Here is a 57671-nt window from a genome sequence, read left to right as displayed (position 1 = left end):
CGCTTTGACTATCAGCTCGCCGACCGCACGCGCAGCGCCTTTGACGGATATATACAGCAGGTCGGGGTCTGCCGCGATTTCGCCCACCTGGCCCTGACGCTTTGCCGCTGCATGAATATTCCGGCACGCTACTGCACCGGTTATCTTGGTGATATAAAGGTCGATCCGGTGCCGGGCCCGATGGATTTTTCCGGCTGGTTCGAGGTCTATCTCGGCGGTCATTGGTATACCGCCGATGCGCGCCACAACAAGCCACGCGTCGGGCGCATCCTGATGGCGATTGGACGTGATGCCACCGACGTCGCCATCTCGACGCAGTTTGGTCCGGCGGTTCTCAGTGCCTTCGAGGTGATTACCGAGGAGGTTATGCCATCGGTGCCGACGTGATCTCGTGGCCGTCAGCGGCTGAAACGCTCAATGAGACCGGCACATCCGATATTGTGCTGGTGTGCGAACATGCGTCGAACCATATCCCCGAAGCCTACGCCAATCTTGGCCTGAGGGCCTCAGATGTGGCACGCCATATTGGCTGGGATATCGGCGCGGCCAATGTCACGCGGCGTTTGTCGGCGCTTCTTGATGCGCCGGCCTATCTGGCCACCTGTTCGCGTCTCTTGATAGATCTCAACCGGCCACTGGATGCGCCAAGCAGCATCGTCACCCGCTCCGAAGACACGGATATTCCGGGCAATAAGTATCTGGCTGAGGCGGAGATTGTGCGGCGCCGAGAGCATCTTTTCATGCCGTTCCACCAGACGATCAGCGATCATCTTGATGCGCGTCAACGGCAAAACCGGCCGACCCGCTTTGTATCTATCCACAGCTTTACGCCAGTATTTTTGGGCACACCGCGCACCTGGCAGGGCGGCGTACTGTTCGATCAGGCGCAGGCCTTTGGCCGTGACCTCGTGGCCAGATTGGCGGCATCCGGCCTGAAGGTCGGCGCCAATGTGCCTTACCAGAGCGATCGCGCCGAGGATTACGGTGTGCCGATTCATGGCGACGACAGGGGCATCCCAGCCGTGCTGATCGAGATCCGCAATGATCTTATAGACCATGATGACGGCGCGGCCCTTTGGGCGAAGCATCTGGCGGATGCCTTGAGGGCTTAAGCCGATATGGCGGCGTGGTCGCTATCGAACTGCTTGCGCAAATCTTCAAGAGTCATGGCGATGTGGTTGCGCATCAGGGCCGACACCTCCTCGGACTTGCCTGCCGCCCACAGTTCCAGCAGGGCCAGATGCTCACTGTGTGCACGGTCATCGCGGCCGGCCGGCTCAAGATGCTTGCCGACATAGCGTTCCGAAATGATGTTAAGACGTTCGATAATCTGGATGGTCACCTGACGATGCAGGGGACGAACCAGCGACATGTGGAAGGCACGGTTAAGCTTGCCAACCTGGGTCTTGTCGGTGTTGGCGGCAACATCGAGCGCGTCCAGCGCCAAGCGGGCGGTGCGCTTGTCGGCGTCGGTCGCCACCTTTGAAGCCTCACCGACAGCGTCAGGTTCCAGTTTCAGGCGCAGGGCGTAGACCTCTTCGACCTCATCAGCATTGAGAGGACGCACGAAGAAGCCGCGATTGGCCTGGGAAAGCAAAAGCCCGTCTTGCTCAAGACGGGCCAGGGCTTCGCGCAACGGAATTTTGCTGACGCCCAGCTCAGCGGCCAGCGCATCCTGGCGAATGGCCGAGTCGGTAGGGATCTTGCCCGAAATGATGCGATCGCGTACCAGCGAGAAAATTTGTTCGGAGAGGGTCTGAACCACGAGGGTCATATGTGTGTCCGGCTGATTAGGATGGGTTGTGGCAGCACTTACCCGCACATCGAATCCAGTTTTTTCTATTGTTACCGCTATCTAGGCATTAGTTTTCCTTGCTGACAAGGGATCAGCTAGGGTTGCCGTGATAAAAAGTATACAATTTGTTCGTTGGCGCGTCCTTTTTGTCGCATTTGTGTCTTAAAGGACCTGAAAACCCTGCCAGAAGCGGTCTTTGCGGTCTATCCAGATGGTGTTGAAGCCGGTGGATATGGCCGAACCTTCGATCGACGGGATGATCGCCTTCTGGTCACCCAGCATGACTTCGTCTTCGACGCGACCGATAAACTGGCTGCAGATGTAGCTCTCGTGCACAAAGCGATCGCCTGTCTTCAGGCGGCCTGTGGCGTGCAGATGCGCCAGGCGGGCCGAGGTGCCGGTGCCGCAGGGGGAACGGTCGATGGCGCGTTCGCCATAGAAGACGGCGTTCCGGCCATCGGCGTTTTCACTCTTTGGTGTGTCGGCCCACAGGACGTGGCTGACGCCGCGGATGGTCGGATCCACCGGATGCACGGGTTCGTACGTGTCGCGCACGAGTTGGCGGATGGTGCGGCTCAGCTCGATGATGCGCGCGGCGCCGAGATCGTCGAGGCCGGTGTAAGCCCCCTGGGGCTCGATGATGGCGTAATAGTTACCGCCGTAGGAGACATCGAGCTTAAGCGCGCCGAAATCCGGCACAACGATCTCGATGCCGGTGGCGGCGAGATAGGACGGCACATTGGTGATGCGGACCGAGGTGACCTTGGCGCCTTCGGTTGTGTAGGCGATATCGATGAGGCCTGCGGGCACTTCCAGCTTCAGCTTGCCAGGTGTGCGCGGCGTCACCAGACCGTTTTCGAGCGCGAAGGTGACCATGCCGATGGTGCCGTGTCCACACATAGGCAGGCAGCCGGAGGTTTCGATGAACAGGATGCCTGCGTCGGTATCTTCGCGCGTCGGCGGATAGAGAAAGCCGCCCGACATCATGTCGTGACCGCGCGGTTCAAAACAGAGGCCTGTGCGAATCCAGTCAAAGCGCTCCAGGAAATCCTGTCGGCGCTCGGACATGTTGGAGCCCTTGAGCAGGGGCGCACCACCCGCAACAAGACGGACCGGGTTGCCGGCCGTGTGGCCATCGATACAGAAGAAGGTGTGGCGCATGGCACTCTCTATTCAAATCAAAATGCGAAAAAATCCCTTGGAGCCTTTTGGGGCAGCCCAAGGGATCTTTCCTCCATACGGGACGGGGGTGCATGGGGGAAGCGAGCTTCCCCCATGATCGACTTAAGCGGCTTTGGTGATCTTGAGCGACGGGCGCGTAGCGGCCGCCTTCTCAACCATAGCCGTGACTTCGGCGCGGCGGGCGCCGGTCAGCGGCATGCGCGGCATGCGCACGCGCTCGGAACCGCGCCCCATGATCTGCTCGGCCAGCTTGATCGATTGAACGAGATCGTGCTCGGCGTCGAGGTGCAGCAGCGGCAGGAACCAGCGGTAGATTTCGCGGGCGGTGTTGATGTCGCCGGCTTCCAGAGCCTTAACCAGCATGACGGATTCATGCGGGAAGGCCGAGGTCAGGCCGGAAACCCAGCCTTGAGCGCCCAGCAACAGGCCTTCAAAGGCGACGTCATCGAGGCCGGCGAAGACAACATAACGATCGCCAAAGGCATTGATCATGTCGGTGAAGCGGCGAGTGTCAGCGGTCGATTCCTTCACGGCGACGATGTTCTTCACGGGGCGGAGCGCTTCGAGGGCTTCGTTGGTGATGGCGACGCGATAGGCGGTCGGGTTGTTGTACAGCATGATCGGCAGGGTGGTCGCATTGGCGACCTGTGTGAAGTGCTCGACCAGTTCGGCGGTTTTCGGCACATAGACCATGGCCGGCAGAAGCATGAGGCCGTTGGCGCCAAACTTTTCGGCATCCTTGACCCAGGAAATCGCCAGCGGCGTCGTCAGTTCGGAGACACCGGTTACCACCGGCACACGGCCGGCAACAACTTCGACGATCGCCTTCAACAAGGTGCGCTTTTCGTCGGCCGTCAGTGAGTTGTTCTCACCGCAGGTGCCCATGGCGATGATCCCGGTGACGCCGTCCTTGATCAGATCATCAACAACCCGCTGGGTCTCGACATAATTGATCGAAAGATCTTCATTAAATTGCGTCGTTACGGCCGGAAACACGCCCCGCCAATCGATTTTCATCTATATACTCCTAGAGCTTGCGTAAGAACATATACTGTATACTATATGCGATAGTTTATTGCAACAAGGATGATGGCCTTCATGACGGCACCCCAAAACATACTCGTACTCGGCGGCGGCGTTGTCGGTTTGAACCTCGCCTTGCAACTCCTTAAAGAGGGCAAGAGCGTGACCTTGTGTGATGATGGAAATGCCCCCGTTTCGGCATCTTACGGTAATGCCGGGCATATTGCTATAGAGCAGGTTGAGCCTTTGGCGTCTCTGGCGACGGTGCGCTCTGCCTGGCGCCGGCTGTTCATCAGAGGCGGTGCGCTTTCCCTTCCACCACAAGGGATTGGCGCGTGGCTACCCTTCTCTCTGCGCCTTTTGGCCGCAGCCGCGCCGCGCCCTTTCAAGTCGGGAAAAGTGGCTCTGAGCGAGGTCATCGCCAAAGCTATGCCCGCCTGGCAGCGCCGAGTGGCCGATCTGGAGGCGACAGATTTGCTGCGCGAAGACGGTCATTTTGTCGTTTGGGAAACGCCGGAAAGCGCCGCCAAAGGCCTGCGCTCATGGCGAGCCACGGATACCGGCACCGCCTCATTTCGGGAGGTGACCGAGGCGGAAAAGCTCCAATTGTCGTCTCTTATCCACAGAAATTCTACGGTTAAAGTCCACGGGGCGATTCGTTTTGAAGGCACCGCGCAAATTGCCGATACAAAACGCCTGTTAGAGACGCTCCAGCAGCGCTTCATCGAACGCGGCGGCAAGCTGATCAAGGCGCGCGCCGATAAACTCTCGATCACAGGGGATGGTGCGGCCGTCCTGTTGTCGGATGGCGATTGGCGCACGGCTGATGCCATCATCGTCAGTGCTGGTATGGGTTCGAAAGACCTCATGGAGCAGGCCGGCTTGAAGGTGCCAATGATCTCGGAGCGCGGCTATCATATTCAAAGCCATGATCATCAGTGGCCGCAGGGCCTGCCGCCGGTCGTCTTTGAGGATCGCTCGATGATCGTGACCGGTTTTGAAAGCGGGCTGCGCGCCGCAAGTTTCGTTGAGTTTACCCGTGCCGGCACCGCGCCCGATCCGCGCAAGTGGGCACGCCTGCGCAAGCATGTCGGCGAACTCGGTCTGCCATTTGGCGGGCAAGGTCAGGAGTGGATTGGCACGCGCCCGACCTTACCGGACTATCTGCCAGCGATCGGCCGGGTGGCATCGGTGAAGAATCTTTATTATGCCTTCGGGCATCAGCACCTCGGCCTAACCCTGGCCGCAATTACCGGCGAAATCGTCGCCGACATGATCCGCAGCGGCGAAGGGCCGAAGCCCTTTGATCTGGCTCGGTTCAACTAGGAGTATTTTTGATGATCGGTTCTTCCACACCTGCCGCCGAACTGGCCAAGCTCTCGGCCTATCCGCATCTGGCCCCCGCCATCACCGTGGCCGAGCGCCAGGCGCGTATCGAGAAGGCGCGCAAGCTGACGCGCGATATGGGCGCCGATGCGCTTCTGATCGGGGCAGGGGCCTCCTTGCGTTATTTTGCCGGTGTGCCGTGGGGCGCGTCTGAACGGCTGGTCGGCATGATCATACCTGTGGCAGGTGAACCGCTCCTGATCTGCCCGTTCTTTGAGCGCGGGTCTCTGGAGGCCGATCTTCAGATCACCGCCGATATGCGCCTGTGGCAAGAACATGAAAGCCCGCACGCCCTGATCGCGCAGGCCATGAAGGACTGGGGCGCCGCTGTTCTGGCCGTCGATCCGGCCATGTCGTTCGAGATGGTCAGCCGCCTGGGGCGCGAAACCGGTCTTGACATCAAGGAAGCCTCGTCGGTTATCAATGGCTGTCGCATGTACAAGTCGCCGGCCGAAATCGCCCTGATGCAGCAGGCCAAGGACATGACCATACTCGTCCACAAGGCGACGGCGCGCATGCTTTACGAGGGCATCACCACGGGTGAGGTCAATAATTTCATCGAGGCGGCGCACCGCAAGCTCGGCGCTTCTGGCAATTCTTTCGTCATCACCCAGTTTGGCCATGGCACCGCCTATCCGCATGGCCTGCCCGGCGAGCAACGCCTGAAAGACGGCGACCTCGTGCTGGTCGATACCGGCTGCTACGTGCAGGGCTATACCTCCGATATCACGCGCACCTATATTTTCGGCCAGCCGAAGCCCGAGTATCAGCGCATCTGGGACATCGAAAAAGAAGCGCAGGCTGCTGCCTTTGCCAGAGTAGAGATCGGCTTGCCTTGCGAAGCCGTCGATTATGCGGCGCGCGCTGTGCTCGAAAAGCATGGCTTGGGGCCAGACTACAACCTGCCGGGCACACCGCACCGCACGGGGCATGGCATCGGCCTCAGCATCCATGAACCGGCTTATCTGGTGCGCGGTGACAAGACGCCGCTCGATATCGGCATGTGCTTCTCCAATGAGCCGATGATCGTGGTACCGGAAACCTTTGGTGTGCGTCTCGAGGACCATATGTACGTCACCGAAAACGGCGCGAAATGGTTCACCGAGCCGCAGGAAGCCATAGATCGGGTGTAAAAGTATGGCTATGGTGACGGCACTTTTTAGCTCAAGCGCCGCGTGGTTGCTCGCCTGGACTGGGGCAGCCATTCGGCCTTGCCAAAAGGCCGTGATCGGTTCACAGCAATTTGACATAATAACAAGCCACATCGGATGCCATGCTGAAACCTCTCTCCCAATACCTCACCGAACAGGCCGCGCCTGATCGCCTGCGCCAGTTGATCCTCGCCGTCGCGGACGCCTGCCGCGATATCGGCCACGCCGTCAACACCAGCGCCCTCGACGGCGTGCAGGGTGCGCTCAATCAGGAAAACGTTCAGGGCGAGGTCCAGAAGCAACTCGACGTCATTGCCAATGACATGATGCTCGAGGAAAAGCGCTGGGGTGGAGTGGATGGTCAAGGCTTGGTCGCCGCGCTCGTATCCGAGGAAATGGAAGAGATCTATCCGCTGAAAGGCGGAGAGTTTTTGCTGGTGTTTGATCCGATCGATGGTTCCAGCAATGTCGATGTGAACGGCGTGGTTGGCACCATCTTCTCGATTCTGAAGGCGCCCGTGGGTAAGGTGACCGAAGCCGATGTCCTGCAATCTGGCCGTCATCAGGTGGCGGCGGGTTATGCCATCTATGGTCCGCAAACGACCCTGGTCCTGACGATCGGCAAGGGGGTCTCGGCCTTCTCACTCGATCAAAAATCGGGCGACTGGTTGATGACCGTGCCCGCCATGACGATCCCGGCTACGACGCGCGAATTCGCCATCAACATGTCGAACCATCGTCACTGGGCCGCCCCGGTGCGTCGCTATATCGACGAGTGTCTGGCCGGAAAAACCGGCCCGCGCGGCGCAGATTTCAATATGCGTTGGCTGGCCTCGATGGTGGGGGATGTGCACCGCGTGCTGACGCGCGGCGGCATTTTCATGTACCCGGTCGATAGCCGCAAGGGCATCGGCAAGCTGCGCCTGATGTATGAAGCCAATCCGATCGCCTTCCTGATCGAGCAGGCCGGCGGTGTGGCCACCGATGGCGTCAACCCGATCCTCGACATCGCGCCGGAGGCCCTGCATCAGCGTGTCGGTGTTGTCTTGGGTTCGCGTGAGGAGGTCGAACGCGTGACGGCCTATCACAAAGAGGGCTGATGGCTTGTGAAAAGTACTGACAAGGTGTATATTTTGTCAGTACCTTTTTTGGAGCCGTGATCATGCCGAAAGATGCCGTTTTCACGATGAAGATCGAGCCTGAGTTGCGCGAGGCCTTTATGGCAGAAGCGGCGGCCAGCCATAGGCCTGCGTCGCAGATCGTGCGCGAGGCCATGCGCGATTTCATCGACAAGCAGAAAAAGCAACGCGATTATGATGCGTGGTTTGTGGCGGAAATGGAAGAAGGCCTGCGCGAAGCCGATGATCCCGATACAGTCTGGATTTCGCATGAAGAGGTCAAGGCTGACATGGAGCGTCAACGCCAGTCGCTCTTGGCGCGCATGAAGGCCTCTGGTGAATAATGCGAATTGTCTGGACGGTGTGCGCCCGTCAGAAGCGCGACCAGGCGATCGAATATGTCGCGCAGGAAAGTCTGCGGCCAGCTTTCAACCAACTGAATGAAATAGAACTTCAGGCTGACCGCCTTCTCGAGCATCCGAATATGGGGCGTCCAGGCAAGATAAGAGGCACGCGCGAGTTGGTTATTCGGCACACGCCTTTTATCATCGGCTGTCGGGTCAAGGGCGACGTCGTGCAAATCGTCCGGTTCCTGCACGGCGCCCAAAACCGTTAGGAAAAACAGTCGTCCTTCGCCTTGCCGCTGGCGTCGAGATTGATGTGCGCGCTGTTCATACGTGCCGGGTGTTTATAATAGGCGTCAGCCGGAATGTGGTGATCTGCACGATAAACCTCGGCCAGCAGCGCATAGAGCTCTGGGTCATGGGCCTTGAAGTCTTCGTCGTCGACCACTGTCAGGGTATCGGTGATGTAGGCCTTGTTGGAATTGAACCAGAACTGCGTGCCTTCAGCCCAATATTCATCGAGCGTGTTTGCCATATAGGCGCCCTGCCACAAACGCTTGTCCTTGGCGTGGGCGTAGGCGGTTTCGACGCGCGCCGCCAGTGCCGGATCGGCGCTGCGGATGGCGTTAAAAATGCTGTGCGAAAACTCATGCACCAGAATGTTCTCGCCGTAATAGCGCGTGTCCGGCACGCCCAGGATATTCTCAGCCGCACCGGTGGTATAGATGCCACCCATGCCACGCGCGCGCCCGGCCCAGTAGTCGCGATCGGATTGCAGGCCGATGGTTCTGGCGTAATCCCGCGCCTCGCATTTCGACAGGCGCGGATCGTCGATGGCCGGCTTCTTCCAGTCGCTCTGTTCGGGCAGATCGGTCGTGGTCTCGTCAATCGCCATAATCCCGACGCGCGCGCCGTCGTGGACCAGTTGTTTGCGGATATCCGGCCGTTCCGACAGCATAAAGAGAAGGATATCGCGCGCGACCATGATGGCGGCATCGGGCACAGTCTGCGAGCCGATCACAGGGATGCCATCGGCATCGCTATATTTTTGATAGAAGGGATCGAGGTTCAACGCGGCCGGCGGCGTCGAGATGACGCGCGCCTCCAGCGACGGAATTTCCGCCTTGCTCATGACCGCGCGTTCCGCCTCCGTCGCCAGGGCAACGGAGGGCAGAAGCGCGACAACAAGAGCAAAAAGCGCTCTACTCTTCATCGTCATAAGGGCCCTTGCCGCCTTCGGCGATGAAGCGGTCAATGCGAGCTTCCAGCACCGGCAGTGGCACCGATCCCAGTTCCAGCACGGCGTCATGGAACTTGCGGATATCGAACTTTTCACCCAAAGCCGCTTCAGCCTTGTGGCGGGCCTTCCAGATGGCCATTTCGCCGAGATAGTAGCTGAGCGCCTGACCTGGCCAGGCGATATAGCGATCCACCTCAGTGGTCACTTCATGCTTTGAGAGGGCCGTGTTTTCGAGCAGGAAATTCTGCGCCTGTTCGCGGGTCCAGCCCTTGGCATGAATGCCGGTATCGACCACCAGGCGCGCCGCGCGCCACATCTGATAGCTCAGCATGCCGTACCGCTCATAAGGCGTATGATACATGCCCATTTCGACACCGAGGCGTTCGCTGTAAAGCGCCCAGCCTTCGCCATAGGCCGAGATGTAGGTGTATTGACGGAAGGGCGGCAGCGCCTTGTTTTCGGCAGCCAGCGGCATCTGCCAGGCGTGGCCGGGGGCCGATTCATGCAGGGTCAGCGCCGGCAAGGAATAGAGCGGACGGGCCGGGAGGTTCCAGGTGTTGACCCAGTAGCCGCCGGGGCCGCCACGTCCGCCGGTGTAGAAGGGCGCGAGTTCGGGCGCCACTGGAATGATGGCGAAACGCGAACGCGGCATCCGGCCGAAATATTTGGCCGCCACGCCGTCGAATTCCTTGGCCGTCCAGGCGGCGCGATCGAGCAGGTCCTGCGGCTTGGTGACATAGAACTGCGGGTCGGTGCGCAGGAAGTTGTTGAAGGCGGGCAGGTCGCCGTCGAACTTGACCTCAGTCTTGACGGCCTGCATCTCGGCCTTGATCTTGGCCACTTCATCGAGGCCGATCTGATGAATCTGCTCCGGCGTCATATCGACCGTGGCATATTCGTGCACCTGAGCCTGATAGAAGGCCTTGCCATTGGGCAGGTCGTAGGCGGCAATCGATTTGGTGGCGCCGGGGATGTACTCCTCGCGCATGAATTTCAGCAAGGTCTTGTGCGCCGGCACGACCTTGTCGGTAATGGCGGCGGCCGCCAGTTTCTTGAGCTCGGCCTGCTTGTCCGCAGGGATAGTGGCGGGCAGGGACTTGAACGGCAGGTAATAGATATTGTCTTCGAGGCTTTTTGCGTCCGTCACGCTGGTGATGGTGGCGTCACGGCCTTGCAGCGAGATCTGCGGCAGGGTGAAGCCGCGCTTCAGGCCGGCGCGCATATTGTCGGTGTTGTCCTTGAAGTAGCGCGGGATATCACTCAGTTGCGCGATGTAATTGCGATAGTCCTGCTCGGTGCGGAAGCTGCCGCGCGCCATGCCCGACAGATCGCCCCAGAAGGAGGTGTCGCCGGTGAGCGGGCGTTCATAGAGCTTGAAGGTCTGGCCGGCGATGAGGGTTTCGATCTGGAAACGATAGACCTGATAGTTCTCTAGCGCGCGTGGTGACAGGGCTTTGATGTCGACGCCATCGAGTTGCTTCAGAACGTCCTGCCAATAGGCGAGCTTGGCGTCCTGTGCCTTTTTGGAGACGTCCGGCAGGTGAGGGGCCACCTCACCCGATGGGCTGTCCTCATTGGCGGCTTCTTGCTTGCTGCGCCAGTCCCATTCGGTCTTATATATCGTTTCGAACTTTTGATCCGTGGCGGCATCGGCGAAGGCGGGCGCGGCGCTTAAGGTGGACAGGACCATGGCCACGGCGGTGGCGCGCAGAAGGGCTTTCATCAGGGAATTACCTCGGTTCAAAAGACACGTATCTGGTGTTGCAAGCAAATTGTATACAGTATAATAATTTCGGTGCAACCGTTCCAATGACAAAAACGAGGCCGTTCATGACCCGCTCCACACCACACAGTGCCGCCACCGTCGACCGCCGTTTCCTCTTCCGCACCGCCGCTGCGGGCACCCTGCTCAGCAGCCTTTCCGCCACCGCTTTCGCCAAGCCCAAAAGCGCCTCCAGCGATGTGGTTCTGCCCACCATGGCGCAACCGGTGCCGATGCAGGATGTGCGTCTGACGGCTTCGCCTTTTTACGACGCCATCGAGGCCAACACCAAATATCTGACCTATCTGTCGGCCGATCGCTTCTTGCATAATTACCATAAGTTCGCCGGTCTGCCGGTCAAGGGTGAAATTTATGGTGGCTGGGAATCGGACACCATCGCGGGCGAGGGGCTTGGTCATTACTTAAGCGCCCTGTCGCTGATGTATGCTCAGACCGGCAATCCGGAATGCAAGGCGCGTGTCGACTATATCGTTGATGAACTGGTCAAGGTGCAGGCGGCGCAGGGCGACGGTTATACCGGCGCCATCATGAGAAAGCGCAAGGACGGCAGCCTGGTCGATGGCAAGGAAATCTTTCCGGAAATCATGGCCGGTGATATTCGCTCCGCCGGTTTCGACCTCAACGGTGCCTGGTCGCCTTTCTACAGCCTGCATAAGCTGTTCGCTGGCCTGCTCGACGCCGATAAGTTCTGCGGCAACAAGAAAGCCATCACGGTGGCAGTCGGTTTTGGCGGCTATATCGAGAAAGTCTTCAACGCGCTTGATGACGCGCAGACCCAGAAGATGCTCAACTGCGAATACGGTGGGCTCAACGAATCCTTCGCCGAGCTCTACAGCCGGACAAAAGACCCGCGCTGGCTCGTGCTATCCGAACGTATCTACGATAAGAAGGTGCTCGATCCGCTGAAGGCCGGCGAGGACAAACTGGCCAATTTCCACGCCAATACCCAGGTGCCGAAGCTGATCGCGCTGGCGCGCCTCTACGAGTTGACCGGCAAGCCCGAAGACGCCCGGGCCGCGTCCTTCTTCTGGGAGCGCGTCACCGAGCACCATTCGTTCGTCATCGGCGGCAATGCCGACCGTGAATATTTCTTCGAGCCGGACACGATCGCGACCCATATCACCGAGCAAACCTGCGAAAGCTGCAACACCTACAACATGCTGAAGCTCACGCGCCACCTCTATAGCTGGTCGCCGAACGCGGCCTATTTTGACTATTACGAGCGCGCCCATCTCAATCATATTCTGGCGCATCAGAACCCGAAGACCGGCATGTTCACCTATATGATGCCGCTGATGTCGGGAACGGCGCGTGAATATTCCTCGCCGGACAATGATTTCTGGTGTTGCGTGCTGTCGGGCATCGAGAGCCATTCCAAGCATGGTGACTCGATCTACTGGGAGCAGGAAGATACTCTGTTCGTCAACCTGTTCATCCCGTCAAAACTGAACTGGACGGCGCAGAAAGCCGCCTTCGAACTGACAACGAAATACCCTTATGAGGGTCACATCGCTTTCAAGGTCAGCCAGCTTTCCGGCGCAAAAACCTTCACAGTCGCCGTGCGGATTCCGGCATGGGCCCAGTCGGCCACCCTGCTGGTCAATGGCAAGACGGCCCTGGCCAGCACGGCCAAGGGCTATGCCCTGATCCACCGCAAATGGCGCGCCGGCGATGTGGTGACGCTCGACCTGCCGCTGACCTTGCGCTTTGAGCACACGGCCGGCGACGATAAGGTCGTGGCGCTATTGCGTGGCCCCATGGTTATGGCCGCCGATCTCGGCGCGGCCAGTGAGACTTGGCAGGGGGATGCCCCGGCCCTGGTCGGTGCGGATCTGCTGGCCGGCATTACACCAGTCTCGATTGAGCAGGCGGTTTACAAGACCAATGGCATTGGCCGTCCTGGCGACATGACGTTCAAGCCCTTCTATGCGCAATATGAGCGCCGCAACGCCGTCTATTTCAGCAAATACAACGACGCCGAATGGGCGACAGCCCAAGTGGCCTACAGCGCAGAACAGGCACGCCTCAAAGATGAGGCGGCACGTTCGGTCGATGTCATGCACCTTGGCGAAATGCAGCCCGAGCGTGACCACAATCTGAAATCGGACATCTCTTATCCGGTGGTCTATCGAGGCCGTCAGGGCCGCGATGCCCGCACACTCGGTTTCTTCTCATTCGACATGAAGACGCAACGTGACGGCAAGGACGTCGGCCCGCTGATCCTGCAGGCGACCTATTGGGGCTCTGAAAACAACCGCGTGTTCGACATTCTGGTCGATGGCGTCGCCATTGCCCACGAACGCCTGACCGGCCGCCAGCCCGGGGCCTGGATCGACATCAACTATCCGATCCCGCTTGAACTGACCAAGGGCAAGGCCAAGGTGACGATCAAGTTCGATCCCAAGGAAGGCAAGACCGCTGGTCCGGTCTTCGGCGTCAAACTCTTCACCGCTGCTGCCACTGCGGGCGCTGCGACATGAAGCGGCTGATCCCCGCATTTTGCGCCTTGCCGCTTTGGCTCGCCTGCGCCCACGCACAAACGGCGTCCGATTGGGAGACGATCAAGGCGGCCTCCAATCCGATCCTGGCCGATGGCAAGGATTACACGACCGATCCGGCACCCTTCATAGCCAACGGCAAACTCTATATCCTTACGGGCCGTGACACGGCGCCTCCTGGGGTCAACGACTTTATCATGCCGGAATGGCAGATGCTGGAGACCGACGATCCGGCGTCCGGCACCTGGCGGCACAATCCGCATTTCATGCGGCCGGAAGCGGTGTTCAAATGGGCGACGGCTGCGCGCGCCTACGCCGCCCAGATCGTGCAGGGGCCTGATAAGCGCTATTACATGTACGCCCCCGTCATCGAGGCCGACAGCAAGAACAAGGACGCTTTTTCCATTGGCGTGGCGGTCTCTGGCGGTCCCGAAGGTCCGTGGATCGACGCCCATCCGGCCGGTCCGATCGTGTCGCAATCCGTGCCGGTGGCCAACGACATTCAGAACATCGACCCGACTGTTCTTGTCGATGACGATAGCCGCGTTTACCTTTACTGGGGCACGTTTGGCCGCCTGAAGGGCGTGGAACTTGAGAAGGACATGATGACCTTCAAGGGCAGGCCTGTCGATGTCAGCACGCTCAAAGGTTTCTTCGAGGCGCCCTGGCTCTTCAAGCGCAATGGCACCTATTACATGATGTATGCCGGTAATACGGCGGGCCCGCAGTCCGAATGCACCGAGGCCGTCTATTACGCCTGTCAGGCCTATGGCACCGCGAAGTCACCGCTCGGTCCCTGGACCTATCAGGGCGTGTTGCTCGATCCGGTATCGTCCACCACCTCGCACGCTGGCATCGTCCAGTTCAAGGACAAGTGGTACATCGCCTACCACAACGCCGACGCCCGGGGCGGCGATCACTTCCGCCGCAGCGTCTCGATCGATGAGATCAAGTGGGACGATAGCGTAATGCCAGCGCGTATCGAGTTGGTCGAGCCGACCCATCCGCCGGCAGGCACGCCTGCGCCGACGCGCAATATTGCGCCCGCCGCCCGCATCGTGGCGTCCAACTCGCCGGTGCCGGTGCAGTACTGGATACGCGCGCTGAATGACGGCAAGGTGCATGAAAATCCGTTGCCGCCCGATACCTGGGGGACCTGGTCGCCGAACAATCCAAAGCAGCAGTGGGTGGTCTACCAGTGGGAGCAGCCGCTCAAGTTCAACGGTTCGCGCATCCAGTTCTGGAACGATCAGCCGGTCGGCTCCGGTGTCGGTGTCGCGCCGCCGAAAGATTGGCATATCGAATACTGGAACGAAAAAGCCTGGGTGCCGGTGACCAACGCCAGCGCTTACGGCACATCGACCGAAGGCTTCAACGCGGTCAGCTTTGATTCGGTGACAACGCGCTGTCTGCGGGCGGTGTTTGATGCCTCGACCGATGGCAAGTCCTATGCCGCCGTGGCCGCGCAGGAATGGGAAGCCTTATACCCGAAGCCTGTTCTGGTTGAAGCCGCCGATACCAAGGAACCGGCCTCGCCGGTCTGTGCTACCCATTAAGCTTGCAACGCCTTGATCAGGGATTGCTTGATCTGCCGGATACGCTCCGGCGTCAGCAATCCCAACGATCCCTGATCCTGGGGTTTGAGGTGCCCCACCGGATCGCCATGCTCACCAAAGACATAATAGTCGAACAAAGTCTTCCATAGGGGGTGATGGCTCTGTGGCATATCGCGGATCGCCAGGATGGCGTGGAAGAGGGCATCGTAAGGCTGGGCGGCGGTCCCTGCGTCGTCCCACCAGTAATTGACCAGCACATTGAAGCGCGACAGCGAATGGACCTGATGCCACCAGCCATAGGGCAGATAGAGCGCGTCGCCAGCTTCCAGATCGACCGTCAGCATGGTTTTCTGCGCCTCAGCAAAGCGCGGATAACGCTCAAGATCGGGGTTCGAGGCATCGACCATGCTGACCGGAACGCCGCCGATGGTGCGATCGAACGGCCCCGGATAGAGATTGACCAGTTGTTCAGGCGGGAAGAGCAGGAAGCGACGTTTGCCAGCCACCACGGCGGCGATATTGAAGCTGAGATCATAGTGCGCGCGCGTGACGGCCTCATTGCCGATCCAGATGCGGGGACGGACGGTCTGTGGCAACAGGTCAAGATGGTTTTCGACAGCGAAGCCCGGCATATGCTTGTCGATCAGGCTGGATTGGACATAGACTGAAAATGGATATTCGTTGTCGCGTTCTTGCAGTATCCTATCGAGCGCCATAGGGATGGGGGTCGGCCCATCTTTATAATTGCGACTACGTGTGTCGAAGCCGTAAAAAAAGTCGCCGCGAATAGTGGGGGCTCCGAGAAGCACACCGGCTTTCTCTCCGTTGTCTTGGGCTTTCAGATAGTCAATCAACGCTTCATCTGACTCGAGTCCGAGCTTTACGGCGGGCCAGTCGCTAATCACGCCCTTGAGCACCGCCGGTCGGCCGAGCGGTCGAACCACGGAATCAAAATCTGCCGATGTAATGTGTTCAAATACAGGGACTGTGGACATTGGATAATTCCCGAATGCGCTTTTAAAAAATTCTTATAGATAGCCGTGTCCGGTGCAAACCTGATTCTATGTCGCCATTGTTTCATATAAAACTACTCAATACTCAGACAAATGGGGTATTTTTGCACCTTAAGGCTGATATAAAAGTCTCACCCGCTACATCATTTCGTTAGTTGTATACTGTATGATGATAAATCGTATATTTTATAATTGACGTCCCATTGTATCGGTGTTTTTTCTCTTTTGTCACAATTGTTTCACCTCAGCGACATTCGGCGCGGGCGACGGCACTTGTATCGAAATCATGGCAAAGGGATTTAAACAATGAAAACGAGTAATAGAGCGCTGATCATGTCCGGGGTCGCTCTGGCCGCTCTCGGCACAGCCTGCTTCATCACGCCGGCCTTCGCTCAGGATGCACCGGTGAGTGCGGCCGAGCCCGAAGCGACCCAGGTCGTGGTGACCGGTACGCGTATCCGTCGTCCCAACCTGAAAAGCGCCTCCCCGATCACATCGATCGATTCCAAGGAAGTCGCTCTTCAGGGCGCCGTCGCGGTTGACACATTCCTTAATGACCTTCCGATGTTTACTGCTGACGCCAATGAAAACAATTCTAATGGCTCTGACGGCACGGCCCAGGTCAACTTGCGCGACCTTGGCTCTAACCGCAACCTCGTCCTGATCGATGGTCAGCGTTTCCTGCCGACGCTTGGCGTCGATGTTAACTTCATACCTTCTACTCTGATTGAGCGCACGGATGTCCTGACGGGTGGCGCGTCGTCGGTTTACGGTTCGGATGCCATTTCGGGTGTCGTCAACTTTATTATGCGCAAAAATCTGAACGGTGTGCGCATGGACGGCACCTACAGCATCTTCAACCATCAAAATGACGACACCTACCTTCGTGACCTTAGCAAGGCCAAGGGCTTTGATCTTCCTAAGAGCAGTGTCTGGGATGGCGCGAAAACCGACATCAATGTCGCTGCCGGCGCCAACTTTGAGGATGGCAAGGGTAACGTGACCGCTTATTTTGGTTACCGCCACATGGATGCAGTTACACAAGGTGACCGCGATGTCTCGAATTGCGCGTTGAACTCTGCCGGTACAGGTGGCTCTGACTTCGCTTGCGGCGGATCCTTGCAGCACGCCTATGGTCGCTTCATGCCGCTTGATCTCGACAATCCTTTTGCCGGTCTCGACTATTCCAACGCCAAGGATGGCAGCAAGAGCTGGGTCCCGACGGATTCGACCTTCGCCTACAACTACGCGCCGTCAAACTATTTCCAACGTGACAGCGATCGCTATACGGCTGGCGCCTTCGCACACTACGATTTCAATGAACATGCCAAGGTATACGGTACCTTCATGTTTATGGATGATCACTCGATCAGTCAGGTCGCGCCCTCGGCGATCTGGTTCTATAATCCCTTCACCATCAACTGCAATAATCCTTTGATGAGCGCCCAACAGGCGGGCATCCTGTGCGCTGGACCCAATGCGCAAGCAACCGGTTCGACGGAAAGCTATGTCACGATGCGTATGGTCAACGGCGCAGGTCGTCGCAATGACATGCGTCACACCGACTATCGTTTTTCGGGCGGCGTGAAGGGCGAGATCAACGAAGCCTTCTCCTACGACGCCAGCTACATGCTGTCCAAGACCATGGCGCGCTTCAACTATCAGAACGATGTCAATCAGGTTAAGGCTGCCAATGCGCTGCAAGCCGTCAATGTTAATGGCGTGGCGACCTGTCTGTCTGTCATCAATGGCAAAGATCCGCGCTGCGTTCCGGTCGATGTATTTTCCGCTAAGGGGCCTTCGGCCGAAGCGCTGGCTTATCTTTATGCGCCGACCTACACCAAGACCGATCAGGACCTGAAAAGCTTCAACGCGTATATTACGGGTGACCTGGGTCACTATGGCGTAACCTCGCCGTGGTCTTCGGATGGCGTCGCTGTGGTCCTTGGTTTCGAACATCGTGAAGAAACGCTCGACACTCAGTACGACGAAACCCAACTCGTGGCCGGCGCGGTCAATGCCGATGGCAAGGTTAAGGTGAGCGAGGTCTTTAGCGAAATCGATGTGCCTATCGTTCAGGACAAGACCTGGATCAAGTCGTTTGACGTATCGCTCGGTTATCGAAAATCGAAGTACGAAACGTCTTCCTCCAAGACCGAAACCCAGAAGAAAGACACGGAAACTTACAAGGTTGAGTTCAAGTATGCACCAACCTCAGATCTTCTGTTGCGCGCCAGCTATAACCAGGCCATGCGTGCACCAAATATTTCTGAACTGTTTGCCGCCCGTGGCGTAGGCAACTCGTCATTTGATGATCCTTGTTCGCACACGAACCTTAGCCTGGCCGGTGCACCGAGTTTTGAAAAATGCGCCAATACTGGTGTCACGCGTGCTCAATATGATGGCAAGACCATCACGGACTGTGCCGCCGGTGTTTGTACGGCTTTGGGAGGTGGTAACCCTTACCTCAATCCCGAAACCGCCAAAACTCTGACCTATGGCTTCGTTTTGACGCCCAAAGCCGTCCCCGGTCTGTCGGTCAGTCTCGATTACTTTAAGATCCACGTTGACAATTACATTGGTACTGTTTCGCCGAGCGTGACGATGTCGCAATGTATTTCGACGGGAGATCCCTACTATTGCAGCCTGATCGTGCGTAACACCGATCGTGGCATCCTGACATCGCCAAACCTGAATACCACCGGCTATGTCGTCGCTACCGCCCTGAATACAGGTTATCTGGAAACAACCGGCGTCGATATCAGCGCCAACTACACGCTCGATACGGAATACGGCAACGTCAATTTTGCATTCGTTGGCACCAAGCTGGAAACGCTGGAAACAGAGGTCCTGCCTGGTTTGGGATCCTTTGATTGCACGGGCCTTTATGGTCCGACCTGCGGCCAGCCTCATCCGGAGTGGCGCCACAATCTGCGCACGACCTGGGCGACACCGTGGGCCGGCAAAGCCTATCTGCCGACCTCGCTCTCGGTTAACTGGCGCTATCTCGGTGAGACGAAACTCACTAACAATAGCTCTGACCCTTACCTGGCAGGCACGACTTCTATCCGCAACGCCAAGATCGAAGCCTATAACTATATCGATCTGGCCGCGACCTTTGTCCTTCCTTACAATGTCAATCTGCGCGCGGGCATCAACAACGTCCTCGACAAATCGCCTCCGGCCGTTGTTGACGGTTTGCTGTACAGCTTTGGCAACGGCAACACCTACCCCGGCACTTATGATGCCTTGGGTCGTATGCTCTTTGTCGGCTTCTCGGCTGCCTTCTAAAAAGGTATGATCATCTGATCTGATGACGGCGTCGTTGGCGAAAGCTGGCGGCGCCGTTTTTCTGTCCGGATACTGCCTTTGCCCTAGCGCGCCAATTAACATAATATACCGTATACACTTTCAACACGGGAGACCGCCATGCCTCTTTCCTTCGACCGCCGCAGCTTCCTGAAGGGATCGACCATCGCCGCTATGGGCGCTGCCGCAGCGCCCGCCATAGCGGCGCCTGTTGTCTCAGCGGCGAAGGACGCGACGATCACAGGCCACGCCAAACTGGCCGAGTTTGATGGTTGGACGGTTTACGAAGACCAGATGAGGCGCGATGGCGCCATCACCTTTGTGAAGGGGGATCAGGCGCTGGTTGTGTCAAAGCGTCCGGAAGCCTGTTTTGACGATATCGAACCCAAATGGTTGGGCCTTGCGCTGAAGGACATCTGTCTGGCAGATGCAGACCTGCTGGCTGATAAGCTGCTTAAGGGAGGAGGGGACCCCGATCCGGAAGAGGTGAGGCGCGCTGCGCCTCCGGCTGGCTGGAACTTCAAGGCCGATGAACTCGGCACCCGTATGGCCTGGACCAATTTCGTCGGCACGCGCCAGCAAGGCGACACCATGCCCGTCTTCCCCAATGGCCGCACGCGCGGTTATCGCCCGGAGCATGCCTTCCCCGACCTGAAGGGCGACGATGGCGTGAAAAAGCGCTGGGAAGGCCTGCTTGGCGGCTGGATGCCGGCAATCCACAAGATCATCGAGGTATCGCCAACGCGCTATTACGACTTGCTGATCTTTGCCGACGTCAAGGCGCCCGATGCTTTGCTGGTCCAGACCTGGCACCGCACCATCCAGTACGACAACGGCAAGCCGGTCAAGACCAGTTTCGGCTATTCCTATGCACCGTTCCCACCGCGTCGTGTTGAGCCTGAAGCCGCCGATTTCTACAAGGGCCTGTTTGATTTCTCGGCCTATTGGCAGAACGAGGTGCGGGATCAATCGGCCCTCACCATACCCGACAAGGCCCTGGGCGATATGGTCACCCATGCTTTTGCCAAGGAACTGATCACCCGCCCGCAAGGCGTCTATCCCAAGTACGGCGTCGTCGATCGTGACTATTTCGGCCCGGAATACGATGGCTTCCAGGACATTCTGACCTCATCGCTCTATGCCAATCTGGAATGGGGCCGTTTCGATCAGGCCAAGCGCGTGCTCGACAACTATTTCAACGATTTCACGGCCCCTGACGGCATGATCAACATGCGTGGACCGGAAGTTCCGCAGTTCGGTCTGACGCTCAGCCTTCTGGCGCGTTATCTCAACTACACCGGCGATCTCGCCACGGTGCGTGCCCATGCCAGCAAGATCGCCAGCACGGCGGCCACCCTGACCGAACTGCATGATCTCAGCCTGCAAAAGCCAGCAGCCGATGCGGGCTTCGGTCTGCTCGATGGTTGGAGCGAATCCGACGCCTGCCTGCATCCCGATCCGTCCGTGTGGTGGAAGCCGTACTGGAACAATTCGGCATTCGCCGTGCGCGGCTGGCGCGATATCGCCCGTGTCTGGCCCTTGATCGCACCCGATCAGGCAGCGCTGGCCAAAGACTGGAACGCACGCGCTGACACGCTGCAAGTCCAACTGGTCAAGACCATGCGCGCCAATGTCCGCCAGGATCTGTCGCCGACGTATCTTGCCGTTCTGCCGGGCACGAAGCTGACCCACCGCGAGGCCTATGCTGAGGCGAAGGCGAAGAAACAAAGCTCGGAACATGGCTGGGCGCACCGCGTCTATGCCGAAATGCTACACGCCGATGTTTTGCCCGATGATCTGGCGCAAACCGTGATCAATGGCGTGCGTGGCCATGGTGGCACCTGCATCGGCGTCGTCGCCAATATAGCACCAGCCAATGAAACGCACCGTGATCAGTTGGGCTTTATCTCCTATGGTTACGCGCAACAGCTGCTGCGTTCGGATCGCATCGAGGAGTATCTCCTGTTCCTCCATTCGCACCGCTACCACTCGCATACGCCCGGCACCTGGGTGGCAGGGGAGGTGACCGGCATTGATGGCGACCTGCCGCTTTATTGCATCCCGGCACAACTCACGATTCCGAAGCTGGTGCGCTGGCTGCTGGTGTTTGAGGCGTCGGATTCCGAGACCCTTCATCTCGGCAAGGCTATACCCCGTGATTGGATCGCCTCAGGTGAGCCGATCGCGATTCAGGGCGCGCCAACGCGCTGGGGCCGGGTAGATCTATCGTTGCAAGGGGGCAAAAAATCGCTGAACGGCGAAATTATTTTCCACGGCCAGAGCCGACCGCAAGAGGTGCGCTTGCGTCTGCGTTTGCCAATAGGAGAAAGGCTTTCACGCCTGACGCTGAACGGAAAGCTCGTAAAAGCCACCCAAGAAGCGGGCGCCGAAACGCTGATTTTCACGCCGGGCAGCGTATCACGCTTTACCTTGCATGCCGAACGCGTTTAAGTTCAGCGACAAAGACGCTTGGCCATGCTATTGGCTCGTCATTGTATAAATTGAGGATCTGGGCATGAGCATCAGACTATATGACAGTGCCTGGGTAATTGTCGAAAACGGCCAGGAGCCTTTGCAGGTGCATAAGGACGGGCGTAATCCGGCGGCGTTCAATGTTGGCGAATATCAGTATGACATCGACGGCCGTGCCCTGGGCACGTCGGCAGGCGCGCCGGCGATCGTCAGTTTGCACACTCTGCAGTCGGCCAAGGAAGCCGGTTTGCGCACGGCTTACAACCGCGATATAGACCCGGCGATTTAGGGCTTCGAGTGTCTATAAGCCAATAGAGTAAGGCCGACCTGTTAACACGCAGCCACCAGCCAAGTTGAGCTCACCTCGATCACGTAGATCGGCATCTCTGAACGCCCCAGATACGGCTTATCCCAGGCTTCGATCAGTAGCTAGACGGCATCTTTCGGAGGACGAGTTTTCACTCTCAGTTTGAGGGGAGAGGTAACCAAAGCCTAGGTCGCTTTCCACCAACGACAGGTCCATAGCGAAAAAGGGCGCCTTCAAGCCTGATCACGTTTGAATAAGATGATCCTTGTGAAAATCCGGCGGACATGAGACCGACGCGCCGACATTTGATCTTATTCATTGGCCGAGGTGAGAATGAAGTCATGGTCGAATACGCCCTACGGGTTTCGACCACGCCGATGAGGGGGGGAGCATAAGGTTTATGGCTCGCTCCCAAAAAATCCGGAGGAACTGCCGACAGAAGACCCGTTCGCGCGCATTGTTACAGCTTGACCCTTGCCCCGCAGTGCCAAACGGCTACGCAGGAATCAGAGCTCACTGCCATATGAAGCGTCTCTAAGCCTACAGAGTGGTAACCTGCATGATTTCGCGATTGGTGCCGGAGAGTTTTACCGCGCTGAGTATGCCCGTTGCGTAGGCGCCAGTGTCCACACCTATCCGCCATTCGAGGTTGGATACATCCTCCCTGGCCGAGTGACCGTGCACGACGACATATTCGCACGACTTCGGGGACGACAAGAAGGCGTCTCGTATCCAAAGAAACGTATCAGCATCTTGAGCTTCAAGGGGCAGCTCTGGATTTACCCCGCCATGCACAAAAAGATAGTCGCCGGCTATGAAATTGATTTTGGCCTCATGCATCAGCTTCATATGCGATTGGGGGATCGCACGCTTCACTTTCGTCTGAAGCTCGGGCCAGTGAGAAAAATCCGACTTGTCACCCCCTATTTTTATGCCGTACGACGCTAGGGTTGCCATTCCGCCGAATTCTAACCACAACCATCCACAACTGCTATCCAGGCAAAACTTGATCAGGGCGAACTCGTGATTACCGACCAGTACGACTGTATCACACCATGTTTGAATCTGTAGCCTCAGAATTGAGCCAATAACTTCAGAGGAGTTAGGCCCGCGGTCGATAAAATCGCCAAGAATAATAATTCGGGGTTTCTCTCCAATTTCAGATGAATCATTTCTTATGTCGAGGAGCATCTTCAAGAACAGGTCATTTCGGCCGTGAATGTCGCCGATCGCATAGGTCAGCCTGTCAATGGAGGATTTGAAAACCTCAGGCGGTTCGGGTGGCCCCGGCGTATCGGGCGTTTTTTGCCTTGATTTGTCCAATAACCAGAACATGTGCATCCGTTTCAGGCTCGTCATCTCCTGCCGAATTTCGCCAGAAAGGGAGCGCTTGACACGACGGTCGGAGGTTGACCGCCGAAGGGTTTCTTCTGCCTATTAACCCTAAACCCGCGGCGGACGCAAGATAGCGCAAAAAACGCAATCCGCAGTCAAGCGTGATGGCTCCTGATCTCGGCGCGAAACTGGCAAATTATTGCTTACGTACCTTTGTTGTGCCTCTGGTTCAGAGCGAGTCGCCGGCGCCTGAAAGGCAATAAGCCAGGTGCATATTAAGGACGTCTGACGCGCACGAGGGGGCGGAGCTTAAGGTTTCGCTTTATTCCCCTCGGCCTGGTCCCAGGCAACCGGTTTGTAATGCTCTTCGCAAGAGCCGGCCCAGGGTTGCGAGTAGGTGGCCAATTTCTCGACCTTGCCGCTTAAAAAATAGATGACGACATATTTGTTCGTCATCCCTGAGCGACCGCAATACTGCCAAGCTTCCTCGGAGCCTTTAAATTCGCGGTTTCCAGGCTCCCCCATGATGAGGTTGACATCTGTTTTGTTCTGGCCTGCCACTATGCTTCCAGCGCGATCTATAGTTCCCTTATTGGAGGCCTGCGCCCCAGAACTCGAGACTAAAGCAGAAAACGCAACAAGAACGATTATGGGCTTCATCTGATTCTCTGAGAGGGTTGCTTTTAGTTTAGTTAACAAGCGTCGACTCAGGGCGCAACCGCATCTTTACCCGAGGCGGCGGAGTGCACGCGACCTTACGGTCGGATGATACCCATGTTGAACCGTCGTCCAAGGACGCCCAAATGAAAGCAAGACCCGCGACAGAACTGCCTCGCGTTAATCACGCGCGAAGTCATCATAGCGTCTCGTCATGCGCCGTTTTACCCGGTTTTCACGGGGTTCGCACAGTAGCAGGTTTGGCCACATATCGCAGACGGAGCGGGGAGGGGCTGTGCATTGCACTGTTGTTCTCCGGAACCATGGCCCTGCGAACGTGTCGCCATGGTACAGTTCCGGACTTGCCCTGGACTGCGCGCCCATGGAGCGGTCGCATAGGGCGCTTGACCGCATATATCCACAGGCGGGCACGCTTGCGGCCATCCGGCCAAATCAAAGCCTCAAATATGCGCCGGCAGCGATCTTCGTCAGAAAACGCGGTGACCATGTCATCGACAGTCTCTACTTTTGCGAGAAACTGATCGGCCCAGTTTGACATCGTTGCCTCCATCTTCGCTAACGATAGAAATATGGAGTGATTTCCCTTATAGAGCGCCAGATCGCTGTCTTTTGTTGAAAAGGGGGTGCATCAGATCTGCACGCTTCGTTCGTTCCGGCCGAACTGCAGGTGCATCAGTCGGCTTAGCGGTAAACTTCAGCGGGCGCCAGCGTCGGTGCGCCCTGTCCGTAATCGACCCGCGCCTCTTCGCCAGGCGGGAACTCAAGAACGTCAAACCGTTCCGGGTCCGTCTGCTTCAGTCCACCCACGAACCGTTTGACGGAGTTGTACTGGTGATCAAAGCCATGGCGGTCGACAAGCTCGCGATAGATGCTCGTGGCATTGCGGCCCAGCCGGACCTGTTCTTCGATCCATTCCCGGTGCGGCTCACAGGCCGACATCGAAGCCCGGCAAGTCGGTGGCCACCCTGGCCCGTTTTGCTCAGCGGCCGTGGAAAACCCGGTGGCCGGGGTGCGGGATTTTTGAATCCGCCACCGCCTCAGCATCGGTGGCCACCTTGGCCCGTTTTGAAAGTTCCTTGGCGATCAGGCCAACCGTCTTGCGATTGACCTCAAGACGACGCGCGATCTCTCGGTGGCTGATCCCTTTCTCGAGAAGGGTAATAACGCTCTGGCGAAGATGTGCCTGCAAGATGTTCAACTCTCTCTCCCTCAATCAAATGAGGGAGTGGAATAACATCTGCTGCGGACCTTAATTTATGGGGCCCCAACTGGCCCGTTTTGACCGGCCACCGGGGAGCCACCGAGTATTTGCCCGAAATTGATGTTTTTTTGATGCGTATACGATCATTCACGCGGCAAAATAGCTGTCGAAACCGCTTATTGGTTCCTGGCCATCTCCGCCTCTGCCGCCACGTATGGGACGATGAGATGGTACCTTTTTCGTGCAAATCAGGAGAAGGTCAGGCCGGGTATTTGCGCAATGTAATGCCCCTGGGGAGCGTTCATCTCGCCGTCGGATTTCGGAGTAACGACGCGAGGAAATCGGTAAACGGTATGATGTCTTGGCGAACGCTGGCCGCTTCCAGCGCTTGCATGTATTCGGTCCGGCGTTCTACGGGAACCACGGTCCAGTCATATCCCGCAGCAGCCATCATTACGTTCATCAGGAAACGTCCCATGCGGCCGTTTCCGTCCATGTACGGATGGATATAGACGAAGATGAAATGCCCTAGAACGACACGGACCGCAGGGTCTCGCTCCTCACGGAGGAGGTCGAATAGTGTAGGCATGGCGTCACGCACGGCGTCATGATTCAAAGGGCGGTGCTGTGATCCCCTAATATAGACCGGCCAATTGCGATAGCCCGCAAGGCTGGCGGGCGGGATCAAGCCAGCTTCCACGCTTGGCCCGAACATTTCACGATACCACACCGCGTGATCATCATCGGCCACGGCTCCTGGATTTTCTCCCCGCAAAATGCGTTCAAGACTCTTTTTGACGCATTCAAAGGCCATGAAATAGCCGCGCGCCGCCATCGCATCTTTCTGCTGGCGGTCGGCGTCATTTTGTTGAGGGTTCCAGATGCCTGTTCGAACGCGCTCTATCAGCTCTCTCGTGACGCGATATCCTTCGATCGAAAGGGAGTGATATGCGTCCGTGACGTAAATCCGATCGACCGCGGTGAGATATGTGGCAACATCCACATTGCGCTCCGCCGGCGCCGGGAACCGTCCGATGATATCGGCACGCATCTTGATCCACATTGCCTTGATACGGTGGACGTACGGCGAGGGCTCCCTCGAATAGCTGAAGCCTTCCAACTTGCCGTTAAACGGATCTGACTCCCTCACCGTGTGACCTGCAACTCGCATGGTGCCTAGGATGTCATCTGCGATACGACCGGCGCCGATATTGCGGAACGCACCTGCCAGGCGGCCGGCAATGACTGTATGGCCTCCCGCTAGAAGGCGAGTCAAGAGCGCTGCGGCATCCCGCTGGGTGCTAAGGACGGCGCGTGCATCGACCGGATTGTTCAAGAAAAAAGTCTCGGTTACGGCAAAAAGGGCCGCTTCGATCGAATAGACCCGAACCGCATCGAGGACACCTTGATCTTCTTTTGCAGGCAATGGCTGACGCACGTCGAGAATGCTGGTGTTATGCTGCAATTCGGTAATCCGATTGCTGCCGGCCGGCGCACGGACCAATAGTTGCCGGGGTACGGTCCAGTTTCCGGAATGTAGCATCAACGACTGATCGGGAGAGAGGCACCAAGCTTCGCCAAATCTCTCTGTCAAATATTCGGAACAGAAACCCCAGAAAGACGTATACCACGCCGTCGTATCATGTGGAACTTCGTCCGGTCGCGTGATGATGTACCAGCCTTTCATTACTTCCTGAATGAAGCCGGCATCTCGCAATCGTTCGCGGTCGGTGCGCCCCAAATCTCTTGAACGCAAACATTGACGTCCCTCTCGCTGTATAACCTCCAAGGTCTCGAGGGAGTTTGCCAATTTTTCTGAGGAGGTTGCCACAGGATTTGCCTTAGAATTTTTCGTATATTGCGATGGAGATCTTTTCTTAAATTATGCTGTAGCATATTTCGTAAATTAAGCTGCATACAATATCGTAAATTGTGTTGTAGAATTTTTCGTATATCGCGTTGAATTGCCTTGATGCTGGTGAGGAGGAGGGCGTTACCCAATGACCGATGGAGCGTTTTCCACGCCATGAACTCGGTTCCACGGTCGAAAGTGATTGACTGGCGGCCCTGAGATGGGAAGGGGGCGTAATTGCTCCTGGATGGTGCCTAAGACACCTAACGAGTGGCGATCCTTATTACGGATGACGACTTGGTAACGGCTTTTGCGCTCGATCAGACTGGTGATGTTTGCCTTTCCGAAGTCGCGTCGGAAAATCACCAGATCGGCCTCCCAATGCCCAAAAGTCTCGCGATTAGCAATGTCTTTAGGTCTATGTTTTATGTTACAATACAGAGGGATATGTGACCCCTTTGGCTTGCGGCCACGGAGACCGCGCCTTGTTCTGCGCCGGCGGGCGAGCAGGGTGTAAAGCGCCATCTCACGGTTGCTGCGATCGTAGATAAAGCGATAGATCGTCTCTGAACAGACGCGGCCGAACCTGGATTTATCCACAGGGTGAAGCTTGAGCCGACCAGCGATTTGTTCAGGCGACCAGTGCTGCTCAAGTCTCTCAATGATGTGCACACGCAACTCGAGATCACGCTCCAGCTTGCGCCGTTTAAAACGCCGCTTGCGCGCAAACTCGGTTGCGTTCCATGCAAACCACCCAGAGTATTGCGGGCATTCTCTATCGTGAAAATAATTGCGCCGAATTTCGCGATAAAGCGTCGAATGGTGACGGCCGAGCATCTTGGCGATTTGCGTGAGTGGAATTTTGCGATCGAGCAGTTTGTAGATCGTCTGACGTTCTTCCTTCGTCAGATGGGTGTAAGAATGGCCCATAATGGTCTCTCAAGAAGCGGTTGATTCTATGGATCATTCGCGCTTCAAAATAGAGTCCACCCGGCTACATCATTTAATCGCCTAATAAAGCTTATGGGAAATTATGTGCTATTCAACTCAGTCTGTCTGTGATTTTTGCAATCAAATCCATTTTCTCGTGCAGGATAGCAATGACAAGTGCCTGCGCATTTTCAAGCATAAGGCAGAAGATATAATGATGTTGGCAACGTGTTACGCGTAATGCCGGATGAACCTCGACCAAGATTTTGTAAGTGCCTTGGCCCTGCGACAATCGTTGAAGACCGTTGTGCAATTTATTTGCATAAGCTCGTGCCTGGACAGCGCCCCAGGTTTCTCGGGTATATCTGATAACAGAGCGAAGATCCTCAACTGCGCCGGCTTGCAAGACGTAGCTAACCGTCAAGAAACTGAACTCTCTTTGAGCTCTTCATCTACAATCTGCTCGAACGACAAGCTCGCCAGATCACCATTAAGCCCCTGTTCAATTCGTTTTGTAAGAAAGTCCTTTAGTTCGAGCCAATCCTGAGCGCCCTCCCATGACGCCGGCAACAAACGTTCCAAGGCATATTGCCGAATAGTCTTGCCTTGCAAAGCGGCCAGCGCTTTCAAACTCTGATGCTGTTGATCAGTCATATCGATCGTCAGTCGGCTCATTCATTTTACTCCTACACTTATGACCCACATTATCACAAATGTGGGAGCGTCTCAACAACCTCTCGGTCAAGTCATAAAACGTGTTTATTTTCAATAAATTATATAAAAAATCTAATGTATGTTATGAGAAATCGGGCGGAAATATTCAACTTCATGCGATTTTCTACGAAACAGTGTCGTGGGTTCAGTTTGCCAACGGGTCGGACGAAAGCCAATCCTCGCAGCGCAGCCCTTCAACACGGGAGAACTCACCCAAATTTCCAGTAACAACTATTCGACGGCACGATGATGCGACGCCCCCCTTCCCTCAGAATAGTCACATCTTTGACCCCTTCCGGAAAAGCCACATCTTTAGGTAAGCGAACTGCTTGCGAGCGATTCGATTGAAACAAAGTTGTACGAGTCATTAAACCTCTGTTTGGATATCTTCTGGCATCGGTGTGCATGAAGCTTGTATGACATCCAATATATCCAAGAAAACAACGGTCGTAAGATATCAGCAAGTGCCGGATTGATGGACCAAGACCTTACATAGGCGATAAATATTCACTTTGAATATTTCCAAAAGCGCCCTTTGCCTTCTGCTATCCACGATAACGCTTCCTCAATTCGCTTATCGCGGGTGGAGTCGGTTTTTGCCTCGCCTATCCAGACATTATACTCCTTCTGAAATGATGGTGATTTGCTATCAAAAATTGCCTTTGTCTTTGGATTTACCTCGAGCATCTCAGCAAAGGCTTTTGGCATATCGACTTTCTTTGGGGATTCTGATTTTTGCTTTGGGAGCTTTACGCCCTGCTCATTGAGCGCCATCGCCTCTTTGATCCACAATATCAAATCAGCGTCCGGGGGAAGGTCGCCAGAGCCCGTCAGGCTTCCCATGAACCGCTTTGCTGCAGGCATGTCAGAGTTTGCCTTGAGACGTGGGTCGTACATAAGTGCGTCCTTGTAGAACGTGAAGGAACAGTGCCTCTTATAGGCGGCAAAAATGCACATCATGTCGCCGCGATAGTCGAAATGAGGGATGCCCCATTTAACCTCTTCAACCACCTCAGGGCATGTCGCATGAATAAGGTCACGCAGATGGGAAAAAATGGGCTTCGCAAATTCTTCTGCCTTTTCGTAATAGGCATCAGCTTTCGGGTTGCGGTTTGGAGTGTTCATTGCATTGGGGCCTGTTAAATTTTTGCCAAGGTCATATTAAACGGCTCTTGTAGATCACTCACGATGGCCGAGCCCAACGCAAACCTCTGAACAACAGCCCTGCGCGACGGGTCCGCGAGTGCGCGGAAGACTGAAACTAAAGCGGCACGATTGTTATCCATTCATAGCGAGCCCACCTCTCCGAAGCCTGGCCTTCCGACAGAACTGCCGTCATTATCTTTTCAATGAATGTTTTGTCCGCTGGCTGCATCCTACCCCCAACGCGCTCGAAGCAAATTCGTTAAACCGCAACCTGGCCCCAAATTCAACCGAAGATATCCCTTTCATTGAATTCTATTGTGGGGTTTAGTTTGCGGAAAGCGTATTCATGGAACGCCCTACATTTGGAGGGTGATCTCCCTGTGCCAGCGAATTGCCGAAAACCAGGCACGGTCATTGTCCCGCCACGAGCAAGTTCCATGTGGCGCGCAAGATGTAGCCGCCCCGCCGCAGCGCAATTACCTATCTTCTAAAGCCTTTGACGGATCAGTTTCGGCGGTCCTTCAAGGAAGCTTAGTGCGAGGGTAGCATGGTGAGTTGCTGCCGCGGCAGGCACAGCATCCGTAGCCTTCGCCTTGGTGATACAGACTCGCAGACTGATCCAACCTATCCGGACAGCTTGCTCGCCATTGAAATCTGTGTCGTCGCGGCTCTCATCCTGATTGTCGCGCTACAGCGGTCTGTCAGGGGACTTATCAGGCCAGTTTATATTCAAACAGCGTGATGCTCGTTGCAGGTAAGGTAAGCGTGCCCGCGCGCGGATTGAAGCTGCCTTCCTTGATCGTCACCTGCGCTGCCGCGCCGACCACATTTTGGGCATCGAGACCAGGTGCATCCAGACGCCAGGTGCGTCCGGCGCGGCCAGGCGCGAAGCCGTTGATCGCCAGTTTGAGGCTCTGGGTCTCTTCGGTGGCGTTGACCACAGAGACGATCAGAGCCTTATGGTCTGCCGTCAAGGCGGCGGAGACATCAAGCGGCCAGGTCGCGCTGCCCGTATTAACGCTCGGCTGGTCGCCGCCAATCGGATACCGCGGCGGCGGCACCGGCGACGTCCCGGTGACGGCTACCGGAATGACACCGAAGTGTTGATTATAAAGCTGGAACACCCGGCCGGTGGCGCTGATGACCGAGTCGGTTGGCGTAAAATTGAGCCAGCCGGTCGCCATGGTGTAGCCAGCCGCCTCGATGAAATCGGTGTGCCGGTAAAATTCGTGGAAGGCGATGGCCACGGCCAGGCAACCCTTGTAATCCGCCCCGAAATGATAGGCCCATTCGTCGAAGAAGACCTTGATCTTGCCGTCATTCAGAACCGGGAAGGCTTTTTTATAGGCTTCCCAGCAATCCGCCATCGTCTGGATGCGCTGCGCCATGCCACGTGACCATTCATTGAGCGACTGAGTGATATCCACCAGCTTGCCCGTTGAGAGATCATAGCGTTTATTTTCCGCCGGATAAGCGTGGGTCTGAAGGGCGTCGAAACGGCCCATGCAGTTTTTAAACATACCGTAGGCCCAGTCACGCTCCGAACCGATGGCGACCTGCGGCTGCCCTTCGATAAAGATGCCCTGCCCCGTCGTCATTTCGTCGGCGAAGCCGCCCGGTGCCGCGATATAGATGGTTGGATCGACAGCGCGCATGGCATCAACGAACAGGTTATGTTTGACGTAGTATTGCTCCGGCGCGATGTGGCCCATCTGCCAGTGGCCGTACATCTCGTTGCCTATATCCCAATATTTGACACGCCAAGGCTCGGGGTGACCATTGGCGGCGCGCTTGGCGCCCCATTCGGTATTGGCGCCGCCATTCACATATTCGACCAGTTCCGCACCCGATCGTGGGGAATCAAAGCCGGTGCTGACGCACCAGTACGGTTCGACATTGATCAGGCGGGCCATGTGCAGGAGTTCGTCGACACCGACATCATTCGGCTGAACAGCATTCCACACCGGGTCCATGATCGGCGGGCGTTTATCGAGGTCGCCTACCGTGAAATGCCAGTCATAGGCCGACAGGAAATTACCGCCCGGCATGCGCATGATCTTGCAATCCATCTCACGCAGCAAAGCTATCATATCGGCCCGGAAGCCGCCTACATTGTCGGCCGGCATCAAGGAGACAGCGCCAACGCGGAACGTGCCTGGGCCCGTTCCGGTAATTTCCAGACGTCCGGTGGTCGTAGCGACCCCACAGTTGAAGGTAAGCGGCACCGTCGTCCAGTCGGTCTTCGTCGCGACCGGCACGCTTTGGCGCATGGCCGGATCACTGCCCCATATCAGCGTCGCCGTGACGGCGACGCCGGCATCAGCGGCGACCACCAGGCGGACACTGTAGGCTTTCTTGGCCAGCGCCAGATCCCCCTGCCCTATACCCAGCGGGGTGGCGCCCGTCAGGCGGACGACCGGACTATGCACGCCGACATAAGGTGCCTTTGTATCCATCGTCACGCTGTCATCTGGCCCGGTGGGGTGCCATTTTCTGGGCGGCGCGCCTCTGCGACGGTTGGCTGCGGCCGCGGGAGCCGGCTCCGGCTTGACAACGGGCCAGTAGAACTTGCGGTCGTCAAGAACCTCGCTCCACAGGCTGTCATTGATGAGATCACCGATATGCTCGATGAAGCCACCATAGATGAACGGCGAAATGGGCGACCTTGTGTCGGCGGCATTGACGCTTCCGCTCAAGGACGGGCTACCGGCCGCATAGGCTGGCAGGGTTATGCTTAGGCTGAGCGCGCTCATAGCGGTAAGCGCGCCCCGGCGCGAGATGTGTGGCATTATTTTGGTCACGGCTTTTCCCCTGTTCTGATTTTTGATGGATAGTCACCCGCCACCTGGCGCCTATGGGGCCAAGACCTGAGTGGACGTGATCGTTAAGGCGGCGGCGGCGCCGGCAGTTTTCCCCAGCCCTTTTCGGTTGTCCGGTTGTCCACCGCCGAGCCAGATAGCGACCTTGCCGGGCTTGACCGAACGCGTGCCATCCTGATTGACCGTACTCAAGGCACGGCTATCGAGCGTGAAACTGACCGTCTTGGTTTCGCCCGCCTTCAGGTGAATGCGTTCAAAGCGTTCCAGCGCGCGAATTGGGACATTCTTCTCCCCCGGATGGCTGACATAGAGCTGAACGACTTCGTCGCTATCGACGCCGCCTGAATTGCTGACTTTTGTCGAGACCGTAACGGGTTCGTCGCCGCGTACCTGGCGAGCCGATAGGGTCAGCGGGGCGTACTGGAAACGACTGTAGGAAAGGCCATAACCAAACGGATAAAGCGCCTCACCCTTGAAATAGCGATAGGTCCTGCCTTTCATGGTGTAGTCGTTGAAGGCAGGCAACTGATCGACCGAACGATAGAAGGTCATCGGCAGGCGGCCCGCTGGACTGAAATCGCCCGCGATGAGACGTGCAACAGCCGCGCCGCCCTGCCCGCCCGGATACCAGGCTTCAACAATGGCCGGCACATGCTCGTCCGCCCAGTTTACGCCCAGGGCACTACCGTTCAAAAGCACCAGCACAACCGGCTTGCCGGTCGCGCTCACCTTCTCCAACAGGTTTTGCTGAATGGGTGGCAGGTCAATGCTGGTTCGGTCACCGCCGGAAAATCCGACGGCGTCAACGTGCATTTCTTCGCCTTCGACGCGCTGAGATAAGCCCGCGGCGAAAATCACGAGATCAGCGTCCTTGGCTGCCGCCACGGCGGCCTGAGCGCCCGCATCGGAAGGTAAGCTCCAGATCAGTTTTTCATCGCCCTTGGGCTGACGCTGGAAGGATTCGACACGAATGGAATTATGGCTGCCAGCTTCCAGCTTGATCGCACCGGTAGCAATGGACGGCCGCCAATCGACGCGCCAGGCATCCACCACCATCTTGTCATTGACCCAGATGCGGTAACCGCCATCGGCATCGTAGCGGAAACGGTACTCGCCACTTTCCGGAGCCGTCAGGTAGCCCTCAAACCGCACGGCACCGCTGCGCTTTTCCCCACTCCAGCTTTGGCGGATGCCGGCTTCGGTCGTGGTTTCCCGAGGTGCACCTGTCACATCGTGAGAGCTGAAACGGCTCACGGTCACGCCTTTTTCAGCGCAGCCCTTGTCACGGCACAACACCGCGTCAGGCACGGCGGATAAGACCGGGTCGATCAGGCCTGAGCCTTGCGCATAATGAACAGTGGCATTGGGATAACGGGCGCGTATGCCCGCCAGAACCGTCACCGGGTGCGAAGGATCGCCATTGTAGTTGCCAACAAGAGAATCAATCGAGTCCGCATTCGGCCCGATCACCGCGATTGAGCGAGGCTCGGATTTGAGCGGCAGCAGGCTGCCTTGGTTCTTCAGCAGTACCATGGCGGATTCCGCCACACGCTGCGACAGATCGCGATTGGCCTGGGTGTCGTAATCAGCCGCCGTGATCGATGGGAAAACCGTCGGTGCGGGGTCAAATTGCCCAAGTTTGATGCGGGCGGTAAACAAACGCACAAGTGCGGTATCAAGAACCGTTTCCGGCAGCACGCCTTTACGGACGGCGCTGGTCAGGTGATCGGCTTCATTGGCGTTGCCGCAGATCAGGTCCGTACCGGCCTGATAGGCAGCCGCCACGCCGTCTTCGGGCGTTGCGCGATAGTGATGCGAGGTTTTGTAATAGATATCGCCCACGGCATCGCAGTCCGATACCACAAAGCCCTTAAAGCCCCAGTCCTTGCGCAGGTGCGTGACGAGCAGGTCGTCGTTGGCGCAGGCCGGCTGACCATCAATGGCATTATAGGCGCACATGATCGATGCAGCCTTGCCCTCGGTGATCGTCGCCCGGAAGGCTGGGAGGTAGGTGTCCTCGAGATCATAGCGCGATGGCGTCACATTGTCCCGGTGGCGACCGGATTCAGGTCCACTGTGAACGGCATAGTGCTTGGGTGTGGCCACGGTGCGATAATAGGTGGGGTCATCGCCCTGGAGCCCCTGAACAAAGGCTACCCCCATGCGCGAGGTCAGATAGGGATCTTCCCCATAGGTCTCCTGCCCTCTTCCCCACCGTGGATCACGGAAGATGTTGATGTTGGGCGACCAGACGGTCAGCCCGCGGAACCAGTCGGACCCCCCGAAACGATGAAGGCGTTCCAGGTTCTTGGCGCGAAATTCGATGCTGATCGTGTCCGCCACCTGATGGATCAGCGGCGCGTCAAAGGTCGCGGCCAGGCCCACAGCCTGCGGGAAAACCGTGGCATTGCCGGCGCCCGCCACGCCATGCAGGCCTTCGTTCCACCAGTTGTATTCTCGCACCCCGAGGCGCGGAATGGCTGGCGCATCATTGATGAGCTGGGCGGTTTTTTCTTCGAGTGTCATGCGCGAGACCAGATCGGCGGCGCGCTGTTCGGCGGATTTTGTCAGGTCATGATAGCCTTGGGAATCCAATGGATTTTGCGCCTGAGCGGTCTGCAGCGTGCCAATGGATATCAGCATCACAAGTGCGCTCTGAGCCACAAATCGGCCACGACCAGTCGACGCCCGTTTGGGGTGTTTCACGATGTCCTCCCAGTACCGCTTTATCGCGGCGTTTGTTGGCGATCAGGCCGCCTTTCTGATAGCGCTACCATGAAAAAGCCGACTTGAAAAGTTAATTTGTCTGACCTTTGCATATTGACACGAAAAAACGAGGAAAGGCTGTAATTTGCTACCGCAGGCGCCGAAACTGTCAGCAACAGTTTTGGTGAGCGAACGGGGCTAATTGCGGTAACAATGGCCTGACATTGCGGACGCAGGATCGAAGGCCTCTTTCTGTTGGACGCCGCCAGGAAATTAGTGACCCTGCCCCGGTGCATAGGGGAAGGTCAGGGCTTCGTAGGCTTCCAGTGGTAGGGCAGGAGCCGTGTAACCTGCGGGCAAAGGCAGGCCTGATTTCGACTGAAAATAGCTGATCGAGGCATCACGCCACCACTTCGCTTCCCGGCGCTGTATGGTCAGGTTTTGCGAGACGGCGGCAAAGCGTTGCGCATCAACATAAGGCGCGAGACCTGTCCATGTGATTTGCATGACGCCGGTCTGATCGACACCGGACTGGTAGCGCATCACAAGACCGTCCCAAAGCGTGTGGCCATCCTGCAAACGATAGTCCCACGGCAGGTGATGGAACCACAAAAGATAGCGCTCATCCATCTTACGCGGATCGGACCAGATTTTCGCCGCGCGCGGATTATACTGCGCCAGGGCATCGCTACCGGTCTTTGTGCGGTCAAAGCCAATTCCACCGGCATCGGCCTTGTTGTAATAGACTGGATTCCACTCCGGCCGTGCCAGCTCATGTACCCACGGGCCGGGACCATAGTGGTGACCGGTCGCCATCTGATGATGCAGGCCGAGCGGCGTCATATAGTCGGCCATAGCCTCTCGTGAGTTCATCATCATGTCGACAACCGGCGTGACAAAGGCGGGATCACCCGAGAACGTCATACGCACCCAGTCGGTGGCGATATCACGGCTGGAAGCGTCCGGATTCCACGCCAGTCGGCCAAAGGCATACCAGTTGGCCTGATCGAAATCAGATCCCGTCCAGTTGCGGTTTGCGCCGATATTGGCGACGCCAGCCATGCCTGTCAGGGCGTGTTTTTCCAGTGAGCCATCAATGACGCGCGCGACCGTCGAGCCCGCCCCCCTGACGAAGGTATCGGCTTTCAGCGTCTCCTCGAACAGCGGCGCCAGATAGACGAGGTGCGTCGCCTGTCCGGTATACTCCTTGGTAATTTGGAATTCCATCATCTCGCGGGTCTTCGGCATGGCACCGAACAAGGGCGAGAAAGGCTCGCGTGGCTGGAAGTCGATCGGGCCATTCTTGATCTGCACCAGCACATTGTCGGCGAACTGGCCATCGAGCGGATGGAACTCATTATAGGCCTGCTTGGCGCGGTCCGAGGCATCGTGTTCGCTATAGACGAAAGCGCGCCACATCACGATACCGCCATGGGGCGCCAGGGCCTCAGCCAGCATATTGGCGCCGTCGGCATGACTGCGGTGATAATCGCCAGGCCCCGGCTGGCCTTCCGAATTCGCCTTGACGAGGAAACCGCCGAAATCGGGGATCGCCTTGTAGATTTCATCCGTCTTGGCCCGCCACCAGGCGCGCACGGCCGGATCGAGCGGATCGGCGGTTTTCAGACCGCCCAGTTCGATGGGCGACGAGAAACGCGCCGACAGATAGATCTTGATACCGTAGGGCCGCAGACTATCGGCGAGCGCCGCCGTCTTGGCGATATAGGGCGCCGTCAGGCTGAGCGCCTTGGCGTTGACGTTATTGACCACTGTGCCGTTAATGCCGATTGACGCATTGGCGCGAGCATAGTCCGTGTAGCGCTGATCCTTGAGATCGGGCAGCCGCCACCAGTCCCAGATCGACGCCCCGGCATAGCCGCGCTCGACCGAGCCGTCGAGATTGTCCCAGTGATTGAGCAAACGCACCCTGATCTTGGGTGCATCGGCCATGTCGAGCTTATCTATCCCCTGACCCGTCTGTATTTGTCGCAAAAGGCGGAAAGCGCCATAGAGGACACCGCGATCGCTGTTGGCGGCGATGACCGTGACCTTGTGGCCATCCACCGTGACCGAGCGGATCAGATAGCCTTCCTCGCCCAAGCCGGACAACGGCAGGTTCAGTGCCTTGATCGCAGGCTGCTCAGCCGGCGTGCCGATAACAAGCGCACCGTCGCCGATCGAGGTGGCAGCCGGCAGGTCATGACCTAAAAAGCCGGAGACACCGCGCTGCAGTTCGCTTCGCGCGGCGCTCAGCATCGGACGGTCGCCAGCGACGACCGAGGTCAGGTGCGGCGCATAGATCTGAGCCTGCGCCACCGGCAAAGGCCGGTAACGCAGCCACAGATCATAACCGTCCTCGGCATGAGCCATGGTTACCAGACCAAGGGTCAATCCCAGCACAAGCAAGACAAGGCGGGCTATGCGCTGGGTCATGCGGGTGATCCTTGTTACCAGTTGAACAGGGTGCCGTCCTGCAGTCGGTTTACCGGCAGGTAGGCGCGTTGATAGGGGTATTTGGCGGCCTTTTCCTCGTCGATGTCAACGCCGAGACCCGGCGCTTCGCCGATATGGAGCGATCCGGCCTTGAAGCTGTAGTTGTGCGGGAACACTTCGTCGGTCAGTTCGGTGTGACGCATATATTCCTGGATGCCGAAATTGGGGATCGACACGTCGAAATGCAGCGCCGCTGACATGCAGACCGGCGACAGGTCGGTGGCACCATGGCAACCCGTCTTGACGCCATAGACATCAGCGAAGCTGGCAATGCGCTTAAGATGGGTGATGCCGCCGGCGTGGACGACAGTAGCGCGGATATAATCGATCAACTGGTTGCTGATCAGGTCCTTGCAGTCCCAGAGCGTATTGAAGATTTCACCGACCGCAAGCGGGGTGGTGGTGTGCTGGCGGATGAGCTTGAAGCTTTCTTGATTCTCGGCTGGTGTGGCGTCCTCCATCCAGAACGGACGATAGGGTTCAAGATCGCGCCCCAAACGTCCCGCCTCGATCGGCGTCAGGCGGTGATGGACGTCATGGAGTAGATGCACCTCGTCGCCCAGGGCCTCACGTGCCGCTTTGAACAGCTTCGGCACCACGCGCATATAGGCTTCGGTGTTCCATTCGTTTTCGGTCGGCAGGTCAGCATCGGCGGGCTCATAGAACATCTTGTCCTTGGAAACGCCGTAGGTGCTGCTGAGCCCCGGCACGCCGCATTGCAGGCGGATGGCCTTATAACCGAGCGCCTGATAGCTTTGCGCCACCTCTACCGTATTCTCGATGGTTGTGCCATTGGCGTGGCCATAGACCATGACGCCCGTGCGGCAGGCGCCGCCCAGAAGCTGATAAAGCGGCAGGCCGGCGATCTTGCCCTTGATGTCCCAAAGCGCCATGTCCACGGCGGCGATGGCCGACATCGTGACCGGTCCGCGTCGCCAATAGGCGCCACGATAGAGATATTGCCAGATATCCTCGATCTGATGGGCGTCGCGGCCGATCAGGCAGGGAATAACGTGATCTTCGAGATAGGAGACGACCGACAGTTCGCGGCCATTCAGCGTCGCGTCACCCAGTCCATAAACGCCCTGATCGGTTTCAATCTTGAGCGTGACGAAGTTGCGCCCCGGACAGGTCACAATGACCTTGGCGGATAGAATCTTTGCGTGTGTGGAGGATGGAGTATTAGCCAAAATCGTGCTTCCTGTTGCAGCCTAAAGTAAAGACAAGGGCATCTTCACCGATGCGGTTGGTCAGACCAATATGCCATTGCGATCAAGGCCTCAACGAAAAAATGCAGTCCTTAAAACATAACATGCTTGTAGAATCCTGACACACAAGGGATTTAAGCCGTTCATTTTGGTATGACCAAATTCGCCGATCCCGACTTACGCCCAGATTAAACAGATAAAGGCAAAAGAGGCCAGAGATAGATTACATGCGCCAGTTCACGGTTCTTGCCGTCCTTATATCTATAATTTCGTTCGCAACGGCCTGAGGCGCCTCATCGGCGTGGCTGAATGGTGATCAAAGCTATCAAGGACGTGACCTGACCATTCCAGATGGCAAGACCTCAATCTTACGGCTGCGCCTCTACAGGTATCGCCAAGCCATCCGAATGACACTTGGCCATTGCCCCCTTAACTGAAACCTATGTCCATTTCTGAGATTTGGGCATAGTCTGTGCACTCTTTTGAGCTTTTAGGTGCATCATGAGTCCTTCCCCAGAGCGTCGCCCGCGCGGGCGTCCCCGCGAAGACAAATTTCAAAAGGACAGCGATGCAAAAACCAACCAATCGCTCGAAAAAGCATTGAGCTTGCTGAAGGTTCTGTCGCATCATGACGGCCTTACCCTGACCGCGCTGGCGGATGAAGCGGGCCTTCCGGTGTCATCCACGCACCGCCTTTTAGGTACATTATCTGCGCACGATCTGGTCGCCTGTGACGACCTCACACAAAAATGGTCGATCGGCATTGAAGCTCTGCGCATTGGCATGGCCTTCCAGCGCCGCAATAAGATCCTGCTTGCTGCGCGCCCCCTTATGACGGAGTTGATGGAAGCGACCGGCGAGACCGTCAATATGGCAATGCTTGACGGTTACGAGATTGTCTTCATCTCGCAGGTGGAATGTCAGGAGCCTATTCGCGCGTTCTTTCGTATCGGAGAGCGGCGTGCAATCCATGCTTCGGGTATTGGCAAGGCGCTGTTGGCAGAAATGACAGCGTCGCGCATCGACGTTTTCCTCAACACCCGCGCCCTGACCCGTTTTACAGCCGCCACGATTACAGAGCCGAACGCTTTGCGCGAAAATCTCTCTCTGATCCGAGAGCGCGGCTGGTCCATCGATGATGAAGAGGCCAATCCAGGTATGAGGTGCGTGGCTGCAGCCATCTTCAATGAGTTTGGCGAGGCGCATGCCGGCATTTCCCTTTCCGGGCCAAGCACGCGGCTGACGGTGGAACGCCTACCTTCACTGGGCCTTAGGGTACATGAAACAGCCGATCGCCTCTCAAAACTGACGGGCGGCCACCTCCTGGCCTGATGGGTCCTTATAAAAACCCTTCGACCCTGCCCTGCCTTCATCGCGTGAGGTCAAGCAGGCGCAGGCCAGTCGGGAAAACGAGATCGAAAAACGCCATACTGGCCAGCGAGCGGCAACCAAACGCGCATTTTTGTAGCATGAGCGGACAAATCAAGACCATCATACCGCCGACCTTATGATCCTCGGTCTCGAACCTACGTGCCTTAGTGCCCACATGCCATCTATCCGCTGGGTGAGTTTCGCGGCGTCGTGCCAGATGTGGTCGCCAGTGAGGTTGATATGCTCCCAGCCCCGCGGCGTAAGGTGGGCAAGTGAGGCGTCGTCTATGGTCTCGCCAGCTCGACAAGCCGCTCGCACACCCTTTTTCCGAATTTGCGACGACTGGAACGTCCTTAAACTTGAAGCGTTTGACTGGAATTGGCCTCAGAACATCACACCCCGCTTTACAGCCTCACAAATTGAGGCGACGACTTCTGCCTTGCGCAATCGCATTGTGGAGCTGGAAGCTGAGGTCGCCGCCCTGCGCAAGGTCGACTAACCTTGCTACATCAGAGGAAAATTCGTCACGTAAAATTTAGCTCTGCGGCTCGTAGACGCCAACCGTGAAGAAATCGCTGTAGACCGTCACGTCCACCCTGACGCCGGAGGCATCGCTGAAGTCGGTTGAATTGGCGGAAAATTCATTTGTCGCGCGGGTAAATTCGTTACGGCAGGCGCCAATGTTATTGGCATAAACGTCTCCCATGGCCTTCAACGTGGACGGCGTCGCTGAGCGGTCGGACGAACTGAAGAAACACTTGTATCGGATTTCCGGCGCCAGGACATTGTCGATCTGACAGTTGTCGGCATAGGGCAGGTTCGACGTCACCTTCCAGGTGTCGGATTCGATCTTCTTGCCCTTGATGGATTTAAAATGTGTCACCGAAGCGTCTAACACGGTGCGCAAAACGGGGCAGATATTGGGATCTTGGGCCTGTGCGGCAGGCGCGATCAGCAAGGTGACTGCAGCGGAGGCGATGATAAATTTGCGCATGGGGTTTCCTTCGGTTTTAGAGCTGTGAAGCAGCCTGAGCAAGGTCAGGTTCTTTGAGGGCGTCGATCGATTCCGCATCGCCTTGGGCCGCCGCGGCGCTAAACCAGCGGGCGGCTTCGGTGAGATTCTTTTCCGTGCCCTGGCCGAAATAGTAAAACTTGGCCAACACGACCTGTCCCTGGCGATCACCGGCTTTGGCGGCTTGGTCAGCATAGGCGAAAGCGGCCGCCTCATCGCGCACGCCCATACTGTCTTGGCTGAGCAGAATGGCGAGCACACCCGCCGCGTCGGCCTTGCCGGCCGCTGCCGCGGCCTTCAAGAGGCGCAAACCTTCCGGTATGTTTTTTTCGACGCCGTTGCGGCCAGAAACCAGCATCATACCCAGCATATCCATCGACATCGGATCGTGCTGCGCGGCGGCCTGACGGATATAGCCTATGGCGCGCGGCACATCCTGCGTCGCGCCATGCGTGCCATAGAAAAACACGACCGTACCAAGCGTCGCCTGTGCGATCATTTCGCCACTGTCCGCCGCGCGGACAAGGTAGGCTATCGCCTCAGGCTGAGCTTCATCGACATTCCCCCGGCGCGCTGTCTCGGCGATGGTGAAGAAGCCGTAGAGCGCCATGCCATAGGGCTCTGATTTCGCCGCCGAATCCTTGAGTAGCGCCATGGCCGGCGCTTCCTCTACCGCCCCACCCTGCCCGTTATACATCATGCCAGCGCATTGCGATTTGGCGATAGGATGATCGTGCAGGGCCGCTTCGCAGAACCATTTACGCGCCTGGGCAAGATCCACCGGCACGCTGTAGCCAGTGTAATAAACGCGGCCGAGATCGAACTGAGACTGCGCATTGCCGGCCATCGCCTCGGTTTTGAGCCGCGCAATGGTCTGTGCCTCGGTTTCCTGTACGCGGACGGTGAAATAATAGGTCGCCACGACGCTGTGCGGACCTTCAGCCTTATATTCGTAAGGCGCGTAGGATGAGACGCCAGACGCGCCTGAGCTTGACGAGGACGATCCTCGGTTTGTAGAGGAGGTGTAGCTGTTCGAGCGTTGCTGCGCCTCAAAACTGCGCCGGTCGGCGGCGGCGGCGTTGGCGCGCATATCGCTCATCATACGCTGCCGGTTGGCCTCGTCGTTGGCGGCATTCCAGTCGGCTTGGGCGGCTATGGGCGCCACCGTAAAGGCAGCAAGTAACACAAATAGCGAGCGTCTTAAGCGATGCATCTGGGGCTCCTGCCGGGCTTTAATAGGGCTTTTGGCCATAGACATTTCCTGGGGCGCGATAGCGGCATACGAGGATATCCCACCCCCTACCCGTTGCCTTGGCGCAACCGACGTCCGTCGTCGTGTTCCAGATCATCTGCGTGTAATGGCCGACATTGGCCCAGTTTCCGTCGGTGCTGAGGTCGGGAAACGCGCCATATTTGAACTTGGCTTTTTCATCCGCCCAGGCCTGCGCCATCTGGGTAGGCGTAAAGGCGCCCCCGCTGCCCATCCACAGGTTCTCGCCGTCACCTGTTGTCGAGTGTTCGAACGTACCTCTGGTCGCCAGATGATCGGCCCATGTCTGGGCATCACGAGCAAGATCATCGTTCCAGGAAAGCGCGGGCGCCCCAACCTGACTGCGCTCAGCATTGTGGACAGCCAGCAGTTCCCCCGCCATATCCGAGGCATAGGCCGACGGGGAAACGGCCAGCAAGGCGAAAATGAGTGTGCAGATTTTCATATATACCCCTGATCTGGAGGCACCTTACGCGGCTCTTAAGACCTTGCCACCGTCTGAACAGAGGGGGTGTGACAACAATTTACGACCCCAATATTGGCGTCTTGTCCGTGCGATGAACCTTATGCCAACCCGCGTTTGACAGCCTGCAATGTGGCCTCGGCACGGGTCGAGATGTTCAGCTTTTGGTAGATGGTCCTGACATAACCCGCAACGGTGGGCGGGCTCAGAAGCAGGTGTCTGGCCACCTCTGCAATCGTCAGACCGCGGGCGAGCAGCGCCAGGGTTTCGGTCTCACGACCGGTCAGATGTATGTCCGGCTGTTCGGTGACAGTGTGGGTGCGGAAATGCTTGAGCAATCGTAAAGCGACGGAGGGTGACAAAGGTGGCTCACCCTGTTTAATGCGCTGGAGATAGTGCACAATCATTTCAGGTTCCTGGTTTTTCACCAGATAGCCCCGAGCCCCGGCCGACAGTGCATCGAAGAGGTGTACATCGTCATCATAGATGCTGGAGACAATACAGGTGACCAGTGGATGGCTTTTTGTGATGTCCGTAATCAGATCAATGCCCGAACCGTCCGGAAGGCCAAGGTCGATAACGGCCAGTTCAAAGACGTAATCGGTCTTGGATTGTTCGCCGGATAACCAGTGTCGGGCCTCTTTCAGACTGCCAACAACCTCGACCTTGATATCAGGAAAGGCCGCCATAAGCGCCTGCTTCATCCGCACCTGGTTCGGGGTTTGGTCTTCGACAAGCAGACAAACGGTCTGAGGTGTCATGCGTGTACTCCCAATTTAAAAGCAGATGCCGGCGTCAGTGGAAAGTCAAACGCGACCGAGGCACCAGCGGCAAGGTTTTCGAGCCGGACTTTGCCGTTCATCTGGCCAATCCGATCCATCATACTTTTCAGCCCCTGACCGCCCGATTGCCCGTCCAGAACGGCATCTGGAAATCCGCCACCATCGTCCACCAGACGGGCCCTTAGCACCTCCCCTTCTATCCGGAACAACGCCGTCACACACGTCGCGCCCGAATGTTTGATGATATTGGTGATCGCCTCCCGGACGGTCGAGGCCAGTGCTTTTTTCTGCAATGCCGTCAGTTCAACGAAGGCTTCGTCCTCCGGCCATAGCGGCCATTCAAGTGCGATCTTCGCAGCATCGAGACGGCGAACAGCCTCATGGCGTATTTCGGCAAGGGTGCGATCCAGGGGGGCCCTTTCATTGACAAGCGCTGCGGCAATTTCACGAATATCGTTCAGGGCGCCATAAATGAAAGGGCGGGAGGCTTCGTCTGCCACGATCAGGCCTGAGACCAGTTTGGCGCCGACGTCATCATGGAGATCCTGCGCCAATCGCTGACGCTGCTCCGCCGCTCCGCGCTCATAGGCATTAAGGCCCAAAGCCGCCTTGCGGGACAGCCGAAGTATGTGATCAACAAGATCGATATGCCGTGGCGCAAACAGGCCGCGTCCGGATTGCGGATAGGAGACCTGAAGGGCAGGCGTGTCCAGATGACCAGGCACAAACAGGTGGAGGTTGTCCTTGTCGATATAGGTCTCACTTACCGGGACGGGAGAGGGTGAAATAGTTAGAGGCACAAACAGCTTTTGCAGCAAGGCTTGCCACTGAACCTGGCGTTGTGACGTTTCAGGCTCGAAAGCCATCTCAAGCACATGCCCCATAAGCTCGTTTTCGCTGAGCGTTTTTGAACGCACAAACCTGCGCCACAGCATGTCACGAAACGGCAGATAACCGAACGCGATCACCAGCAAGGCCACGGCCATAGCGGAGTTTTGCGCCATGCCGGCCATATAGATGAGAGCCGCATCGAGGCAGATGAAAAGAAGGGCGGCGGCCGTAAAGAAAAACAGGCGTAAGGCCCAGTCGCCGACATCAAACAAGCGAAAGCGCGCGACACCTACAGCGATACCGACGTACAGGATCAGAAAGCTCAGGAAGATAAAGCTCTCAGGCATAGTGTCGAACTGCCCCTGAAGCGCATAGGCGGCGATGGTCACGCACCAGATGCCGCCGCTGGCAATTACTGCCAGCCCCATCCACACGAGGGAGGCACGTAGATGAGGCGCGCGCCTGGTGTTGTGAAACTGAATGGCGACGAGCCCTATGGCGGCGATGACCACCAGGAAACAAAAGATGATAAGGCCGCTTGGGATGCTCAGGAGGCGGAGCTGATCCAAGACCAGAAGGGGCACGCCGGCGGCCAAGAAGAGCCAGTATTGGCGATTGGAAATGAGAGGTTTTGGAAAGAGAAGGAAGATACCGACCGTTGTCAGGCCGAAAAGGACGGTCGCAAAATGGTTGAGCGCAGTGAGCGCGGAGATCATCCCGGAGGGCAAGGCAAAGGGCTGGGCAAAGGCCGCACTGCTGGAGACCGCAGCGATCAACATGCCGAAGCCATTGAGGGCAAGAACCTGGGTAACCTTCTCGTCCGGCTTCAGGCACCAGACACATCCGCCGACCAGGAAGGCGGTAAGCCCGACAAATAGGCAAACCCAAAAGCTGCCGTCGAAGTCTGAAATTCTGAGTGCTATTACCTTAACCTCGGCTTCAAAGGCTGGTCTACCCACTGGCTGAAGCCCCACTATGACGGTCGGGCCTTTGAGAATAGTCATGATCTCGTCCTGACGTTCTAGATAAGCATCGACCTCCGCATAGGTTTCGATCGCGTCTATTTGCGTGATAAGATCAGAAGGGAGAACCACAAAAGGCATCTCTCCGGAACGCTTAAGGCTTATTAGAGAGGAGGCGGGATGTCCGGTCACGGCCAGGTTCAGCGTATCTGTGCCACGGATCAGCCCCTCAAGCGTCTTGCCCTGCAGCGCCAATCCAAAACTTATAGCTGTACTCAGAACTGCGATCGTCAGGATCAGCCATAGTTTCCAGGCCCGCTGCTTTTGGGAAGCCAGAAGCGCTTTCAGGTTCGAGATCGAAAGGCTTTGCAAAATAAGTCCCTGTTCTAATGGCCACCACCTTCATAACCTTGTTTTTTATTTCATTCATCCCCTCTGTTCAGAGGGTGACGCTGAAAAAGTCACCCCATAGTCTGCGCGCAACATGACGGCGGACGCCGCGCAAACAAACCTATTGGGAAAAAAACATGAAACGAAGCTGCTTGCCGGCCTTGGCCCTCCTCACACTTGCCCTCGCAACCGGCACATACCAGCCGGCCCTGGCAGAAAAAGCCGTTTCGATTCAGAAGCCGATCGATTTCGACCCTAACACTTCGCATGCGCAGGACGGCAACGCTCTATTCTGGATGAATCAAGATAACGGCGCCAAGGGGGTGAAAAAAGTCATCATTCCCTTCTTCCAGATCCAGTTCGTGGTGGATGCACAAGCCAATGCCACAGGCGCCGGCGGGGCTCACTCCAAGACTGCTGTCCATCTCGAAGGCCCAACTGCAATCCAGATGCAGGCTGTAACTGACGAGATATATGCCAGCTTTGTCGCCGATCTTAAGGCCGCCGGACTTGAGGTTGTTTCGCCCGACGAGGCGCGGACCTACAGCGCGTTTAACGAGATCATGGCATCGTCGAAACAGTCCGGTCAGGCCGTAAAAGGCATGAACCAGGTCACGTCTGTATTCTTTGCGCCGACCGGTATGAACTATTACTTTTTGCCAACCATGCTGCCCGATCTCGCCGGCGGTGGCTCGATGACGGCGGTCGGGAATGCCCAGATCGTCCGTAAGGAAGCTGAGCTTATGAGCCAGTCAGGTGCCGCGGTGGCCGGATTTAGAGCTGTCGTCGATTTTGCCTCGCTGTCGGCCAGCGATCGCAGAGGCTTACGCGCGCTTGCGCGCAACGCCAAGACCAAGGCGGAGTTTGGTCTTATGATAAAGCCGGCGGCCACTCAGGTTTTCCTCATTACGCCCAATGCCAAGGCGACGATGATCGACCCGCAGAATCGCCTGCGGTTGCAATTGCAAGCCCCTTTGATGATCGACAGCGCGGCTATTCAAGCCACCGACGACAACCGCAGCAAAGGGCAGAAAACCGGCGAAATTCTTGGCAACGCGATAAGTCTTATGGGTGGCGTGGGCATGAGCAAGACCAAGTCATTTGACGTCGTCGTCGACCCCTCGCTTTGGCAGAAAGATGTGACGGGTGCGCTCAAGGGCGTCTCCCAGGCTGCCACGGCCAAGCTTAAAGCCGGCCTATAAAATCATCAGCTGGAAGACGTCACATGCGCCACGTTACCCATATCACCTTCATTATGTTTGTCGCTGCCTTGATCGCCACCGCGGACTCAGCGGCGGCTCAGGACGTCAATGCACCGCAGGACACTCCTGAAGTCCGTTCGCGCTGTTTAGGCCTGTCCTACGAAGTCAGCGCCATGATGGATCAGGTGGAAAAAGAGCAGGATTCGGCGATCAAGGAAGCCGGCGCAAACCCGACGCCCGAACAAACGAAAAAGCTCAAAGACCTTGAAAGCGAATATGTTGGCCTCGCCTATATTTGGGAAGATTTGGCGGATTATTTTGAGGATGCAGATGCCCCAAGTGACGACATCAAATTGGATCTTGCCTTGCTGACCGGTGAAGAACTGTCAAGTGAGTTGGATGTTTGCGAGGCCCTAATCGACCAGATTGACAAGGCAAGCACCGCTAAAGCGCCCTAAGCTTCAAACCCTTGATTTTGATATTGCACAAAAGTTCACAGGCGTTTCTTCGTCATGCGCCCAAGGCGGACATGGTTGGCTCGCGAAGTTGCCGGTCCTAAAGCTGACCTTTGCCCACCGCTCTCTCGAAACACCGTTACGATGTCCGGTCATGGCCCAAAAGCATGTCCATAGCGTGCGCCATCGACCCGGCGGCGGTAACGGCGCCACCGCCGACGAAGAAAATTTCATCTGCGTTTTGAATGGTGTTCAGGCGGTGGGCAATGATCACCTTCGTGGTAGCCTTGGGCAACCTTGCCAGTACATCCTCCAGCAGCTGTTCGGTGACCGTGTCGATATTGGCGGTGGCCTCGTCCAGGATCAGGATATCCGGTTCGCGCATCACCGCCCGCAGGAAGGCCACCAGTTGCTTCTGCCCTAGCGAAAGGCCGCCGCCCGCGCCCGTGACCGGCGTCTCTAAGCCACGCTCGCCGAACCGCGACAGGAAGCCAGACATTCCAAGAGCGGCCATACGCTCCGCCACGACCTCTTTGCCCGTGCCGCCAAGGTCAGGGTGGCCGTAGATAATGTTGTCGCTGACCGTTCCGGCCAGCAGGAACGGGTCCTGCAGGATGAAGCCAATCTTCGCCGCCCGCTCGGCGGCAGTGAAGGTTCGGATATCACGCCCCTCCAGATAGACTGTGCCCTGGGTTGGATCGTAAAGCCGCGCCATTAGCATGGCTGTCGTGGTCTTGCCCCCGCCCGTGGGGCCAACCAGCGCATAGGTGCGGCCGCGTTCGAGCATCAGATCGACCTTGTCCAGCACCGGCTTCCCGCCTGGATAGGAGAAGCCGACACCCTCGAAGGCCAGCAAAGCACCAGGCTGCCGGGGAACCTGTCCGACGTCCCGCGGAATCTCGACGAGATTGGTTTTCAGCTTGAGAACTTCGGACACCCGGTCCATTGCGGCCATCATCGTCTGCAAACTGGACCATACCGTCGCCAGCTGCCTCAACGGGTCGTAGAAGGAGGACACATAGAGCAGATAGCCGACCAGCAGTCCCACACTGAGCTGGCCCTGTATGATAAGCCAGACGCCGAATCCAAGCACCAGGATATAACCTGCGCTGCTCGCCAGCGTATAAAGCGGCGCGAACAGGCCCGACGCCACGCCGGACGTCACCGAGGCGCGGTAGTTGCGCTGGTTGGCTGCACCAAATTTTTCGCGAAAATAGTCGACCCGGTTAAAGGCCACGATCACCTGGAAGTTGGCCAGACTTTCCGAAACGTCACCAGAAAGCGTCCCCAGGCTTTCCAGGCTCTTGCGGTTGGCGTGCTTTACCCATCGCGACAGCATTTGCGTGATGACCAGTATAGCCAGCGCCGGCGCCAAGGCGATCAGCCCCATTCGCCAGTTAAGCACCAGCAGCAGAATACCCGCCCCCGCCACCCGGAAGAGGCTGCCGAACATCTGCATAAGCGCCTGGGAAAAGAACTGGTTGATCTTGTCGGTGTCACTATTTACCCGGGAAATCAGATCGCCGGCGCGGTTCTGGGCGAAGAAGGCGATGGGCAGGCGCGACAGTTGGTCGAACAGTCGCCCCCGCAGCTTAAAAAGCACATTGCGTCCAACCGTACCCATGCGTAGCGTCTGCAGATATTGAGCCGCAAGTCCGACGAGATAGACAGCGGCGAGCAGGCCCGCGTAACGCAGCAGCAAGCCGTAGTCACCATGCTTAATCGCGGTATCGATGATTTGCGCGGTGACAACCGGTCCAAGGAGATTGGCGGCGGTGCTGACGATCACGCAGACCACGGCGATGGTGATGTGTTGGCTTTCGTCGCCCAAAAGGGGCTTCAGCGCCTGCCAGGCCGAGCCCAGGGACTCGCGGTTCTCTCCCGGCGTGGCTGTTTTAAGGGCATAGTCCATCACACAGCCTCGTAAGTTTCGGTCGAGCGCTGCGAGCGCAGGATCTGGCCATATTCAGGGCTGGAATGGGCCAGTTTCTCATGCGTGCCGACAGCCAGCACTTCACCCTCCATCAAAAGCACGATCTGGTCGAAGTCCTCGACCGGTGCGATCTTCTGCGTAATCGAGATCAGAGTCAGGTCAGGATAGTTTCTCCGCACATTCGCAAGTATGCGGGCTTCGGTCGTTATATCGACACGGGCGGTGAAGTCATCGAGAAACAGGACCTTGGGGTTCAGCGCGAGGGCGCGGGCGAGCATGATCCGCTGCTTCTGACCGCCCGACAAAGACAGGCCGCGCTCGGCGGCCACCGTCTCCAGGCCCTGAGGCAGCCCTGAGATGAAGGCGTGTAATTCGGCCGTCTCGATCGCTTTGTTCAACTGCGCCTCATCGACCCGGGCATTGAAGGCGATATTTTCGCGGAGGGTCAGGTTGAACAGCTGGGAATCCTGGAAGACAAAGCCGATCTGAGCATAGAGGCTCTCGCGCGTATAGTCGTCGATTGGCCGTCCGTCATAGAGCACCTGTCCCGATGTCGGCGCCAGCAGTCCTGTCATCGCATAAAGCAACTGCGATTTACCTGCCGCCGTGGGACCAACAATTGCCGTGCGCGAACGCGGCGCGACCTCAAACGACACGCTTTTCAGCACCTTGCGTTCGCCATAGGCCAATACAAGGTCCCTCACCTGAACGGCCCCGGTCAGGGGGCGGACCGTTTCGCCCCGTGCCGGAGGCGGCGGCGCATTCAAAACCATGCCGACTCGCATATACGAGGCCTGGGCCTGACTGATCGACATGGAGGTGAAGCCGATGATGATGATCGGGAAGACCAGAATGGTGAGATAGGAAAGGAAGGCCGACAGCTGGCCAATCGTCATCCCGCCTGTGATCACGAAATGACCGCCAAGGCCGAGGATGATCAAAACGGCCACATTGATCAAAAAGGTGATCACCGGGATGAGCGATGCGAACTGACGCAGGATATTCATACCGATGGCGCGCGAACTTTCCGCCGCCGCGGTGAAACGTGCCGTCTCCCGCGCCTCCGTATTGACGAGACGGATCAGCGAAGCCCCCACAATCGTCTCGGTCAACACGCGGTTCATAATGTCGACCATTCCCTGAATCTGGCCAAACAGTTTACCCACCCGCCCCATGATCAGGAAGAAACTCACAGCAATCAAGGGGAGCACCGCCAGAACCGGCAGGGCCAGCTCCCATTTCAGCCATAACAAAAGAACGCTGGCACCAATGATCACGAACACCGAGGAGATCAGTGTCGGCGTGGTCTGGGCGACAAAGGTCTTGATGGCATCGATATCTGAGGTGAAATTGGTCAGCAGTTTGGCGGGCGTCATGCTCTCGATGGCGGCGTAGGTTTGCTGAGAGACCACATCCGCCAGATGGGTGCGCAGGTCCCGCGCCACCCGTTCCGAGGCGACCGTCTGCACCAGGTTCTGCAGGTTGCCGAGAACGAAGGTTCCGAGTGCCAGGGCTATCAGAAGGATCAATGAGGCATTCAGATGGAGGCGCCCGGCGGTGAAGGCGTCGATCGCGTCGGCCACCACTTTCGGCACAGCCAGGTTCAGTGCATTACCGGCTGCGGTCAACCCTACCAATATGGCCATCTGGCCTTTGTAAGGCTTTAGCAATGGCCAAAGACTGGGCAGGCGCGGCCGCTGTGGCTTCGGTGAACTTTTCGCCCTGTCGGCCACGTTCTCTTCCCCCTTATTTGCCCGCGCAACTTGCAGAGAGCGCCTGTGAATTTATCACGCGGAAGCTAGTTCAAGACGGCGGAGCGCACCAGTCTTGAAATTAATTTGTTCGACTTAAAGTCTTAAGGCGGACGGGCGCGAAAGCGTCTGGTCGCCTTCGCGCCTAAGCGGACTCATGCCGAGGTCCGGTTTGGTATAGGGTTATCGGATGCCTGCCGAGCGCCGGCGTTTGATCCAAGCCTGAAGGCAGGCGTCGGATAAGCCTATACCAATGCGGTCATTGCTACGGCTTGACCTTCTCGCTACTAAAGCGGACCTCCTGGCCAAAAGCCCGCGCTTATTTTGGGAAGCAATTAAGCCCATCTTATTCCAACGAGAAAGAGGTTCTGAGCATGCAGTTAGATGGTTGCTCACCTTCCTCAAACAACCTGACGCGATCTATTGCCGCATATTGCTCCTCGCTAAAATGTTTGTCTGATTGAAAATATGCGGCGCCATGCGCACCATTCCAAATAGCAACCGTGTAGTGACCTTCGTTCCTTCTTTGTGCGAATACCGCATACTCAGTGCCAGGATGATGAATGATCCGACCTTTTGGGCGGGAGGCCCATCCAATGCCTTTAACATCAAGCGATCCGAAATTGCCTTCCCAGCGAAAACTCCCTGCGTGAATGCCGCCTTCAAGTACCGTAACCTTCTCGCCCGGCAGCAAGTCGATAATCGGCGAGTACCCGCAAAACCGCCCGGGGCCAGTTAATTCAGCCGATTGCGCCGTACTCCACTGGCACACTAACGCAAGGACACCGAAAATTAGAATTCTCAATAGAGATCCCCCCATTGTCTTCGTGTCAATCTGAATAACGATATATTGGAAATGGCAAGTCACTTCAATGTTATAGCTGGGCCATCGTGGTCGACTTCTATGCGCCCAAGGCGGAAGCGGAACCCTTTTTGTAAAGACTTATGAATTCTGCCCCATAGCGAAAGTAAGCCCAACAACCTCAGAACAACCGTATTAAACTTACAGCTTATTGTTCCGCCGATATTTTCCCGCGTCGATAGTTCAAAATACAGTTCATGGCGCGGCATACTCGAAGAACGCGATTTTGCTCACCTGCAAGCCTGTGGCAAGAGGCCCCAAAATCCATACTTGCGACCGTGATTTTTCTGCAAACGGGCACGGTATGTGACGTGCACATCCATATTCCCAACCTGTACTGCCTCAGCATCCGAACGCGCCGCCAGGGCGTCGAGGGCGTTGAGATAGCGGGCGGCATGCGGATAGGCTTTCGAATTGCCGCGCGTGAGAATATCGTCAATGAGCGCGCGATAAAGGATAGCGGCCGCCACAGCTCCCGTTTCATGCTCGCTGTTTTCAAGGGCCGCTGCCGCCTGTGGGAGCAGATCGTAATGCCGGCCATCCCACGTCCCGAAATGCTTGACCACCAGGCGGGCGGCGAGATCGAGCCGCGGCCATGCCAGCAGAAAATCCAGGGCGCTATAGATATGTTTAGAGGTCAGAACATAGTCGAAGGCCTTGTCCAGCGCATCGAAGTCTTCAAAATCCGGCAATCGGGCGACGTAGTCGCGTAGCATGGACATATTCAACGACTCTTCGAAGACGGACCAGCGCAGGGCTTGCGCGGCGTCTGTCTCACCAAGCTTATCCAGAATAGTCGCTTCCAGGCTAGCGCGCTGTGGCGCCAAGACATCGCGCGACACCTGATGGTCAGCGATATCAGTGCGCGACATGAACCTCAACTTGACGGGTGCCTCGCGCCGAACCCAATCGAGCGCCTCTCTGGCCCGATCCGCCTCCAACAGGCGTTGCGCTACGCCGAGCGTGTCCTGCATATTCGGATGCTTGCGGCTTTCGAGTACAATAAATCCATCCAGGTCACCAAGCGCGTCGGCGACAATTTGACGGACCACCAGATATTGCGACACGTTCGAATAGATGAAGCGGTCCGTCGATTTGGCGTCCCGGCTCTCCAGCTCGGCGTATTGCTTGGCCAGATCGATATCCCAGCCACGCAAAACAGGCGGCGGTAGATGCCCAGCAACTGCACGTGCGGCATCGACGAAATAGCCGTGATCGCTTTGCCCCAACGCCGCCGCGATCCGGTCCGGCATAAGCGCCAACTCATCTGGCGACAATTGCGACGTCAGTCCGCCAAGGTCTTCAATGGCACCGGAATACACATCCTCAACATACCCCGATGAATCGTCCACCCGTTCGAACGCCACCTCATGGGTGGCGATGAAACGCAAAAGCCGGTCGATGGCCAGCGCGGGCGCGACTTCCCCCAATTGCCGTGTGATCGTCGCCACCGTTGCGGCCAGATCATCGCGGAAGGCACGCGCCTTGTTCCATTCGACATAGCTTCGGGCCTTTTCCAAAGCACCCAGGCGCCGATCGATGAGTTTGGCTATGGCCTGGGGACCGTTTTGACCGGCCAGAGCGGCGGATACCTGACGCCGAAACCCCGCGCTTCGCTCGGATTCATCCAAAACAAGTTGCGCCAGCTTCACTGCGCCCAACACCAACAACGCGTCCTGCGTGATTTGAGATTTCCGTGTCATGCCGATTCTGTCCTGCTATCGCCTCGAAACATAAGACTGGGACTTGCGCCTGTCGATATCCTACCCAACTGGATTTGCTGGCCGCAACAAGGCGGCTTTGCAACAAGCCATTTAACGAATTTGCCCTAAGCTGCAAACCACGCAAAATACATCCTGCAGGCCTCGCCAAAACTGCGGGCCCGATCTATGACATTGATCTTCGGTCTTAACCCTTGCAGAAGCGTCTGGGCGCGCCCGTCACCGCGCAACTGCATGCGTTGCCCATAGGTATAGGCCTTGATCGGATCGCTCGCTACGCCTAGTCCATCGCGATACATGATCGCGGCATTATAGAGCCCCATCCCGTCGCCCTTTATGCCTGCCTTCTCATACCAGCTCAGCGCCGCTGTGTAGTCCTGGGCGCTACCCTTGCCGGTGTAGGCCATGTCACCGAGATTAATCTCAGCGTCGGTCGAGCCATGACTTGCCGCGCGCTGCAACCACGTCTGAGCCTTTTGCAGATCCTCCGGGTCTTTGAAAACACCTAGATACATAATCCCCATTGTATATTCGGCGTCCTTGTCTTCCTTTTGTGCTAACCGCTCGACCTCCGCCATGTCTGGCTTCTCGTCCGGCACGGTCACTGCGTCCGTAAAGGGCTGCCCGCCCGCCATGGCGGCACGTTTTACGATCGCCGCCTTGCGATCACTCTTTACGTCCGGATCTTTATAAAGGCCAATCAACCACAGGTCACCTGTGTGATCCGAACCAAGTGAGGCCTTCAGGAACAAGTCAACGGCCTGATTTTTGTCTTTCGCAACGCCCGCGCCATCGAGATACAGGCGCGCCAACCGAGATTGGGCGGTTGAATCTCCAGCGTCCGCGGCTTTCTGCAGCCAAGCGGCGGCCTCAGTAAAGCTCTGAATGACTGGATCACCAGAGATATAAGCGCTGGCGATCTTCAGCATGGCCGAAGTATCGCCAGCATTGGCTTTGTCCTGCCAGGCAGCCATAAAGCGCGCAGTGGCCTTGCCCCTGGATTGGATGCGCAACACAGCTCTGCCCGCGTCATAAACATGGCCCTTTTTTGCCTTCTCGTAATATTGGGCAGCTATGGCATCGTCCTGATCGACACCGAGACCGTATTCATAAAGGCGGCCAAGCTGATACTCCGCCTCGGCATTGCCCGCTACAGCCGCGCTTCTAAGCCAGTATAAGGCAGCCTCCACATCTTGAGGCATGAGTGGCGACGACGGCATGTTGGCGCGGAAATATCCACTTTGGGCATAATGTGCGCCCAACATCGCCTGAGCCGATGCCGCCCCGCCAATTGCAGCCATAACGACGCAATTACTAGCTTGAGCCTGGGATGCCTTTGACATTGGAGTATGAAGTATACGGTCGGTCATGATGACGGCGTCCTTCGCGCTCATATCCGAACCGCACAGCGGCTTTTCAGTGTGGAAAGATAAGGCGGTCAGAGCGCTCGCGCTGTTGGCCACTCCCATTATCATTAGCGCCCCGGCAACGCACAGCGATATTGCAACCCTGTCTGTCATATTTCCCCCCATATTTTTTGGATTTAGCTTCGTTTTCAAGCGGGACGAAGAGGTTTCTAGCGAACGATATGTTCAATTCTCACCATTGTTAAGCTCACCTGTGATGCGCCAGCCTTTGTTCGCAAAGGAATTGCAACGCCTTCGCGCGCTCTTCAGCGCTAAGTTTGGAAAGAGACGAAGGTACGCCCAGAGGTCCCAACCGCGCTTTCAGGTCATCAAGTGCAATTGCCATAGCGTAGGCTTTGGATCGATCGCCGCCCTTGGCGTATAGCGTCATAGCGTTTTTCGCGCCAACGGGATCGCCCATTACAGCGGCTGTCGTATAGTATTGGAGCGCGGCAACCGCGTCTGACGGCGATGCGGTATAGGCCATATCACCCAGGATCATGTTAGCATCGGCGTTCTGTGCTGCCGCGCGCAAAAACCAGGTTTTGGCGACCGTCGCATCAGGCGCCACACCAACCCCATCGAGATATCTGCCTCCCAGATTGACTTGCGCACCCGCATCACCGCTATCGGCTATTTTCATCAGCGCCGGAAACGACAGATCATTCATAGCGGGCGTGACGCGGCTGCCCGGCTCACGATTGGCGTTCGCGACAATATCAAGCTTATCCGAGGTGACAGCGCGATCCCGTAAAAGACCTTCGTCGCTAGCCTGCTCAATGACGGCAATACTTGCCTGGGTCAGATCTGCGTCATCGTGTAACCAGTATAGTCGCCAGTCCTCATTGTGATTTCCGCCTTTCGCTGCACGTATAATCCAGGCTGTGGCCGCTTCCAGATCGCGCGAAACGCCTAGACCTCGCAACGACATGACGCCGAGCATGGCCTGAGCACGTGCATCACCCTTATCAGCCGCGGTTTGGACGTATGAGGCGGCCTTTGTAGCATCGTAGATAAATGGTCCACCGCCTAAATAGGCCCTTGCGTAAGCCAGGAGCGCGTCCGCATCTCCGGATGAGACCTTCGCATCATATCTCGCTTCGAACAAAGCGACACGTTGAGGCCGGTTTTCCAACTCATGCACGATATGGATGGCGAACCCCATTCCCTGGCGTGCGGCCAATCGGTAACAGGCGGCAGCCTCAGTGTCGCTTTGTAAAGTGCCTTCTCCCAATTCGTACATCTGTCCGAGTAAGAAAGACGCTCGTGCTTCCCCTGCATCGCTCGCCAGCTTTAGCCAATACAAGGCCGCATCTGGATCGTTGACAATGCCTCGAATTGATCCTCCGCTCAGGCCTTCGGGATCGAGACGATAAAGTTCGCCTAGCCGAGCCTGTGCAGGCGCGTAACCTTGGAGGGCTGATCGAATAACACAGACATAGCTATTCTCGATAGCACCCGCTTCTTTGGTGCTTAGCGAGTACGACGATAGGTCCAACAGCTTTTTTGGACTCATTTCGTGGGCACCGCACAGCGGTTCTACAGAACGGTAAACCGGCTTCTCGTGCCACACGCGATCCGCAAAAGCTGGCAAAGCCGTCCCCCCATACACGCTCGTCACAAGACACCCGATCGCGCAGATCTGCCTAAACATACGTCCCCCCTATATCGCGACAATTTTTTTGAGTAGGTTTTGCAGCGATAGTTACGACATTTTGCGTCGTACACAAGGATATGGTCGTGTCCCACAGCGTGGTGTAATTGGTTGAGAGCGTAGCGCTAGGCTCGCTGCCCGTCCAAAGGGCAAAGCGAGCCTCAGCGAAGCGGGGTTGGCCATCAGTGATTTTCGGATATGGTTTGGGTTCCTACACTCATTCCAGAGACGAAAGACCACCGATGACCAACGATATGATGGCCCTGAAAGGGCTTGTTGAAAAGACCTCCGACAGCGATTTGTTGCGCGACATGATCAGCTTTACGGCTGAACGCTTGATGGCGCTG

General features: G+C 57.1%; 47 protein-coding genes (1 of these 47 running past the window's edge). 16 read left to right on the top strand and 31 right to left on the bottom strand.

All coding sequences use genetic code 11. The features are described 5' to 3' along the window. Together B060_RS0117155 and B060_RS0117150 are read left to right on the top strand one after the other, a co-directional pair. On the top strand, nt 1–387 hold the 3' portion of the coding sequence (locus tag B060_RS0117155; protein WP_018083036.1) for a transglutaminase-like domain-containing protein. 435 nt of this gene lie to the left of the window's left edge; 387 of the gene's 822 nt are visible here — the last part of the coding sequence; the start codon falls outside the window, past its left edge; the stop codon is at nt 385–387. Beyond that, nucleotides 384–1112, top strand: coding sequence for an N-formylglutamate amidohydrolase (locus B060_RS0117150; RefSeq protein ID WP_018083035.1), 729 nt, complete (start codon nt 384–386; stop codon nt 1110–1112). Before B060_RS0117155 ends, B060_RS0117150 begins: the two co-directional genes overlap by 4 nt. Here B060_RS0117150 and B060_RS0117145 read toward each other — a convergent pair. From B060_RS0117145 to B060_RS0117135, 3 genes are all read right to left on the bottom strand, one after another. Continuing rightward, the gene (locus tag B060_RS0117145; RefSeq protein ID WP_018083034.1) at nt 1109–1774 is read right to left on the bottom strand and encodes a GntR family transcriptional regulator; all 666 of its coding nucleotides are present in this window, start codon (nt 1772–1774) and stop codon (nt 1109–1111) included. The genes B060_RS0117150 and B060_RS0117145 overlap by 4 nt on opposite strands. A 183-nt stretch (nt 1775–1957) precedes the next feature. Continuing rightward, nucleotides 1958–2956 (bottom strand): 4-hydroxyproline epimerase, encoded by a 999-nt coding sequence (locus B060_RS0117140; RefSeq protein ID WP_018083033.1) that lies wholly within the window; start codon nt 2954–2956, stop codon nt 1958–1960. Between the two features lie 123 nt (nt 2957–3079). Next, nucleotides 3080–3994 carry a dihydrodipicolinate synthase family protein gene (locus B060_RS0117135; RefSeq protein WP_018083032.1) on the bottom strand — a complete coding sequence of 305 codons (915 nt, stop codon included), beginning with the start codon at nt 3992–3994 and terminating at the stop codon, nt 3080–3082. An 81-nt stretch (nt 3995–4075) separates the two neighbouring features. On the opposite strand from B060_RS0117135, the gene B060_RS0117130 reads away from it, so the two are divergent. The 5 genes from B060_RS0117130 (at nt 4076) to B060_RS0117110 (ending at nt 8271) form a co-directional block, all read left to right on the top strand. Further along, nucleotides 4076–5326, top strand: a complete 1251-nt coding sequence (locus tag B060_RS0117130) for an NAD(P)/FAD-dependent oxidoreductase (RefSeq protein ID WP_155847817.1) — start codon at nt 4076–4078, stop codon at nt 5324–5326. Between the two features lie 11 nt (nt 5327–5337). Continuing rightward, nucleotides 5338–6519, top strand: a complete 1182-nt coding sequence (locus B060_RS0117125) for a M24 family metallopeptidase (RefSeq protein WP_018083030.1) — start codon at nt 5338–5340, stop codon at nt 6517–6519. A 140-nt stretch (nt 6520–6659) separates the two neighbouring features. Then, complete coding sequence (locus B060_RS0117120) at nt 6660–7637, top strand: class 1 fructose-bisphosphatase (protein WP_018083029.1); 978 nt, start codon at nt 6660–6662, stop codon at nt 7635–7637. Nucleotides 7638–7699: 62 nt separating this feature from the next. Beyond that, entirely contained in the window at nt 7700–7999 is a 300-nt protein-coding gene (locus tag B060_RS0117115; protein WP_026172928.1) for a ribbon-helix-helix domain-containing protein, read from the top strand. Beyond that, the gene (locus B060_RS0117110) at nt 7999–8271 is read left to right on the top strand and encodes a type II toxin-antitoxin system RelE/ParE family toxin (RefSeq protein WP_018083027.1); all 273 of its coding nucleotides are present in this window, start codon (nt 7999–8001) and stop codon (nt 8269–8271) included. The genes B060_RS0117115 and B060_RS0117110 overlap by 1 nt, the downstream gene beginning before the upstream one ends. Here B060_RS0117110 and B060_RS25010 read toward each other — a convergent pair. Continuing rightward, nucleotides 8268–9218: a hypothetical protein gene (locus B060_RS25010; RefSeq protein ID WP_018083026.1), complete on the bottom strand. Its 951-nt coding sequence runs from the start codon at nt 9216–9218 to the stop codon at nt 8268–8270. The genes B060_RS0117110 and B060_RS25010 overlap by 4 nt on opposite strands. Beyond that, nucleotides 9202–10962, bottom strand: coding sequence for a DUF885 domain-containing protein (locus tag B060_RS0117100; protein WP_018083025.1), 1761 nt, complete (start codon nt 10960–10962; stop codon nt 9202–9204). Before B060_RS0117100 ends, B060_RS25010 begins: the two co-directional genes overlap by 17 nt. A 107-nt stretch (nt 10963–11069) precedes the next feature. Here B060_RS0117100 and B060_RS0117095 point away from each other — a divergent pair, with 107 nt between their 5' ends. Both B060_RS0117095 and B060_RS0117090 read left to right on the top strand, forming a co-directional pair. Then, nucleotides 11070–13502 carry a glycoside hydrolase family 127 protein gene (locus B060_RS0117095; protein WP_018083024.1) on the top strand — a complete coding sequence of 811 codons (2433 nt, stop codon included), beginning with the start codon at nt 11070–11072 and terminating at the stop codon, nt 13500–13502. Then, nucleotides 13499–15076, top strand: a complete 1578-nt coding sequence (locus B060_RS0117090) for a family 43 glycosylhydrolase (RefSeq protein ID WP_018083023.1) — start codon at nt 13499–13501, stop codon at nt 15074–15076. The genes B060_RS0117095 and B060_RS0117090 overlap by 4 nt, the downstream gene beginning before the upstream one ends. Here B060_RS0117090 and B060_RS0117085 read toward each other — a convergent pair. Beyond that, nucleotides 15073–16071 carry a cupin-like domain-containing protein gene (locus tag B060_RS0117085; RefSeq protein WP_018083022.1) on the bottom strand — a complete coding sequence of 333 codons (999 nt, stop codon included), beginning with the start codon at nt 16069–16071 and terminating at the stop codon, nt 15073–15075. The genes B060_RS0117090 and B060_RS0117085 overlap by 4 nt on opposite strands. A 351-nt stretch (nt 16072–16422) precedes the next feature. On the opposite strand from B060_RS0117085, the gene B060_RS0117080 reads away from it, so the two are divergent. The 3 genes from B060_RS0117080 to B060_RS0117070 all read left to right on the top strand — a co-directional run bounded on the left by B060_RS0117080 (nt 16423) and on the right by B060_RS0117070 (nt 22159). Next, nucleotides 16423–19380 (top strand): TonB-dependent receptor domain-containing protein, encoded by a 2958-nt coding sequence (locus tag B060_RS0117080; protein WP_018083021.1) that lies wholly within the window; start codon nt 16423–16425, stop codon nt 19378–19380. 138 nt (nt 19381–19518) lie between these two features. Continuing rightward, nucleotides 19519–21849: a twin-arginine translocation signal domain-containing protein gene (locus B060_RS0117075; RefSeq protein WP_018083020.1), complete on the top strand. Its 2331-nt coding sequence runs from the start codon at nt 19519–19521 to the stop codon at nt 21847–21849. A gap of 64 nt (nt 21850–21913) precedes the next feature. After that, nucleotides 21914–22159 carry a hypothetical protein gene (locus B060_RS0117070; RefSeq protein WP_018083019.1) on the top strand — a complete coding sequence of 82 codons (246 nt, stop codon included), beginning with the start codon at nt 21914–21916 and terminating at the stop codon, nt 22157–22159. Nucleotides 22160–22717: 558 nt separating this feature from the next. Here B060_RS0117070 and B060_RS0117065 read toward each other — a convergent pair. The 14 genes from B060_RS0117065 to manD form a co-directional block, all read right to left on the bottom strand. Then, nucleotides 22718–23536, bottom strand: coding sequence for a metallophosphoesterase (locus B060_RS0117065; protein WP_018083018.1), 819 nt, complete (start codon nt 23534–23536; stop codon nt 22718–22720). Between the two features lie 285 nt (nt 23537–23821). Continuing rightward, entirely contained in the window at nt 23822–24172 is a 351-nt protein-coding gene (locus B060_RS0117060) for a hypothetical protein (protein WP_018083017.1), read from the bottom strand. Between the two features lie 699 nt (nt 24173–24871). Next, nucleotides 24872–25129, bottom strand: coding sequence for a hypothetical protein (locus B060_RS0117050; RefSeq protein ID WP_023447371.1), 258 nt, complete (start codon nt 25127–25129; stop codon nt 24872–24874). A 40-nt stretch (nt 25130–25169) separates the two neighbouring features. Continuing rightward, nucleotides 25170–25388 (bottom strand): helix-turn-helix domain-containing protein, encoded by a 219-nt coding sequence (locus B060_RS27315; protein WP_023447370.1) that lies wholly within the window; start codon nt 25386–25388, stop codon nt 25170–25172. 304 nt (nt 25389–25692) lie between these two features. Then, nucleotides 25693–27132: a Fic family protein gene (locus tag B060_RS0117040; RefSeq protein ID WP_244874637.1), complete on the bottom strand. Its 1440-nt coding sequence runs from the start codon at nt 27130–27132 to the stop codon at nt 25693–25695. Between the two features lie 252 nt (nt 27133–27384). Continuing rightward, nucleotides 27385–28173 (bottom strand): IS30 family transposase, encoded by a 789-nt coding sequence (locus B060_RS25005; protein ID WP_023447369.1) that lies wholly within the window; start codon nt 28171–28173, stop codon nt 27385–27387. 112 nt (nt 28174–28285) lie between these two features. Beyond that, nucleotides 28286–28597, bottom strand: coding sequence for a type II toxin-antitoxin system RelE/ParE family toxin (locus B060_RS0117030; protein WP_018083015.1), 312 nt, complete (start codon nt 28595–28597; stop codon nt 28286–28288). Further along, nucleotides 28594–28848, bottom strand: a complete 255-nt coding sequence (locus tag B060_RS0117025; protein ID WP_018083014.1) for an antitoxin — start codon at nt 28846–28848, stop codon at nt 28594–28596. Before B060_RS0117025 ends, B060_RS0117030 begins: the two co-directional genes overlap by 4 nt. A gap of 248 nt (nt 28849–29096) precedes the next feature. Then, nucleotides 29097–29255 (bottom strand): type II toxin-antitoxin system VapB family antitoxin, encoded by a 159-nt coding sequence (vapB, locus tag B060_RS26685; RefSeq protein ID WP_280512629.1) that lies wholly within the window; start codon nt 29253–29255, stop codon nt 29097–29099. Between the two features lie 139 nt (nt 29256–29394). Beyond that, complete coding sequence (locus B060_RS0117020; RefSeq protein ID WP_018083013.1) at nt 29395–30012, bottom strand: YdeI/OmpD-associated family protein; 618 nt, start codon at nt 30010–30012, stop codon at nt 29395–29397. A gap of 734 nt (nt 30013–30746) precedes the next feature. Continuing rightward, nucleotides 30747–32834: an alpha-L-arabinofuranosidase gene (locus tag B060_RS0117015; RefSeq protein WP_201768111.1), complete on the bottom strand. Its 2088-nt coding sequence runs from the start codon at nt 32832–32834 to the stop codon at nt 30747–30749. Between the two features lie 51 nt (nt 32835–32885). Next, entirely contained in the window at nt 32886–35558 is a 2673-nt protein-coding gene (locus B060_RS0117010; protein WP_244874636.1) for a glycoside hydrolase family 3 protein, read from the bottom strand. Between the two features lie 273 nt (nt 35559–35831). Next, nucleotides 35832–37991, bottom strand: coding sequence for an alpha-glucuronidase family glycosyl hydrolase (locus tag B060_RS0117005; protein WP_018083010.1), 2160 nt, complete (start codon nt 37989–37991; stop codon nt 35832–35834). Between the two features lie 14 nt (nt 37992–38005). Beyond that, entirely contained in the window at nt 38006–39241 is a 1236-nt protein-coding gene (gene manD / locus B060_RS0117000; protein WP_035423448.1) for a D-mannonate dehydratase ManD, read from the bottom strand. Between the two features lie 519 nt (nt 39242–39760). Here manD and B060_RS0116995 point away from each other — a divergent pair. Then, nucleotides 39761–40591: an IclR family transcriptional regulator gene (locus B060_RS0116995; RefSeq protein WP_023447368.1), complete on the top strand. Its 831-nt coding sequence runs from the start codon at nt 39761–39763 to the stop codon at nt 40589–40591. 325 nt (nt 40592–40916) lie between these two features. After that, nucleotides 40917–41129: a hypothetical protein gene (locus tag B060_RS27310; protein WP_155847815.1), complete on the top strand. Its 213-nt coding sequence runs from the start codon at nt 40917–40919 to the stop codon at nt 41127–41129. Nucleotides 41130–41165: 36 nt separating this feature from the next. Here B060_RS27310 and B060_RS0116985 read toward each other — a convergent pair whose 3' ends face one another. From B060_RS0116985 to B060_RS0116965, 5 genes are all read right to left on the bottom strand, one after another. Beyond that, nucleotides 41166–41624: a hypothetical protein gene (locus B060_RS0116985; RefSeq protein ID WP_018083006.1), complete on the bottom strand. Its 459-nt coding sequence runs from the start codon at nt 41622–41624 to the stop codon at nt 41166–41168. A 16-nt stretch (nt 41625–41640) separates the two neighbouring features. Then, complete coding sequence (locus tag B060_RS0116980; protein ID WP_169533920.1) at nt 41641–42855, bottom strand: tetratricopeptide repeat protein; 1215 nt, start codon at nt 42853–42855, stop codon at nt 41641–41643. A 19-nt stretch (nt 42856–42874) separates the two neighbouring features. After that, the gene (locus B060_RS0116975; RefSeq protein ID WP_018083004.1) at nt 42875–43357 is read right to left on the bottom strand and encodes a CAP domain-containing protein; all 483 of its coding nucleotides are present in this window, start codon (nt 43355–43357) and stop codon (nt 42875–42877) included. Nucleotides 43358–43476: 119 nt separating this feature from the next. Continuing rightward, a complete protein-coding gene (locus B060_RS0116970) occupies nt 43477–44136 on the bottom strand; it encodes a response regulator (RefSeq protein WP_018083003.1) in 660 nt (219 codons plus the stop codon). Continuing rightward, nucleotides 44133–46322, bottom strand: coding sequence for a sensor histidine kinase (locus B060_RS0116965; RefSeq protein WP_018083002.1), 2190 nt, complete (start codon nt 46320–46322; stop codon nt 44133–44135). Before B060_RS0116965 ends, B060_RS0116970 begins: the two co-directional genes overlap by 4 nt. Nucleotides 46323–46477: 155 nt before the next feature. On the opposite strand from B060_RS0116965, the gene B060_RS0116960 reads away from it, so the two are divergent. Both B060_RS0116960 and B060_RS0116955 read left to right on the top strand, forming a co-directional pair. Further along, nucleotides 46478–47542: a hypothetical protein gene (locus B060_RS0116960; RefSeq protein WP_155847814.1), complete on the top strand. Its 1065-nt coding sequence runs from the start codon at nt 46478–46480 to the stop codon at nt 47540–47542. A 23-nt stretch (nt 47543–47565) separates the two neighbouring features. Beyond that, a complete protein-coding gene (locus B060_RS0116955; RefSeq protein WP_018083000.1) occupies nt 47566–48000 on the top strand; it encodes a hypothetical protein in 435 nt (144 codons plus the stop codon). Nucleotides 48001–48136: 136 nt separating this feature from the next. Here the strand turns inward: B060_RS0116955 and B060_RS0116950 are convergent, their stop codons facing one another. The 6 genes from B060_RS0116950 to B060_RS0116925 all read right to left on the bottom strand — a co-directional run bounded on the left by B060_RS0116950 (nt 48137) and on the right by B060_RS0116925 (nt 57324). Then, on the bottom strand, nt 48137–49909 hold the full coding sequence (locus B060_RS0116950) for an ABC transporter ATP-binding protein (RefSeq protein ID WP_018082999.1): 1773 nt from the start codon (nt 49907–49909) through the stop codon (nt 48137–48139). After that, nucleotides 49909–51663: an ABC transporter ATP-binding protein gene (locus B060_RS0116945; RefSeq protein WP_051081104.1), complete on the bottom strand. Its 1755-nt coding sequence runs from the start codon at nt 51661–51663 to the stop codon at nt 49909–49911. Before B060_RS0116945 ends, B060_RS0116950 begins: the two co-directional genes overlap by 1 nt. Before the next feature lie 364 nt (nt 51664–52027). Beyond that, nucleotides 52028–52486: a hypothetical protein gene (locus B060_RS26680; RefSeq protein WP_081606908.1), complete on the bottom strand. Its 459-nt coding sequence runs from the start codon at nt 52484–52486 to the stop codon at nt 52028–52030. A gap of 287 nt (nt 52487–52773) precedes the next feature. Continuing rightward, nucleotides 52774–54246 carry a DUF6880 family protein gene (locus B060_RS24995; protein WP_018082996.1) on the bottom strand — a complete coding sequence of 491 codons (1473 nt, stop codon included), beginning with the start codon at nt 54244–54246 and terminating at the stop codon, nt 52774–52776. Between the two features lie 125 nt (nt 54247–54371). Then, a complete protein-coding gene (locus tag B060_RS0116930) occupies nt 54372–55823 on the bottom strand; it encodes a tetratricopeptide repeat protein (protein ID WP_155847813.1) in 1452 nt (483 codons plus the stop codon). A 55-nt stretch (nt 55824–55878) separates the two neighbouring features. Beyond that, nucleotides 55879–57324, bottom strand: coding sequence for a tetratricopeptide repeat protein (locus B060_RS0116925; RefSeq protein ID WP_018082994.1), 1446 nt, complete (start codon nt 57322–57324; stop codon nt 55879–55881). Nucleotides 57325–57671: the final 347 nt, after the last annotated feature.

This window comes from Asticcacaulis benevestitus DSM 16100 = ATCC BAA-896, assembly GCF_000376105.1.
Lineage (GTDB): Bacteria > Pseudomonadota > Alphaproteobacteria > Caulobacterales > Caulobacteraceae > Asticcacaulis > Asticcacaulis benevestitus.
This window is presented reverse-complemented; position numbering and strand designations above follow the sequence as displayed.

What these genes read in the sequence shown, in the direction of transcription:
- B060_RS0117145 (WP_018083034.1), bottom strand. Translation starts at nt 1,774, where the DNA reads ATGACCCTCGTGGTTCAGACCCTCTCCGAACAAATTTTCTCGCTGGTA.
- B060_RS0117140 (WP_018083033.1), bottom strand. Translation starts at nt 2,956, where the DNA reads ATGCGCCACACCTTCTTCTGTATCGATGGCCACACGGCCGGCAACCCG.
- B060_RS0117135 (WP_018083032.1), bottom strand. Translation starts at nt 3,994, where the DNA reads ATGAAAATCGATTGGCGGGGCGTGTTTCCGGCCGTAACGACGCAATTT.
- B060_RS0117130 (WP_155847817.1), top strand. Translation starts at nt 4,076, where the DNA reads ATGACGGCACCCCAAAACATACTCGTACTCGGCGGCGGCGTTGTCGGT.
- B060_RS0117125 (WP_018083030.1), top strand. Translation starts at nt 5,338, where the DNA reads ATGATCGGTTCTTCCACACCTGCCGCCGAACTGGCCAAGCTCTCGGCC.
- B060_RS0117120 (WP_018083029.1), top strand. Translation starts at nt 6,660, where the DNA reads ATGCTGAAACCTCTCTCCCAATACCTCACCGAACAGGCCGCGCCTGAT.
- B060_RS0117115 (WP_026172928.1), top strand. Translation starts at nt 7,700, where the DNA reads ATGCCGAAAGATGCCGTTTTCACGATGAAGATCGAGCCTGAGTTGCGC.
- B060_RS0117110 (WP_018083027.1), top strand. Translation starts at nt 7,999, where the DNA reads ATGCGAATTGTCTGGACGGTGTGCGCCCGTCAGAAGCGCGACCAGGCG.
- B060_RS25010 (WP_018083026.1), bottom strand. Translation starts at nt 9,218, where the DNA reads ATGACGATGAAGAGTAGAGCGCTTTTTGCTCTTGTTGTCGCGCTTCTG.
- B060_RS0117100 (WP_018083025.1), bottom strand. Translation starts at nt 10,962, where the DNA reads ATGAAAGCCCTTCTGCGCGCCACCGCCGTGGCCATGGTCCTGTCCACC.
- B060_RS0117095 (WP_018083024.1), top strand. Translation starts at nt 11,070, where the DNA reads ATGACCCGCTCCACACCACACAGTGCCGCCACCGTCGACCGCCGTTTC.
- B060_RS0117090 (WP_018083023.1), top strand. Translation starts at nt 13,499, where the DNA reads ATGAAGCGGCTGATCCCCGCATTTTGCGCCTTGCCGCTTTGGCTCGCC.
- B060_RS0117085 (WP_018083022.1), bottom strand. Translation starts at nt 16,071, where the DNA reads ATGTCCACAGTCCCTGTATTTGAACACATTACATCGGCAGATTTTGAT.
- B060_RS0117080 (WP_018083021.1), top strand. Translation starts at nt 16,423, where the DNA reads ATGTCCGGGGTCGCTCTGGCCGCTCTCGGCACAGCCTGCTTCATCACG.
- B060_RS0117075 (WP_018083020.1), top strand. Translation starts at nt 19,519, where the DNA reads ATGCCTCTTTCCTTCGACCGCCGCAGCTTCCTGAAGGGATCGACCATC.
- B060_RS0117070 (WP_018083019.1), top strand. Translation starts at nt 21,914, where the DNA reads ATGAGCATCAGACTATATGACAGTGCCTGGGTAATTGTCGAAAACGGC.
- B060_RS0117065 (WP_018083018.1), bottom strand. Translation starts at nt 23,536, where the DNA reads ATGACGAGCCTGAAACGGATGCACATGTTCTGGTTATTGGACAAATCA.
- B060_RS0117060 (WP_018083017.1), bottom strand. Translation starts at nt 24,172, where the DNA reads ATGAAGCCCATAATCGTTCTTGTTGCGTTTTCTGCTTTAGTCTCGAGT.
- B060_RS0117050 (WP_023447371.1), bottom strand. Translation starts at nt 25,129, where the DNA reads ATGTCGGCCTGTGAGCCGCACCGGGAATGGATCGAAGAACAGGTCCGG.
- B060_RS25005 (WP_023447369.1), bottom strand. Translation starts at nt 28,173, where the DNA reads ATGGGCCATTCTTACACCCATCTGACGAAGGAAGAACGTCAGACGATC.
- B060_RS0117025 (WP_018083014.1), bottom strand. Translation starts at nt 28,848, where the DNA reads ATGAGCCGACTGACGATCGATATGACTGATCAACAGCATCAGAGTTTG.
- vapB (WP_280512629.1), bottom strand. Translation starts at nt 29,255, where the DNA reads ATGACTCGTACAACTTTGTTTCAATCGAATCGCTCGCAAGCAGTTCGC.
- B060_RS0117020 (WP_018083013.1), bottom strand. Translation starts at nt 30,012, where the DNA reads ATGAACACTCCAAACCGCAACCCGAAAGCTGATGCCTATTACGAAAAG.
- B060_RS0117005 (WP_018083010.1), bottom strand. Translation starts at nt 37,991, where the DNA reads ATGACCCAGCGCATAGCCCGCCTTGTCTTGCTTGTGCTGGGATTGACC.
- B060_RS0116995 (WP_023447368.1), top strand. Translation starts at nt 39,761, where the DNA reads ATGAGTCCTTCCCCAGAGCGTCGCCCGCGCGGGCGTCCCCGCGAAGAC.
- B060_RS27310 (WP_155847815.1), top strand. Translation starts at nt 40,917, where the DNA reads ATGGTCTCGCCAGCTCGACAAGCCGCTCGCACACCCTTTTTCCGAATT.
- B060_RS0116985 (WP_018083006.1), bottom strand. Translation starts at nt 41,624, where the DNA reads ATGCGCAAATTTATCATCGCCTCCGCTGCAGTCACCTTGCTGATCGCG.
- B060_RS0116980 (WP_169533920.1), bottom strand. Translation starts at nt 42,855, where the DNA reads ATGCATCGCTTAAGACGCTCGCTATTTGTGTTACTTGCTGCCTTTACG.
- B060_RS0116975 (WP_018083004.1), bottom strand. Translation starts at nt 43,357, where the DNA reads ATGAAAATCTGCACACTCATTTTCGCCTTGCTGGCCGTTTCCCCGTCG.
- B060_RS0116970 (WP_018083003.1), bottom strand. Translation starts at nt 44,136, where the DNA reads ATGACACCTCAGACCGTTTGTCTGCTTGTCGAAGACCAAACCCCGAAC.
- B060_RS0116960 (WP_155847814.1), top strand. Translation starts at nt 46,478, where the DNA reads ATGAAACGAAGCTGCTTGCCGGCCTTGGCCCTCCTCACACTTGCCCTC.
- B060_RS0116955 (WP_018083000.1), top strand. Translation starts at nt 47,566, where the DNA reads ATGCGCCACGTTACCCATATCACCTTCATTATGTTTGTCGCTGCCTTG.
- B060_RS0116950 (WP_018082999.1), bottom strand. Translation starts at nt 49,909, where the DNA reads ATGGACTATGCCCTTAAAACAGCCACGCCGGGAGAGAACCGCGAGTCC.
- B060_RS24995 (WP_018082996.1), bottom strand. Translation starts at nt 54,246, where the DNA reads ATGACACGGAAATCTCAAATCACGCAGGACGCGTTGTTGGTGTTGGGC.
- B060_RS0116925 (WP_018082994.1), bottom strand. Translation starts at nt 57,324, where the DNA reads ATGTTTAGGCAGATCTGCGCGATCGGGTGTCTTGTGACGAGCGTGTAT.